Source organism: Novosphingobium sp. GW821-FHT09E05 (assembly GCF_059416165.1).
The window spans coordinates 2,191,888-2,245,973 of sequence record NZ_JBWKOQ010000001.1; the positions used below are offsets into that span (position 1 = coordinate 2,191,888).

General features: G+C 67.7%; 57 protein-coding genes and 2 tRNA genes (1 of these 59 running past the window's edge). 23 read left to right on the top strand and 36 right to left on the bottom strand.

Features of this window, described 5'->3' with window-relative positions; all coding sequences use genetic code 11:
- The 8 genes from AC07M9_RS10360 to pyrH all read right to left on the bottom strand — a co-directional run.
- Window positions 1–479: the 5' portion of an OmpH family outer membrane protein gene (locus tag AC07M9_RS10360; RefSeq protein ID WP_494883532.1), read on the bottom strand. It extends 220 nt beyond the left edge of the window; 479 of the gene's 699 nt are visible here — the first part of the coding sequence; it begins with the start codon at window positions 477–479; its stop codon lies beyond the left edge, outside the window.
- Complete coding sequence (bamA, locus tag AC07M9_RS10365; RefSeq protein WP_494883534.1) at window positions 479–3,124, bottom strand: outer membrane protein assembly factor BamA; 2,646 nt, start codon at window positions 3,122–3,124, stop codon at window positions 479–481. Before bamA ends, AC07M9_RS10360 begins: the two co-directional genes overlap by 1 nt.
- A 203-nt stretch (window positions 3,125–3,327) precedes the next feature.
- Complete coding sequence (gene rseP, locus AC07M9_RS10370) at window positions 3,328–4,707, bottom strand: RIP metalloprotease RseP (protein ID WP_494883536.1); 1,380 nt, start codon at window positions 4,705–4,707, stop codon at window positions 3,328–3,330.
- A gap of 14 nt (window positions 4,708–4,721) precedes the next feature.
- Window positions 4,722–5,873 (bottom strand): 1-deoxy-D-xylulose-5-phosphate reductoisomerase, encoded by a 1,152-nt coding sequence (dxr, locus tag AC07M9_RS10375; protein WP_494883538.1) that lies wholly within the window; start codon window positions 5,871–5,873, stop codon window positions 4,722–4,724.
- Between the two features lie 5 nt (window positions 5,874–5,878).
- Complete coding sequence (locus AC07M9_RS10380) at window positions 5,879–6,655, bottom strand: phosphatidate cytidylyltransferase (RefSeq protein ID WP_494883540.1); 777 nt, start codon at window positions 6,653–6,655, stop codon at window positions 5,879–5,881.
- A complete protein-coding gene (uppS, locus tag AC07M9_RS10385) occupies window positions 6,642–7,331 on the bottom strand; it encodes a polyprenyl diphosphate synthase (protein ID WP_494883542.1) in 690 nt (229 codons plus the stop codon). The genes AC07M9_RS10380 and uppS overlap by 14 nt, the downstream gene beginning before the upstream one ends.
- 31 nt (window positions 7,332–7,362) lie before the next feature.
- Entirely contained in the window at window positions 7,363–7,920 is a 558-nt protein-coding gene (frr, locus tag AC07M9_RS10390) for a ribosome recycling factor (protein WP_494883544.1), read from the bottom strand.
- Window positions 7,921–7,923: 3 nt separating this feature from the next.
- Window positions 7,924–8,646, bottom strand: a complete 723-nt coding sequence (gene pyrH, locus AC07M9_RS10395; protein WP_494883546.1) for a UMP kinase — start codon at window positions 8,644–8,646, stop codon at window positions 7,924–7,926.
- A gap of 222 nt (window positions 8,647–8,868) precedes the next feature.
- Between pyrH and AC07M9_RS10400 the strand changes: the two genes are divergently transcribed.
- Window positions 8,869–9,801 (top strand): acyltransferase family protein, encoded by a 933-nt coding sequence (locus AC07M9_RS10400; protein WP_494883548.1) that lies wholly within the window; start codon window positions 8,869–8,871, stop codon window positions 9,799–9,801.
- 24 nt (window positions 9,802–9,825) lie between these two features.
- On the opposite strand, the gene AC07M9_RS10405 is transcribed toward AC07M9_RS10400, so the two are convergent.
- The 3 genes from AC07M9_RS10405 to rpsB all read right to left on the bottom strand — a co-directional run bounded on the left by AC07M9_RS10405 (window position 9,826) and on the right by rpsB (window position 12,092).
- Window positions 9,826–10,122 (bottom strand): hypothetical protein, encoded by a 297-nt coding sequence (locus AC07M9_RS10405; RefSeq protein ID WP_494883550.1) that lies wholly within the window; start codon window positions 10,120–10,122, stop codon window positions 9,826–9,828.
- A gap of 177 nt (window positions 10,123–10,299) precedes the next feature.
- The gene (gene tsf, locus AC07M9_RS10410; protein WP_494883552.1) at window positions 10,300–11,223 is read right to left on the bottom strand and encodes a translation elongation factor Ts; all 924 of its coding nucleotides are present in this window, start codon (window positions 11,221–11,223) and stop codon (window positions 10,300–10,302) included.
- Window positions 11,224–11,339: 116 nt separating this feature from the next.
- On the bottom strand, window positions 11,340–12,092 hold the full coding sequence (rpsB, locus tag AC07M9_RS10415) for a 30S ribosomal protein S2 (protein ID WP_494883554.1): 753 nt from the start codon (window positions 12,090–12,092) through the stop codon (window positions 11,340–11,342).
- Between the two features lie 954 nt (window positions 12,093–13,046).
- Here rpsB and AC07M9_RS10420 point away from each other — a divergent pair.
- Window positions 13,047–13,328, top strand: a complete 282-nt coding sequence (locus AC07M9_RS10420; RefSeq protein ID WP_494883555.1) for a hypothetical protein — start codon at window positions 13,047–13,049, stop codon at window positions 13,326–13,328.
- Here the strand turns inward: AC07M9_RS10420 and pssA are convergent.
- The 3 genes from pssA to AC07M9_RS10435 form a co-directional block, all read right to left on the bottom strand.
- A complete protein-coding gene (gene pssA, locus AC07M9_RS10425; RefSeq protein WP_494883557.1) occupies window positions 13,300–14,121 on the bottom strand; it encodes a CDP-diacylglycerol--serine O-phosphatidyltransferase in 822 nt (273 codons plus the stop codon). The two genes, AC07M9_RS10420 and pssA, sit on opposite strands and share 29 nt — an antisense overlap.
- Window positions 14,118–14,867, bottom strand: a complete 750-nt coding sequence (locus tag AC07M9_RS10430; protein ID WP_494883559.1) for a phosphatidylserine decarboxylase — start codon at window positions 14,865–14,867, stop codon at window positions 14,118–14,120. The genes pssA and AC07M9_RS10430 overlap by 4 nt, the downstream gene beginning before the upstream one ends.
- Window positions 14,868–15,021: 154 nt before the next feature.
- Window positions 15,022–15,107: transfer RNA gene (locus tag AC07M9_RS10435), tRNA-Tyr, on the bottom strand.
- A 183-nt stretch (window positions 15,108–15,290) separates the two neighbouring features.
- On the opposite strand from AC07M9_RS10435, the gene AC07M9_RS10440 reads away from it, so the two are divergent.
- Window positions 15,291–16,121, top strand: a complete 831-nt coding sequence (locus AC07M9_RS10440; protein WP_494883561.1) for a TrmH family RNA methyltransferase — start codon at window positions 15,291–15,293, stop codon at window positions 16,119–16,121.
- Window positions 16,122–16,183: 62 nt separating this feature from the next.
- The gene (locus tag AC07M9_RS10445) at window positions 16,184–17,014 is read left to right on the top strand and encodes a hypothetical protein (RefSeq protein ID WP_494883563.1); all 831 of its coding nucleotides are present in this window, start codon (window positions 16,184–16,186) and stop codon (window positions 17,012–17,014) included.
- 33 nt (window positions 17,015–17,047) lie between these two features.
- Here the strand turns inward: AC07M9_RS10445 and AC07M9_RS10450 are convergent, their stop codons facing one another.
- The 5 genes from AC07M9_RS10450 to AC07M9_RS10470 form a co-directional block, all read right to left on the bottom strand.
- Window positions 17,048–17,467, bottom strand: coding sequence for a GFA family protein (locus tag AC07M9_RS10450; RefSeq protein ID WP_494883565.1), 420 nt, complete (start codon window positions 17,465–17,467; stop codon window positions 17,048–17,050).
- A gap of 93 nt (window positions 17,468–17,560) precedes the next feature.
- Complete coding sequence (locus tag AC07M9_RS10455) at window positions 17,561–17,833, bottom strand: HU family DNA-binding protein (RefSeq protein WP_494883567.1); 273 nt, start codon at window positions 17,831–17,833, stop codon at window positions 17,561–17,563.
- 410 nt (window positions 17,834–18,243) lie between these two features.
- The gene (rplS, locus tag AC07M9_RS10460) at window positions 18,244–18,612 is read right to left on the bottom strand and encodes a 50S ribosomal protein L19 (RefSeq protein WP_494883569.1); all 369 of its coding nucleotides are present in this window, start codon (window positions 18,610–18,612) and stop codon (window positions 18,244–18,246) included.
- A gap of 40 nt (window positions 18,613–18,652) precedes the next feature.
- Window positions 18,653–19,354 carry a tRNA (guanosine(37)-N1)-methyltransferase TrmD gene (gene trmD, locus AC07M9_RS10465; protein ID WP_494883571.1) on the bottom strand — a complete coding sequence of 234 codons (702 nt, stop codon included), beginning with the start codon at window positions 19,352–19,354 and terminating at the stop codon, window positions 18,653–18,655.
- 58 nt (window positions 19,355–19,412) lie between these two features.
- On the bottom strand, window positions 19,413–20,318 hold the full coding sequence (locus AC07M9_RS10470; protein WP_494883573.1) for a LysR substrate-binding domain-containing protein: 906 nt from the start codon (window positions 20,316–20,318) through the stop codon (window positions 19,413–19,415).
- Between the two features lie 110 nt (window positions 20,319–20,428).
- Here AC07M9_RS10470 and AC07M9_RS10475 point away from each other — a divergent pair, with 110 nt between their 5' ends.
- Window positions 20,429–20,716, top strand: a complete 288-nt coding sequence (locus AC07M9_RS10475; protein WP_494883575.1) for a hypothetical protein — start codon at window positions 20,429–20,431, stop codon at window positions 20,714–20,716.
- 33 nt (window positions 20,717–20,749) lie between these two features.
- Here AC07M9_RS10475 and rimM read toward each other — a convergent pair whose 3' ends face one another.
- The 5 genes from rimM to AC07M9_RS10500 form a co-directional block, all read right to left on the bottom strand.
- The gene (gene rimM / locus AC07M9_RS10480; protein ID WP_494883577.1) at window positions 20,750–21,274 is read right to left on the bottom strand and encodes a ribosome maturation factor RimM; all 525 of its coding nucleotides are present in this window, start codon (window positions 21,272–21,274) and stop codon (window positions 20,750–20,752) included.
- Window positions 21,275–21,277: 3 nt separating this feature from the next.
- Window positions 21,278–21,745 (bottom strand): 30S ribosomal protein S16, encoded by a 468-nt coding sequence (gene rpsP / locus AC07M9_RS10485; protein ID WP_494883579.1) that lies wholly within the window; start codon window positions 21,743–21,745, stop codon window positions 21,278–21,280.
- 38 nt (window positions 21,746–21,783) lie between these two features.
- The gene (gene ffh / locus AC07M9_RS10490) at window positions 21,784–23,244 is read right to left on the bottom strand and encodes a signal recognition particle protein (protein ID WP_494883581.1); all 1,461 of its coding nucleotides are present in this window, start codon (window positions 23,242–23,244) and stop codon (window positions 21,784–21,786) included.
- A gap of 174 nt (window positions 23,245–23,418) precedes the next feature.
- Window positions 23,419–23,494 (bottom strand) — tRNA-Ala (locus AC07M9_RS10495).
- 164 nt (window positions 23,495–23,658) lie between these two features.
- Window positions 23,659–23,979: a TIGR02300 family protein gene (locus tag AC07M9_RS10500; RefSeq protein ID WP_494883583.1), complete on the bottom strand. Its 321-nt coding sequence runs from the start codon at window positions 23,977–23,979 to the stop codon at window positions 23,659–23,661.
- A gap of 220 nt (window positions 23,980–24,199) precedes the next feature.
- On the opposite strand from AC07M9_RS10500, the gene aroA reads away from it, so the two are divergent.
- The 5 genes from aroA (at window position 24,200) to gloB (ending at window position 30,235) form a co-directional block, all read left to right on the top strand.
- Entirely contained in the window at window positions 24,200–25,516 is a 1,317-nt protein-coding gene (gene aroA, locus AC07M9_RS10505; protein WP_494883917.1) for a 3-phosphoshikimate 1-carboxyvinyltransferase, read from the top strand.
- The gene (locus AC07M9_RS10510; RefSeq protein ID WP_494883584.1) at window positions 25,513–26,139 is read left to right on the top strand and encodes a (d)CMP kinase; all 627 of its coding nucleotides are present in this window, start codon (window positions 25,513–25,515) and stop codon (window positions 26,137–26,139) included. Before aroA ends, AC07M9_RS10510 begins: the two co-directional genes overlap by 4 nt.
- Window positions 26,140–27,065: 926 nt before the next feature.
- Window positions 27,066–28,784, top strand: a complete 1,719-nt coding sequence (rpsA, locus tag AC07M9_RS10515; protein ID WP_494883585.1) for a 30S ribosomal protein S1 — start codon at window positions 27,066–27,068, stop codon at window positions 28,782–28,784.
- 243 nt (window positions 28,785–29,027) lie between these two features.
- Window positions 29,028–29,429: a VOC family protein gene (locus AC07M9_RS10520; RefSeq protein ID WP_494883586.1), complete on the top strand. Its 402-nt coding sequence runs from the start codon at window positions 29,028–29,030 to the stop codon at window positions 29,427–29,429.
- 35 nt (window positions 29,430–29,464) lie between these two features.
- Window positions 29,465–30,235 (top strand): hydroxyacylglutathione hydrolase, encoded by a 771-nt coding sequence (gene gloB, locus AC07M9_RS10525; RefSeq protein ID WP_494883587.1) that lies wholly within the window; start codon window positions 29,465–29,467, stop codon window positions 30,233–30,235.
- Window positions 30,236–30,240: 5 nt separating this feature from the next.
- On the opposite strand, the gene AC07M9_RS10530 is transcribed toward gloB, so the two are convergent.
- The 9 genes from AC07M9_RS10530 to AC07M9_RS10570 form a co-directional block, all read right to left on the bottom strand.
- Entirely contained in the window at window positions 30,241–30,429 is a 189-nt protein-coding gene (locus AC07M9_RS10530) for a hypothetical protein (protein WP_494883588.1), read from the bottom strand.
- Between the two features lie 299 nt (window positions 30,430–30,728).
- Window positions 30,729–31,325, bottom strand: coding sequence for a F0F1 ATP synthase subunit B family protein (locus tag AC07M9_RS10535; protein WP_494883589.1), 597 nt, complete (start codon window positions 31,323–31,325; stop codon window positions 30,729–30,731).
- Window positions 31,318–31,812, bottom strand: coding sequence for a F0F1 ATP synthase subunit B (locus AC07M9_RS10540; protein WP_494883590.1), 495 nt, complete (start codon window positions 31,810–31,812; stop codon window positions 31,318–31,320). Before AC07M9_RS10540 ends, AC07M9_RS10535 begins: the two co-directional genes overlap by 8 nt.
- Before the next feature lie 110 nt (window positions 31,813–31,922).
- On the bottom strand, window positions 31,923–32,147 hold the full coding sequence (locus tag AC07M9_RS10545) for a F0F1 ATP synthase subunit C (RefSeq protein ID WP_007678253.1): 225 nt from the start codon (window positions 32,145–32,147) through the stop codon (window positions 31,923–31,925).
- Window positions 32,148–32,193: 46 nt separating this feature from the next.
- Complete coding sequence (locus AC07M9_RS10550; protein WP_494883593.1) at window positions 32,194–32,976, bottom strand: F0F1 ATP synthase subunit A; 783 nt, start codon at window positions 32,974–32,976, stop codon at window positions 32,194–32,196.
- Window positions 32,977–33,030: 54 nt separating this feature from the next.
- Window positions 33,031–33,351: an AtpZ/AtpI family protein gene (locus AC07M9_RS10555; RefSeq protein WP_007678257.1), complete on the bottom strand. Its 321-nt coding sequence runs from the start codon at window positions 33,349–33,351 to the stop codon at window positions 33,031–33,033.
- Window positions 33,352–33,708: 357 nt separating this feature from the next.
- On the bottom strand, window positions 33,709–34,098 hold the full coding sequence (locus AC07M9_RS10560) for a YdbL family probable chaperone protein (protein WP_494883595.1): 390 nt from the start codon (window positions 34,096–34,098) through the stop codon (window positions 33,709–33,711).
- Window positions 34,098–34,349: a YnbE family lipoprotein gene (locus tag AC07M9_RS10565; protein ID WP_238538955.1), complete on the bottom strand. Its 252-nt coding sequence runs from the start codon at window positions 34,347–34,349 to the stop codon at window positions 34,098–34,100. Before AC07M9_RS10565 ends, AC07M9_RS10560 begins: the two co-directional genes overlap by 1 nt.
- 47 nt (window positions 34,350–34,396) lie before the next feature.
- Entirely contained in the window at window positions 34,397–37,615 is a 3,219-nt protein-coding gene (locus tag AC07M9_RS10570; RefSeq protein WP_494883598.1) for an intermembrane phospholipid transport YdbH family protein, read from the bottom strand.
- Between the two features lie 53 nt (window positions 37,616–37,668).
- On the opposite strand from AC07M9_RS10570, the gene radC reads away from it, so the two are divergent.
- Together radC and AC07M9_RS10580 are read left to right on the top strand one after the other, a co-directional pair.
- The gene (radC, locus tag AC07M9_RS10575; protein ID WP_494883600.1) at window positions 37,669–38,430 is read left to right on the top strand and encodes a RadC family protein; all 762 of its coding nucleotides are present in this window, start codon (window positions 37,669–37,671) and stop codon (window positions 38,428–38,430) included.
- Window positions 38,431–38,507: 77 nt separating this feature from the next.
- Window positions 38,508–39,248 carry an NRDE family protein gene (locus tag AC07M9_RS10580; RefSeq protein WP_494883918.1) on the top strand — a complete coding sequence of 247 codons (741 nt, stop codon included), beginning with the start codon at window positions 38,508–38,510 and terminating at the stop codon, window positions 39,246–39,248.
- A gap of 24 nt (window positions 39,249–39,272) precedes the next feature.
- Here the strand turns inward: AC07M9_RS10580 and AC07M9_RS10585 are convergent, their stop codons facing one another.
- Window positions 39,273–41,021, bottom strand: coding sequence for a sensor domain-containing diguanylate cyclase (locus AC07M9_RS10585; RefSeq protein WP_494883601.1), 1,749 nt, complete (start codon window positions 41,019–41,021; stop codon window positions 39,273–39,275).
- A 209-nt stretch (window positions 41,022–41,230) separates the two neighbouring features.
- On the opposite strand from AC07M9_RS10585, the gene purB reads away from it, so the two are divergent.
- From purB to AC07M9_RS10610, 5 genes are all read left to right on the top strand, one after another.
- On the top strand, window positions 41,231–42,541 hold the full coding sequence (gene purB / locus AC07M9_RS10590; RefSeq protein WP_494883603.1) for an adenylosuccinate lyase: 1,311 nt from the start codon (window positions 41,231–41,233) through the stop codon (window positions 42,539–42,541).
- Window positions 42,542–42,715: 174 nt separating this feature from the next.
- Window positions 42,716–43,087, top strand: a complete 372-nt coding sequence (locus AC07M9_RS10595; RefSeq protein ID WP_494883604.1) for a LapA family protein — start codon at window positions 42,716–42,718, stop codon at window positions 43,085–43,087.
- Entirely contained in the window at window positions 43,084–43,773 is a 690-nt protein-coding gene (gene pyrF, locus AC07M9_RS10600; protein WP_494883605.1) for an orotidine-5'-phosphate decarboxylase, read from the top strand. The genes AC07M9_RS10595 and pyrF overlap by 4 nt, the downstream gene beginning before the upstream one ends.
- 277 nt (window positions 43,774–44,050) lie before the next feature.
- Window positions 44,051–44,806 carry an SIMPL domain-containing protein gene (locus tag AC07M9_RS10605; RefSeq protein WP_494883606.1) on the top strand — a complete coding sequence of 252 codons (756 nt, stop codon included), beginning with the start codon at window positions 44,051–44,053 and terminating at the stop codon, window positions 44,804–44,806.
- Between the two features lie 119 nt (window positions 44,807–44,925).
- A complete protein-coding gene (locus AC07M9_RS10610) occupies window positions 44,926–45,570 on the top strand; it encodes a phosphoribosylanthranilate isomerase (RefSeq protein WP_494883607.1) in 645 nt (214 codons plus the stop codon).
- A 94-nt stretch (window positions 45,571–45,664) separates the two neighbouring features.
- Here AC07M9_RS10610 and AC07M9_RS10615 read toward each other — a convergent pair whose 3' ends face one another.
- Window positions 45,665–46,132, bottom strand: coding sequence for an outer membrane beta-barrel protein (locus AC07M9_RS10615; RefSeq protein ID WP_494883608.1), 468 nt, complete (start codon window positions 46,130–46,132; stop codon window positions 45,665–45,667).
- A 268-nt stretch (window positions 46,133–46,400) separates the two neighbouring features.
- Here AC07M9_RS10615 and trpB point away from each other — a divergent pair, with 268 nt between their 5' ends.
- The 4 genes from trpB to AC07M9_RS10635 all read left to right on the top strand — a co-directional run bounded on the left by trpB (window position 46,401) and on the right by AC07M9_RS10635 (window position 50,348).
- On the top strand, window positions 46,401–47,642 hold the full coding sequence (gene trpB, locus AC07M9_RS10620) for a tryptophan synthase subunit beta (RefSeq protein WP_494883609.1): 1,242 nt from the start codon (window positions 46,401–46,403) through the stop codon (window positions 47,640–47,642).
- Between the two features lie 75 nt (window positions 47,643–47,717).
- Entirely contained in the window at window positions 47,718–48,110 is a 393-nt protein-coding gene (locus AC07M9_RS10625; RefSeq protein WP_494883611.1) for an endonuclease domain-containing protein, read from the top strand.
- The gene (gene trpA, locus AC07M9_RS10630) at window positions 48,107–48,892 is read left to right on the top strand and encodes a tryptophan synthase subunit alpha (RefSeq protein WP_494883613.1); all 786 of its coding nucleotides are present in this window, start codon (window positions 48,107–48,109) and stop codon (window positions 48,890–48,892) included. The genes AC07M9_RS10625 and trpA overlap by 4 nt, the downstream gene beginning before the upstream one ends.
- A gap of 139 nt (window positions 48,893–49,031) precedes the next feature.
- The gene (locus AC07M9_RS10635) at window positions 49,032–50,348 is read left to right on the top strand and encodes a bifunctional folylpolyglutamate synthase/dihydrofolate synthase (RefSeq protein WP_494883614.1); all 1,317 of its coding nucleotides are present in this window, start codon (window positions 49,032–49,034) and stop codon (window positions 50,346–50,348) included.
- Between the two features lie 143 nt (window positions 50,349–50,491).
- On the opposite strand, the gene AC07M9_RS10640 is transcribed toward AC07M9_RS10635, so the two are convergent.
- Window positions 50,492–51,817: an AmpG family muropeptide MFS transporter gene (locus tag AC07M9_RS10640; protein WP_494883616.1), complete on the bottom strand. Its 1,326-nt coding sequence runs from the start codon at window positions 51,815–51,817 to the stop codon at window positions 50,492–50,494.
- A gap of 126 nt (window positions 51,818–51,943) precedes the next feature.
- Between AC07M9_RS10640 and AC07M9_RS10645 the strand changes: the two genes are divergently transcribed.
- Both AC07M9_RS10645 and rsmD read left to right on the top strand, forming a co-directional pair.
- On the top strand, window positions 51,944–53,533 hold the full coding sequence (locus tag AC07M9_RS10645) for a pseudouridine synthase (protein WP_494883618.1): 1,590 nt from the start codon (window positions 51,944–51,946) through the stop codon (window positions 53,531–53,533).
- The gene (rsmD, locus tag AC07M9_RS10650; RefSeq protein WP_494883620.1) at window positions 53,530–54,084 is read left to right on the top strand and encodes a 16S rRNA (guanine(966)-N(2))-methyltransferase RsmD; all 555 of its coding nucleotides are present in this window, start codon (window positions 53,530–53,532) and stop codon (window positions 54,082–54,084) included. Before AC07M9_RS10645 ends, rsmD begins: the two co-directional genes overlap by 4 nt.
- The last annotated feature ends 2 nt before the right edge of the window (window positions 54,085–54,086 follow it).

Sequence of the window (54,086 nt, forward strand, 5' to 3'; positions counted from 1 at the left end):
TTCGTCATCGCCGACTTGACCGCGTCGTTCAGCTTGTCCTCGATCTGCTCGTTCACGTAGGCCTGCGACAGGCCGACGGGCTGCAGGATGCGCTGCAGTTCGGCCTTGCCGCTCTCCTGGAGCTGCTGGATCGAGGCGGCCTGCTGCTCGAGCGCGGCCGGGGCAACCTTGCCGCCCTGGCGGTCGGCGTTGAACTTGTCGACCAGCGGCTTGATCTGGGCGTTGAGCGCGGTGTTGCGGGCCTGGGCCTGGTCGTACTGCGCCTTGTAGGTGGTCTGGCGCTGCGTTTCCGCTGCCTTGTAGGCGTTCGAGTTGGCGATCACCGCATCGAAGCTGGCGACCCCAAGGCCCTGGACGATGGTGCCGCCGCCTGCGGCAGCCGGCGCCGCCGCGGGCTTGGCGGCCAGCGCGGGCTGCGCGGCGACAGTGGCGAGAGCGAGGCCAGCGGCCAGCGCGACGGTCTTGGTCATGGTGCTCATCAGAATTGTGTTCCCACGTTGAAAGTGAAGGCCTTGGGATCGTCGCCGTCCTGCTTGAGGAGAGCGCGCGAGAAGTCGATGCGGAACGGGCCGAAGGGCGAGTTCCAGTTCACGCCGATGCCGATGGCGACGCGCGGCTTCCAGGTGTCGCCCTTGAACTCCTCTACGAAGGAGAACTGGTAGCTCTGGTTGCCGTTCGAATCGAGCACCGGGGTGTTGGGCAGGTTGGTCGTCGAATCGACCGGGGAAGTCGTCGAGTTGCCGCTGGCGTCGGTATAGAGCGCATTGCAACCCGGATTGCACTGCGTGAGCTGCGGCTGCTTGACGCTCCACACCGCACCGACGTCGGCGAAGATCGAGGGACGCAGCCCCATTTCGCGCGCGCCGGAGCCCAGCGGAATTTCCATCTCGGCGCGGCCCATGTAGTAGTAGTTGCCGCCCAGGGCATCGTCGGTCCACTGGCTGCGCTTCGTCGACGGGTTGCCGTCGGCGTCGAGCTGCTTGCGCAGCACGCGCGGGCCCACGCCGCGGATCGCGAAGCCGCGCATCTGCGGCTCGCCGAGGTAGAAGCGGTCGGTCAGGCGCACATCGTCGCCGCCCAGACCCTTGATCGCCCCGCCTTCCGCCTGGAGCGAGAAGATGAAGCCCTTGCCCATGTTGAAGAACTTCGAGGCCTTGCCGCTGACGCGCGCGTACTTCACGTCGCCGCCCAGCCCTGCGAAGTCGACGTTGATCGAGGCACTGGTGCCCCGCGTCGGACGCATGCGGTTGTCGAGCGTGTCGTAGATCAGCTGCCCGCCGATGATCGAGCTCAGGCGCTTGCCGATCGCATCGCACAGGTATCGGCCGGCGTAGAGCGGGTCGCACTCCAGGTTCGGCGGATTCTGGCGGGTGGTGTAATAGGTATCCTCGTCGAGGCTGACATCGTCGTAGTTGAGCGTGTAGCGCCCGACCGCGGTCAGCCATTCCGTCAGCGGCACGCCGGCACGGACCTGGAAGCCGGTCGTCGACTGCTCGTACGTCGTGTTGCGGTCCGAGTTGGCGTAGTTGAAGCTGTTGTAGTCGCGGCGGTAGATGTCCAGGCCCATCGAGATGTTCTTGTCGAACAGGTAGGGCTCGACGAAGCTCGCCTCGATGCTTTTGGAATAGCGCGAGAGGCTGCCCGACAGGCCCACCGTCTGACCGCGGCCACGGAAGTTGCGCTGGCGGATCGAGGCCTGGAAGATGAAGCTTTCAAGGCTGGAGAAGCCGGCCGAGAGCTGCAGTTCGCCGGTGGGCTTTTCCTCGACGTTGGCTTCGAGCACGATGCGGTCGTCGGCGCTGCCGGGCTTCTGCTCGACCTCGAACTTCTCCTGGAAGTAGCCGAGCGACTTGATGCGGTTGGTCGACCGCTTGACCTGCAGCGAGTTGAAGGCGTCGCCTTCCGCGATGCGGAACTCGCGGCGAATGACCTTGTCCTGGGTCAGCGTGTTGCCGTTGATGTCGATCTTCTCGACATAGACGCGCGGCGCCTCCTGGATCACGAAGGTCAACCCCATGGTGAGGTTTTCCTTGTCGCGGTCGTACTGCGGCCGCACGTCGGCGAAGGCGTAGCCGAACGCGCCGGCGGTCTCGTTGAGGCCGTCGATCGTGTCTTCGACCTGCTTGGCGTTGTACCAGTCGCCCTTGTGCATCACGAGGTTCTTGGCCATCTTCTCGCCGTCGAAGTCGCGCAGCTGGCTCTCGACCTTGACGTCGCCGAACTTGTAGCGCTGCCCTTCCTCCACCACGTACGTGATGATGAAGTCCTTCTTGTCCGGCGTCAGTTCCGCCACGGCGGAGACCACGCGGAAGTCGGCATAGCCCTGCGTCAGGTAGAACTGGCGCAGCTTCTGCTGGTCGAACGCCATGCGGTCGGGATCGTAGCTGGTGCCCGAGCTGAACAGGCGGGTGAAGCGCGCCTGCTTGGTCACCATCTCGCCGCGCAGTTCGCCGTCGGAGAACTTCTCGTTGCCGATGATGTTGATCTGGCGGACCTTGGACTTGTCGCCCTCGGTGATCTCGAAGACGATGTCGACGCGGTTCTGGTCGAGCGAAACCATCTTCGGCTCGACGGTCGCGGCGTAGCGGCCCTGGCGCTTGTAGAGCTCGATGATGCGGGCGACGTCGGCCCGGATCTTGGAGCGGGTGAAGATCTGGCGCGGCGCGACCTTGATCTCGGGCAGGATCTTGTCGTCCTTGATGCGCTTGTTGCCCTCAAGGATGATGCGGTTGACGACCGGGTTCTCCTGGACCTGGATCACCACGACGCCGCTGTCGTTGTTGATCTGGACGTCCTTGAAGAGTTCGGTCGCGTAGAGGTCCTTCAGCGCGGCGTCGGCGGCGGCCTTGGTATAGGGCTGGCCGACGCGCAGCTTGATGTAGGACATCACCGTCTGCGGCTCGAGGCGCTCCGAACCCTTGACCTGGATGGTCTGGATCGCCGGGCCGGCATCGGGATCGACGACGGGGGCCGGGGTCGCCGGAGCGGCTGCACGGGGCGCGCCGGACCTCAGCGGAGCAGGCGACTGTGCCAGGGCTTCGGCGGGAACCCCCGCGAGGATCGTGGTCCCCAGCAGCACTGCCGCAATTTGCGAGGCCCTGCGTTCGTCAGTGCAGCGAACCATTTCCCATCCGATCATTCTACGCAAATTCCCGTATTCGCTTTCGCGACAAAAACAGATCGCCCGGACCGGGCCTTACAAGTCCTGGCCAGAAGCGGGGCGCGCACCGAACCCCGCAGGCAACCGCAGCCGTCTGCCCGATGGAGCGCATCCGATCAAGCAGACAAAACCCGGCAATATTGTGATCGCTGGATAAAACCTCCAGGCTATCCCCCGAAAATCGGAAGTTGAGCCAGATCGTTGACCGTGACGAAAACCATCAAGGCAAGGACCAGAGCCACGCCCGTTCGGATCGCCCATTCCTGACTGCGTGCTCCCAATGGCCTCCGGCGCACCAGTTCTGCCGCGTAGAAGGCCAGGTGACCGCCGTCGAGGCCAGGAATTGGCAGGAGGTTGATGAATGCCAAGTTAATCGAAATCAGCGCCGCGAAGGACACGAAGGCTTCCCAGCCGAGGCTGAACTGCTGCCCCGAATACTGCGCGATCTTGACCGGTCCGCCCAGTTCCTTGACCGACCGGTCGCCGGTAAAGATCTGGGCGATGCCGGTGACCATCGTGCCCATGGCATGGAAGCTCTCGTCGAAGCCCTGCCCGATCGCCGCGATCGGCCCGAAGGTTTCCAGACGACCGGCGCGGATGCCGATCTGTCCGACCTGCACCGTCCGCCCCTGCGCGTCGACGGCAGTACCTGCGGCGATCGTGACCGGCAGCGTGAGGTCCTGCGCCCCGCGGCGCACGGTCACCTCGACGGTGCGGCCGGCATTGGGCCGGATAAGGCGCGGAATGTCGGTGAAGCTGCCCACGGCCTTCCCGTTTACCGCAACGATACGGTCTCCTGGCTGGATGCCGGCCTTTTCAGCCGGCGAATCACCGTGGAACCCGCCGACCAGCGGCGGCAACAGCTCGACGCCGAGGTCGCCGATCTTGGCCTTGTTACCGAAACTGTCGCTCAACTCGCGCGTGGCCAGCGTGACCGGCACCACCACCGTGCCGCCATCGCGCTCCACGGCGACGGACAGGGTCTTGCCGGGAAAGTAGACGGTATGGTCGCCGACGTCGCCGACGCCCGCGATCTTCTCGCCGTCGATAGCCACGATGCGGTCGCCCAGGTGCAGGCCCGCCTGCTGCGCGGCGGAACCCGGCGAAAACGCACTGATCTCGGCATCCGCCACCACGCGTCCATAGACGCCGAAGAAGGCCGCGAAGATCGCCACGCAGAGCAGCAGGTTGGTCATCGGCCCGGCCAGTACGATCAGCGCGCGCTGCCACAGCGGCTTGACGTGGAAGGTGTGCGAGTGCTCCTCCGCGGTCATGCGATCATCGACGGAGCTCGGCGCGCTCGACGGGTTCATGTCGCCGGAGAACTGCACGTAGCCGCCCAGCGGCAGTGCGGAGAGCTTCCAGCGGGTGCCGCGCCTGTCGGTCCAGCCCGCCAGTTCCTTGCCGAAGCCGACGGAGAAGGCGTCGGCCTTCACCCCGAACAGCCGCCCCACCAGATAATGGCCCAGCTCATGGATCACGACCAAGGGGCCCAGAACCAGGAGGAAGGCGAAGACCGTCGTCAGAAGTCCTGGTGATCCGGTCAAGCGAGCAATCTCCGTCACGTACTGGTCACGAGCAACCGCGCCCTTGCCCTTGCCTCGCCGTCCACTTCGAGGACGTCGGACAGCGAGCCGGGCGCGGGCGGCGCATAGGAACCCAGTACGTCCTCCACTTGTGCGGCAATACGGGTGAACGAAATCTGACCGCCGAGGAACGCCGCGACGGCGATCTCGTTGGCGGCGTTGAGCACGGCCGGAACCGCACCACCCGCCTGCGCCGCCTCGCGCGCCAGGCGGGTGGCGGGGAAGCGCACCTCGTCGGGCTTGCGGAAGGTCAACTCGCCGATCTCGGCAAGGTCGAGCGGGGCGCAGGGCGTGTCCATGCGGCGCGGCCAGGCGAGCGCCGAGGCAATCGGCACGCGCATGTCCGACGGACCCAGCTGCGCCAGAGTCGAGCCGTCTCGGTACTCAACCATGGAATGGACCACCGATTGCGGGTGGACGATGATACGCAGCCGGTCGAGGCCGACCGGGAACAGGTGATGCGCCTCGATCAGTTCGAGGCCCTTGTTGAACATCGTCGCCGAATCGACGCTGATCTTGGCGCCCATGTCCCAGTTGGGATGGCGGACAGCCTCGGCCGGCGTGGCGGCGGTGAGACGGTCCCACGACCAGTCGCGGAACGGACCGCCGCTCGCGGTCAGGGTGATCCAGCGGACGTCGGCGGCATCGTTGCCGCACAGGCACTGGAAGATCGCGTTGTGCTCGGAATCGACGGGCAGCAGCGTGGCGCCGTGGCGCGCGACGGCGGCGAGCATGACCTCGCCTGCGGAAACCAGCGCTTCCTTGTTGGCGAGCGCGATCACCCCGCCCTGCTCGATCGCAGCCATCGTCGGTGCGAGCCCCGCGCAGCCGACGATCGCGGCCACGGTAACGTCGGCGCCCCGCGCGCCCGCCTCGACCAATGCGGCGGGACCGCCTGCCGCCTCGATGCCCGAACCGGCGAGAGCGTCACGCAGCGCAGGAAGGTGCGTTTCATCCCCGACGACGGCGACCTCTGCCCCGAATTCGCGGGCCAGACGCGCCAGTTCAGCGGCACTGGAATGCGCGGTCAGCGCCGTGACGCGCCAGTCGCCGCGGTTGCGGCGGATCAGGTCGAGCGTCGAAGCGCCGATCGATCCGGTAGCGCCGAGGACGGTAAGTGTGCGCATGGATCTCATCGCGGCTGGAACAGGATCATCAGCCCTAGCACGAACAGCACCGCCAGCAAGCCATCCGCGCGGTCGAAGAAACCGCCGTGACCGGGAATGAGGTTGCCTGAGTCCTTGAACCCGGCGCGCCGCTTCATCCAGCTCTCGAAGAAATCGCCCGCCTGCGCGCAGACGGCGACGATGATGCCGGTCATCAGGCAGCTGGCGAACAGCGGCACTGCCCCGGCGCTGGCGTACCAGCACGGCTCGGTCCCGAAGCATGAGACGGCGTCGGCGGCGGAAACCTGCGGAGTGAGCCGGATCGTCCCGTCCTGCCACAGCCGCGCAGCGGTGAAGAGCGCCAGCGTCGCGCCCAGCACGCCGCCCATGAGCCCTGACCAGGTCTTCGACGGGCTGATCGAAGGCGCGATCTTGGGGCCTCGCAGCGTGCGGCCGGTGAAATACGCGCCGACGTCGACGGCGATGACGGTCGCCAGAAGCGTCAGGACCGGCGCGAGCGTGAAAGCGTCGTTGTGCAGGAACAGCAGCATGGCCGCACCTACGCCGACATAGAGCATACCGAGGAAGTTCCAGGCGGCCCGAGCGCCCGGTCCGGGCGTGGCACGGCGGGCAAGCCGTATCCACTCGTAGAGCACCCCCACAGAGACGGCGCAGACGAAGGCGATCCACACCGCCCCGCCCAGCCACAGGGCCGCGCCGGCGACGCCCAGCATGACGACGGCGGACACGGTCCGCACGCCAAGGTCGGACACGCCGCGCCTTGGCCTCTTAGCGCCCGCCATAGCGCCGCTCGCGAGTGGTGAAGGCTTCGAGGGCATCGCGCAGATGCTCGGCGGTGAAGTCCGGCCAGAGCACGTCGGTGAACAGCATCTCGGCATAGGCCGCCTGCCACAGCAGGAAATTCGACAGCCGCACTTCGCCGGAGGTGCGGATCAGCAGGTCGAGCGGCGGCAGGTCCGCAGTGTCCAGCTCGGCGGCAATGGTCTCGGGCGTGATGGGACCCTTGGCGGCGGCGCTGGTGGCGGCGCGAGCGATCTCGTCCTGCGATCCGTAGTTCAGCGCCACTACCAGCGTCGTGCCGGTATTGCCCGAGGTACGCGCCATCGCGCCTTCGACCAATTCAACAACATCCTGCTTGAAAGCCTTGTAATCGCCGATGATTTTCAGCCGGACGCCGGCATTCGCGAACTCGTCGAGATCAGAGAGGATGAAGCGCTTCATCAGGGTCATGAGGTCGGAAACCTCTTCCTCGGGCCGCCGCCAGTTCTCCGTGGAGAAGGCGTAGAGGGTCAGCGCCTCAAGGCCCATCTCGCGCGCACCGCGCACGACGCGGCGCACCGCCTCCACGCCGCGTTGGTGCCCCAGCGCGCGCGGAAGATGGCGCTTCTTCGCCCAGCGCCCGTTGCCGTCCATGATGATGGCGACGTGACGGGCGCTTGTGGCTTCCTCCTTGGCCATCAGGCCTCCCTCACCCCGGGGCGATCCAACCTCACTTGCCGAGGATTTCCTTTTCCTTCGCCGAGAACACCTCGTCGAGCGCCTTGATCTGCTCGTCGGTCAGCTTCTGGACCTCGGTCTCGCCGCGCTTGCGGTCGTCTTCCGAGATTTCCTTCTTCTTCTCGTCGGCCTTGAGGTTCTCGATGCCGTCGCGGCGCACGTTGCGCACGGCGACGCGCGCCTTCTCGGCATAGGAGCTGGCGAGCTTGGCAAGTTCCTTGCGTCGCTCCTCGGTCAGATCCGGGATCGGCAGGCGCAGGGTGTTGCCGTCGTTGATCGGGTTGAGGCCGAGACCCGCCGAACGGATCGCCTTCTCGACCGGACCGATGTTGTTCTTGTCCCAAACCTGCACCGAGAGCATGCGCGGCTCGGGAGCGGAGATCGTGGCGACCTGGGTAATCGGCGTATTCGCGCCGTAGACCGTAACCGTGATCGGCTCGAGCAGCGCGGTGTTGGCGCGGCCGGTGCGCAGGCCGGAAAGGTCGTGCTTGAGCGCGTCGATGGCGCCCTTCATGCGGCGCTCGAGGTCCGCCTTGTCGTACTTGGCCATGGTTCAGGCTCCCTTCTGGACGAGCGTCTTGGTTCCGCCACCGGCGAGAACGGTGGCAAGGTTGCCCTTCTCGCGGATCGAGAACACGACGATCGGAATTGCATTGTCGCGGCACAGCGCCACGGCGGAGGCGTCCATCACCTTCAGATTGTCGGCGAGGACGGTATCGTAGTCGACGCTCTCGTAGCGCTTGGCGTCCGGGTTGGTCTTCGGATCGCTGTCGTAGACGCCGTCGACGCTGGTGCCCTTGAGCAGGGCGCAGCACCGCATCTCGGCAGCACGCAGCGCGGCGCCGGAATCGGTGGTAAAATAAGGCGCGCCCACGCCGGCAGCGAAGATCACCACGCGGCCCTTCTCGAGGTGGCGCTCGGCGCGGCGGCGGATCACCGGTTCGCAGACCTGGTCCATCTGCACGGCGGACTGCACGCGCGTTTCCACGCCGATCTGCTCGAGCGCGTTCTGCATCGCGAGCGCGTTCATGACGGTGGCTAGCATGCCCATGTAGTCGGCCTGGGCGCGGTCCATGCCGCGCGCGGCGCCCGCCATGCCGCGGAAGATGTTGCCGCCGCCGATGACGAGGCAGATTTCGAGACCGGTTTCCTTGGCCGCCTTCACTTCGCCGGCGAGTTCCGCGACGAAGTCGGGATCGATCCCAAACTGCTGGCTCCCCATCAGCACCTCGCCCGAGAGTTTGAGCAGGACGCGTTTGTAGGGGGAGGATGACATGCCGCTGGGTCTCCTGGGAACGGGCCTGAAACTGGGATCGCCCGGCTTTAGGAGCGCGGCGGGCGATTGCCAAGGGGGTTGGGCGAGACGGTGGGTTCACGCGGGCGACATGAAAAACGCGCGCCGATGCCAAAGTAGTGATCGACACCGAAAAAGTTAACGCTTGTGAGAACACCCATTTGCCTGCAAAGTCGCAAGTGCACTGGGGAACGGGGTCAAAAAATGACGTCACCGCTAGCGACGCCGGACTTCGTTCAGGCTTCGTTTCCGAAGCCACGCCGCAATCAGGCTGTGGAAGCGCTCCGGATTCTTTCCGCTTTCGGCATCGTCGTCTTTCATGGCGGCGGGGTGTGGGCGGGCTATTTTTACACCGGCCTCATCGTATTCATTGCCCTGTCGCCGATGCTGGATGTACATTATAACTGGGACCGCCACCGGCCGGTAAAGGTCCTGGCGCAGAGCTTGCTGATACCCTGGGCATTCTGGTTGGCCGTCTATGCGCTGTTCGCCCTCGTGCGGCACAAGCCGATGCTGCCGCCCGGAAATCCGCTCATGGGGATATTGCTGGGGACCTCGCAGCACCTGTGGTTCCTGCCGTTCATGTTCATGGTCCTCGTCGTGCTCGGTCTCGTCAAGTCGCACGTCCGGCCATCCGCGGCCTTCCTCGCAAGCGCGCCGCTGCTGCTCGCCGTGCTGGGCGGGGCCGAGATCTGGCGCCCGATGTCGCTGGCATGGCCCATGCCCCTCCCCCAATGGGCCCATGCGATCGGAGCAGTATTTGCCGGGACCGCGATCGGCCTGACATCGCGTGCCGGAAAGCTTCTCGTTCCCGGACTGCTGCTGGTCGCCGCCGCGCTGGCCGTCGCGATCTATCAGCAGGTCCCGGGCATCGCGCTCACCTATGGTCTGGGCATTCCTCTAACCAGCGCTGCCGTGTTTCTGGGAAAGCGCCGGTGGCCTGCCCGCTTCGGCGTCCAACCGGTCGCCGATTGCATGATGGGGGTATATCTCGTCCATCCCGTATTGCTTTCGTTGGCGGGCGCGGTCGTAGCGCATGGCTCTATCCTGCAGGCGGTCATCGCTTTCGCGGTTAGCCTGGTGCTGGTCTTCGCGGCCCGCAGGCTGGCGCCCGTCACGCGGACCGTGCTGGGCTGATACCCTCGCGCCTGCGCGCGCCGCTCAGCGATCGACCAGCGCGCTCACCCGCCGTCGGAACGACATCCCGGGCGTATTGCCGCGCGCCACATCGTGAAAGACGCCGCCCCCGATCGAAGGCAGCAGCGCTTCCACTTCACTCGCCTCCTCGAAGGTATGGACGTCTACCGCGATCCGCAGCCTGCCGTCGAAGATGAAGCTGACGATGCTGGAAGGCGGGCAGGCATCCTCCACGGACCTGTGCAGGCTGCCCAGCTCCTCGGAAACGGGCCGGACCGGCGTGGACGGGCGGAATTCGGCGATGGTGGTGATCGCATTCATGGTGCACCTCCCGGATTGGGTTACCTCCGTTGAACGCACAGGCGCCACGTTTGATCCCCTCGCGCATACCCCGAGAGTGCTTACCCCTATCCCGCATCTCGGGGCGGCATGCGAAAACGGGCCGGGAAGCTGATGCTCCCCGGCCCGCATGTCCGTTCCCGAAGAAGGCGGAAAAGATCAGCCTGCGACGGCGGCAGCCACTTCGGCCGCGAAGTCGGAGACTTCCTTCTCGATGCCTTCGCCGAGCTGGAAGCGCACGTAGTCCTTGAGGACGATCTTCGCGCCGGCTTCCTTGCCCGCCTGTTCGACGACCTGCTGGATCGGGGTCTTGTTGTCGAGAACGAAGACCTGCGAGAGCAGCGCGTTTTCCTTGGCGTACTTCGAGATCGCGCCTTCGACCATCTTGGCCTGCACGGCTTCGGGCTTGCCCGATTCGGCGGCCTTTTCCTGGGCGATCTTGCGCTCACGCTCGATCAGCTCGGGATCGAGGTCCTCGGCGTTCAGCGCCAGCGGGAACGCCGCGGCGATGTGCATCGCGATCTGCTTGCCGAGGGCTTCGAGCTTGTCGGCAGGCGCTTCCGATTCAAGCGCGACGAGCACGCCGATCTTGCCGAGGTTCGGAGCGGCGGCGTTGTGCATGTACGGCACGACGATGCCGTTCGACACTTCGACGGTCTTGAGGCGGCGAACCTGCTGGTTCTCGCCGATGGTCGCGACGTTGTTGGTCAGCGCGTCGGCAACGGTGCCGCCGTTCGGGTAGGCAGCGGCCTTGAGCGCGTCCACGTCGTTGCCGGCAACGCCGAGCGCGACTTCGGTGGTCTTGCGCACGAAGTCCTGGAACTGGTCGTTCTTGGCGACGAAGTCGGTCTCGGAGTTAACCTCGACGGCAACGCCCTTGGTGCCGGTGACGGCAACGCCGACCAGGCCTTCAGCGGCGGTGCGGCTCGACTTCTTGGCGGCTGCGGCCAGACCGCGCGCGCGCAGCGCATCGACGGCGGCTTCGAGATCGCCATTGGTCTCGTCGAGAGCCTTCTTGCAGTCCATCATGCCGGCGCCAGTGCGCTCGCGCAGGTTCTTCACGTCAGCGGCGGTGTAAGCCATCGCTCAAATCCTTTTGTTGGTTAGAGGCGTTCCAGCCCCTGAAATGGATGCGCGCCAGGCCCATTGGACCCGGCGCGCGACAATTCCATGACGAAAGTGTCGTCGGCCGGGGCCTATCAGGCCTCGACAGCTTCCTCGACGGGCGCATCCATGGCGCCGATGTCGATGCCGCTGTCGATCACGCCTTCGCGGTGCCCCTTGGTCGCGGCCTGGGCGATCGCGTCGCAGTACAGGCGCACGGCCCGGCTGGCGTCGTCGTTGCCCGGGATCGGGAACGAGATGCCCTGCGGGTTGACATTGGTGTCGAGCACGGCGACGACCGGGATGCCGAGGACGTTGGCTTCCTTGATCGCCAGCTCTTCCTTGTTGGCGTCGATCACGAACATCACGTCCGGGATGCCGCCCATGTCGCGGATGCCGCCGAGCGAGAGCTCGAGCTTGTCACGCTCGCGGGTGAGCTGGAGCACTTCCTTCTTGGTCAGGCCGGCGGTGTCGCCTGCCAGCTGCTCCTCGAGCGCCTTGAAGCGCTTGATCGAGCCCGAGATGGTCTTCCAGTTGGTGAGCATGCCGCCCAGCCAGCGGTGGTTGACGAAGTGCTGGCCGCAGGCGCGGGCTGCCTGAGCAATCGGCTCCTGCGCCTGGCGCTTGGTGCCGACGAAGAGGACCTTGCCGCCGGCCTGGACGGTCGACTGCACGAAGTCGAGCGCGCGCGCGAAGAGCGGCACGGTCTGCGACAGGTCGATGATGTGGATGCCGTTGCGCGCGCCGAAGATGTACGGCTTCATGCGCGGGTTCCAGCGGTGGGTCTGGTGACCGAAGTGTGCGCCGGCTTCGATGAGCTGCGACATGGTGACGACGGGAGCCGCCATAAGATAATTCCTTTCCGGTTGAACCTCTGGAAGACTGGAACCGTGCGGGGACCCCGCTGCGGCACCGGTATGAACGCCTTCCATGTGGATTGCCTGCGAGTCGAACCGGATCGTCCGGCTGAAATCCCACAAGCGCGCCCGCCCATAGCCATGTCCTGCGGCTAAATCCAGCCCCAATCGGAAAAGCTGACAGCGCTGTTCACCGCAAGCTGTTGTCGCTTCATCGCCAAAAACGGTCATTCCATGGTAAATCAAGGAGTTGGGACAGGAACCAACCTTCCATAAGTGTTTTCTCACGGCATCGCTGGTGATAAGTCAGCTAACGCAACCAACAATCAGACATTCGAAAAATGGGGCAAGTTCAGTCGGGGGCGAAGACTTGGAAAAAGGCAATCGCGCCATGAGTATCGTCTCTCTCGCACTCTTTTCCGTCGCTGCCATGGCCGCGATCCTTACCATCTGGAAAAGCGCCGCGACTGCCCTCCCCCTCGTGCGCATGTTGCGCATACAATTGGCAGAAGCCTCCCGGGAAAGGGCCATTTACGTAGCGACCGTAGATTTGCGCCGCCCGCTCGAATCTTCGACCGATACGCGCCGCCTACCGGCCCGGGCACGTCGTCATCCCTGCCCCAAACCGGTCACGCATCGCCTCCACCATTTCGGCCACCGCACCCACGCAGCCTGAGCCGCGGCCTCGGGTGATAGGGTCAGACCGCGCACGAACTCGGGCCGGGAGGCTCGATACGGACATTTGCCAGCCAGATGCCTAAAACTGGGAAAGGCACGCCAAGCCTAAATGGGCTCTGGAATGTCGCCCCTGCAAATTGCGCTTGACTTCAATGGAACAAAAAGGGAACTACCGCCCTGCGGAACATTGATAGAACAGATTCGCGTTATCCACAAGATGTCCACACCCCGTCGAGGGGCTCGGGCGATGGTTAGAAAGGAATGATCATGACTGCATTCGTAGCCGGTCTCTTTACCCTCGCCGCGATAGCTTCGGGTTGGAGCCTGCTGGCCACGATCGGGCGCTTCGGCCCCGGTGTTGCCACCCTGAAGGCACAGTTGGACGCCTGCCCCCTCGCAACACCTTTGGAATGGAAGTCGATAGAGCGCGTAGCCGTCCCGGCGCTCACGGAAGTCAGGTTCCCCGAATTCGCAAAGCGCCCGGCTCGCCGCATACCGGCACGTCTGGAATGGCCGTCGGTCAGTCCGTCGCTGGAACTTGCCGCGTGACCTTGGCATAAGTGATCAGGCCGAAAGGCAGGAGCACCAGATAGACGATCGTGATTGCCGCCAGCGTGAACCAGGTTTCGGTCAGCAGCGCGGCGACGGTCAGGCCGATCAGCGCGAGGACAACCAGACGCAACGATCCCGGCGGACGCATGCGCGACCAACCCAGCGTCGGAATGTTGGAGATCATCAGGAAGGCGATCAGGGCCATCCACAAGCTCACCGCGACGGGATTGGCGAACTCGGGACGGGTGGTGGCGATCCACAGGTACATCGGCAGGAACGCGAGCCCCGCGCCGAGCGGCGCCGGAACGCCCGTCAGGAAGCCAGCCGACTTGTGCGGCTGCTCGAGCATGTCGAGGCGCGAATTGAACCGGGCGAGCCGCAATACGCAGCAGATCGCGAAGGCCAATGCAGCGATCCAGCCCAGGCTCGGCAACTGGTGGAGCGTCCACAGATAAACGATCAGGGCCGGCGCAACGCCGAAGGAAATCGAATCCGCCAGGCTGTCGAGTTCGGCGCCGAAGCGAGTCTGGGCATTGAGCAGCCGGGCCGCGCGCCCGTCGATCCCGTCGAGCAGACCCGCAAGGATGATCGCAAGCACCGACTTTTCGAAATCACCGGCGATGGCGAAGCGAATGCCGGTAAGGCCCGAACACAAGGCGGCGGCAGTGATCGCGTTGGGCACGATCGCGCGCATGGACAGTCCCGCCGCAAGCCGGCGCCGCGGGCCACGCCGCATATCCGGCCGGCCGGCGAAAGCGTCCTCCGCCTCGTAGTCCGGCTCGTCGATCACTGGGCCACGCCCTCGATCACCGAAGCGCTGGCGAGCACGGCCAGCACGGTTTCGCCGGCGATGATCTTCTGGCCCATCAGGACCTTCGGCTCCGTCCCTGCAGGCAGGTAGACGTCAACGCGGCTGCCGAAACGGATCAACCCGATGCGCTGGCCGGCAGCGATGATGTCACCCGGCTTGACGAACGGCACGATGCGTCGTGCGACAAGGCCGGCGATCTGCGTGAAGCAGATGCGCAGACCGTCACTCCGCTCGATGAGGACGTGCTGGCGCTCGTTCTCCTCGCTCGCCTTGTCGAGGTCGGCGTTCACGAACTTGCCGGGAATGTAGATGACCCGCCTGACAGTACCGGCGATCGGCGTGCGGTTGATGTGCACGTCGAAAACCGACATGAAGATCGAAATGCGGGTGACGGGTTCCGACGACATCGGCGCGGAACCGGTGCCATCGTCCACGGTCAGTTCGCGAGGGGGCGGGACCTTGCCGATCAGCGTGACAAGACCGTCCGCCGGCGCCACGATCGCGCGTTCGTCCTGCGGGGTGACACGTACCGGGTCACGGAAGAACGCCAGAACGCACAGCGTCAGCACCGCGAGCGGCCAGCCGACCCAAGGGCCAAGCAATATCCAGCCGACCAGCGCGACGACGCCGGCAATGGCGCCGAACTTGCGGCCTTCGGGGTGAATGGAGGGCCACTGCCACGACGCTTCGCCGCGGCCCTGATTGTCGAAAATTTCTCCGGGCATCGCTCTCATCTAGACAGTGCGCACTGCTACCGCAATGCCGCTGGCGACGCGGTGTTCCCCGGCGGGAACGGCGCCTGCGGATAAATGCGGTGAAGCGGCGTTATGGGGAAGGCCCCTGTGCGGGGCTACCGGGCCCGCTCTTGCGGGGAGCTGGTGGTGGACAGGGCTGGATTCGAACCAGCGTACGCTTGCACGGGCAGATTTACAGTCTGCTGCCTTTAACCACTCGGCCACCTGTCCACACCAGTTGCTGGCTGCTGGAATCCCCTGCGAAAGCGGGAAATTCCGGCGTTGGTCGAGGCTCCGAAAGGGGCCTCGTTGCCGAGGAGCCGGGCCTTTGCCGAAGCGAGCCTTGCCTGTCAATGGCCTCCCTGTCAGAGGGGGCAAGAAATTTGCCATATTCGGTTTTCGAAAGGACGATGAATGAACAAGCGTAGCGGCGGAAAAGCCGGCAGCGAGGATGATGCCCGCCCGGCGAAAGCCCTGCGCGGCCGCGCAGGCCGGATGAAGAACGGGCGCGGCAGCGGACGCGCGGGCTCGGGCGCGGTACGTCTCTGGGGCCGTCACGCCGTCGAAGCGGCGCTCAAGAATCCCGACCGCGTCCACCGCAAGCTCTGGGCGACGCGCGAGGGCGTCGATTCGCTCGACGGCGAACTGCCCGAAAACTTTGCCGTCGAGTGGGCACAGGCGGCCGACCTCGCCCGCCTGGTCGCGCGCGACGCGCCGCATCAGGGCCTCGTGCTCGAATGTGAACCGCTCGAGGACATGTTCCTGGCCGACGTGCTCGACAACGATCCGCTGCGGCCGGTGATCGTGCTCGACCAGGTCACAGACCCCCACAACGTCGGCGCGATCATGCGCTCGGCCGCCGCGTTCAATGCCTGCGCCATCGTCACGCAGGACCGCCATGCCCCCGTCGAATCGGGCACGCTCGCCAAGTCCGCGTCGGGTGCGCTGGAAGTGCTGCCCTGGGTGCGCGTGGTGAACCTTGCCCGCGCGCTCGAGGAGATCGCCGACGCAGGCTACTGGCGCATCGGCCTGACCGGCGCGGCGGAAACGACGCTTGGCGAGGCACTGCCCACCGGGCCGGTCGCGCTCGTGCTCGGCGCGGAAGGCGACGGCATGCGCCACAACATCACGCAGCACTGCGACGCCCTCGCCAAGCTGCCGATCAGCGAGGCCATGGAAAGCCTCAACGTCAGCAACGCAGCTGCCATCGCGCTCTATGCTGCGGCGACGCGCGCTACGGAATAGTCCTTGTTCCCACCCCTTCTCGTGGCATCCTCCAAGGCAGGGGCGCACGAGAAGGGGTAAACATGATACTCGATTCGCATCGCGTGCCCATTCGGCGCGCGCTCGCCGTCACGGCCATGGCTTTGCTCGCGGCGGCCTGCATTCTGGCTCCCGGCAAATTCAACTCGAAACTCGAACTCAGGAAGAACCGGGCCTTTTCATTCGATTATACCGGCGAGATCCTGATGATCCCGCTGATGAAGACCGACAAGGACGAGGCCTTCGAGCCCGAACCCTGCCGCGACGAAACAAGCGACGAGGAACGCGCCTGCACCGCCGTCGAAATCGCTGCCCAGAAATCCGCATGGGAAAAAGCCCGCGCCGAAAAGCGCAGGAGCGACAGCGAAACCGCGCAGGCCTTGCTGGGCGGCCTCGACCCCAGCAATCCGCAGGCCGGCTACGAACTGGCGACGACGCTGCGCCGGCAGGTCGGCTGGAAGAAGGTCGAGTACCTCGGGGACGGCCGGTTCGAGGTCGAATTCGCGATTTCCGGCAAGCTCGACCACGACTTCGTATTCCCCACCATCGAAGGGCTCGCGATGAGCAATGCCTTCGTTCAGGTGGTCACCCGCGCTGACGGCGTCGTTCGCGTCGAGGCCCCCGCGTTCGGCCCGCAGGCCGGAGGAGCGGCCATGGCAGGCATGGCGGGTATGGTATCGGGGATGACGAAAGACGATACTCAGGCCTCCCCAGGCAAGGCCGACGGCGTCTTCACACTCGTCACCAACGGCGAGATCCTGGCCAACAATACCGACGAAGGCCCCGGGCGTGGCTCTGGCGGCAGGACGCTGTCGTGGAAAGTTACCCCGCGCACGCCCGCGGCGCCGAGCGCGCTGGTCAAGCTGTCGAAATAGCACGTACCCTACCGACCCGGCGGGCGGGCGATCTCAGAACCAGAGACCGCGTATGCAGCGTCCGTCCGGGGCGGTGTCCTCGAACGTGTCGAGCCCGTCGAAATGATCGACGGGCAAATGGGCGACGGCTTCCGGCGGAGCCAGGCGCAGGTTCACGGCCATGCGTCGGCGCCCGCCTTGTTCGAGACGCAGCCCGCGCCAGGCGATCACGCCCGCGCAGGCCGGACAGAACAGGATTTCCAGCGCGGGATCGTCCTTGCCGCGGCGCCTGTAGGACGCGGGCTGGCCCAGCATGGCGATCCGCTCGCCTTCGTAGTCATAGGCCCATAGCGCCCCGTAGCGTCGGCACAGGGTGCAATTACAGGCCGTGATCCTTCCGGGGGCGCCGGTGAGCGTCCAGCCGCAGTCACCGCAGTGGCACTGTCCTACCATGGGAAGCGTGGGCGTCGTCATCGGCGTCTCCCAACGAAAAACGCCGCGCTGGCCCGGTGGGCTGGCGCGGCGTGATCCGATCGACCTGCGAGGCGTTACAGGCCGCCTGCCATCTTAGTTGACAGCGTCCTTCAGACCCTTGCCGGCCTTGAACTTCGGCTGCGAGGAAGCCTTGATTTCCATCGGCTCACCGGTGCGCGGGTTGCGGCCGGTCGATGCCTTGCGCTTGGCGACCGAGAAGGTGCCGAAGCCGACGAGGCGCACTTCGTCACCCTTCTTCAGCGAGCCCGAGATGGCATCGAAGACGCCTTCGACGGCCTTGGTGGCGTCGCCGCGGGTCAGACCGCTCGAATCGGCGACTGCGCTGATGAGATCGTTCTTGTTCATTATGGGAACCCCCTTACTTTTCAGTGGAGCAGATGGAGATGGAATTTCAGATTCGCCTCACGACGGGCGACGGAATTGAGCGGGTTTTCCCCATGCTGGCAAGGCCTAAACCCGCCCATAAACCGCTGTTAATCGCGTTTTTCCGCCGTTTCCGCCGCCATCGACCATTGTGCGCCGCAGCATGCACAAGAGCGATCACAGTCGACTCGCCTCTCAGGCGAAGCAGCGCTCGGTGATTAACCGAGACAGCTCGAAACTTGGTTGACGTCTTTTTACGGTACGGTTTTGCATCAGGCCGCAATCCCGGATCGATCGGGGAGGCCTGGACGCAAAAAAAGGCGGCTCATGCGAACCGCCTCTTCCTGCAGTCCGGCCTCGCGGCCGGACCAGTCCAGGGACAAGCCTTAAGCTCAGCCCTGGGTGTCGTTGATACGACGCTCGGCGATGCGGGCGCGCTTGCCGGTACGACCACGCAGGTAGTACAGCTTCGCACGACGCACGACGCCGCGGCGAACCACGGTGATCGAATCGATGTTCGGGGAGTAGAGCGGGAATACGCGCTCCACGCCTTCACCGAAGCTCATCTTGCGCACGGTGAAGTTCGAACCCATGCCACGGTTGGAGCGCGCGATGCACACGCCCTCGTAGTTCTGGACGCGGGTACGGACGCCTTCGACGACCTTCACGCCGATGCGGACGGTGTCGCCCGGACGGAATTCGGGGATATCCTTGGCGGCCTTGGCAATTTCCTCGGCCTCGATCTGCTGAATCAGGTTCATGAACCCAAGTCCTCTTTCAATGCCGCGCGCCAGAGGCAGACTAGACCCGAGCGTCCCTGTGACGCTCCCATAGGTCAGGCCTGCGTAACCGTGTGTCCTCGTCCGCCTGCCGTTTCCGCCAGGCGGCGATCTTCGCATGATCCCCCGATCGCAGCACTTCAGGGATCGTGCGCCCTTCCCACGTTGTGGGCCGGGTATAGTGCGGGTACTCGAGAAGTCCGTCCTCGAACGATTCCTCGGTCCCGCTGGAAGCCGCGCCCATTACGCCGGGAAGCAGGCGAATGCAAGCGTCCAGAACCATCAGTGCGGCGCATTCCCCCCCCGACAGGACGATGTCGCCGACCGACACTTCCTCGACGTCGCGCCCGGCGAAGATGCGCTCGTCGAAACCCTCGAAGCGGCCGCACAGCAGGGTGACGCCGGGACCGGCCGCCAGTTCGCGGATTCGCGCCTGCGAGATCGGCTTGCCGCGCGGGGTCATGGCCAGCACCGGGGCATCGGGCGCCAGCGCGCGGGAATGGTCGATGGCGGCGGCCAGCACGTCGACCTTGAGCACCATGCCGGCGCCGCCGCCCGCCGGGGTATCGTCCACGGTGCGGTGCTTGTCGGCCGCGAAATCGCGGATCTGGACCGGGGTCAGCGTCCACTTGCCCTCCGCCATCGCGCGCCCGGCGAGACTGACGCCAAGGGGCCCGGGGAACATGTCGGGATACAGGGTGAGGACGGTGGCGGCGAATGTCATGACTGGCGCAAAGCCCAAATCCGGACCGCAGGCAAGGGGCAGCAGCCACGACGGGCGTTCATACCGGCTCCCAGACCTCGGCGGGAGCGAATCCACGCTCGGCCGCGATCTCCTCGCGCAGCCATTCGCGCAGGCGCTCAATCTTGCGCACGCCGACCCGGCTCTCGGAATGGACCAGCCATTGTGCGCTGCCGGGATAGAACAGCGTCTCGAAGGGCTGGACCAGGCGTCCGGCCTCAAGGTCCGCGCGCCAGAACAGCGGAGTCATCAGCGCGATGCCGAAGCCCTCGCGCATGGCACTGCCTTCCTGCAGCTGGTTGTCGAAGACGACGCCCCGGCGCGGCGGCGGCGGGGTGCCGATGCCCGCCGCCGCGAACCAGGCCACCCACCAGGCGTCGTTGGGAGCGAAGCGCTCTGCCGCCAGCAGGTCTTCCGGTCGCTCGATCCGGTTGGCCTCGAGGAACTCGGGCGCACAGATCGGGGTGAAGTGCTGGCGGAACAGGAAGTCGCTGCGCAGCCCCTCCCACTGCCCCATGCCGACGCGGATCGCGGCGTCGTGGCCGGAGCTCGCCAGGTCGAGCACCTCGTTGGCCAGCGAAAGCCGCACCGCAAGGTCGGGGTGCCGCAGCTGGAAGCGCCCGATCCGGGTGCTGAGCCAGGTCGCACCCAGCGAAACCGAGGCATTGACCGCCAGCACGTCCTCGTCCTCGCTGCGGATCGCGGCGAAGGCGTCGGCAATCGCGGAGAACGCGCCTGACAGCGCCGGCAGCAGTCGCCGTCCGGCTTCGGACAGGCGCACCCTGCCCTGCCCGCGCACGAACAGCGCACGGCCGACGCGGTCTTCGAGCTGGCGGATCTGGTAGGAGACCGCAGCCTGGGTCATGCCCAGTTCCTCCGCCGCGCGCGAGAAATTCTCGTGCCGGCCGGCTGCCTCGAAGGCGCGGATGGAGGTCAGGGGCGGCATTCGGTCCATGCCGGGATGATAAGCCAGCCTTATGGGGCCTGCCAGAGCTTTTGTTGGCTGGAGGCGGAGCAAAAGCTCATCCTGCAGGCATCCGAACAAGGAGCCGGACCATGCAGGACGAACACTTCATGCGCCAGTGGAGCGCGGGCCACGCCCGGTTCTCCGCAGATGTCGACAAGGCGAGGGTCGAGGCCGGCCGCGCGCTGCGGCAGACGATGCATCGCCTTGGGACCGAAAGCAGGCTCGCGCGCAAGGCCAGGCTGAACGGGCTCGCGATCCTCGCCGGGATACTCGGAGGTGCGGGCATCGCCATCGTGCTGCCGGTGCTGGTGGCACTGGCCTGCCCGGAGACGGGTCATGCCACGGGCGATGCCTGCGTGGCCGCAGCACTCGCTTGAAAGTGGAGGCTGCCCTGGAGCAGCCCTCCGCTCTTACTCTGCCGCAAACGCCGCGTTGATGACGATGCGTTCGTCGTTCCACTCGGGCACCGCGACCGGGTTCATCGGAACCATGAAGCGACGCGCCTTCCTGCCTTCGGCGCCCGGGGCCGCCGGGCATTCGATCTCGATCACGTCGCCGGCGCCGTAGTTGTCGATCGCGACGCACGTGCCGAGCGCCTCGCCCTCTTCCGAGACCACAGGCAGGCCCAGGAGATCGGCGTGGTAATACTCGCCCTCCGCCAGCGCCGGCATCGCCGAGCGCGGCACCGTGAGCGCCGTGCCCCGCAGCTTTTCGGCGGCCGTGCGGTCGGTAATCTCGACGAAGCGCGCGATCGCGCCGCCTTTGCCGTCGTCGCGCAGGCTCGACACCGTCAGGCTGGAGTCGTTGAAGGTGCGGTAGCGCTTGAGCGCCGCCGCACCTTCTCCGAAGAGCTTGAGGCGAACATCGCCCGTCACGCCATGCGCGCCGGTGACGGCGGCGAGCGTGACGGCGCGATCCTTACCGGAAGTCGCCAAGGCTTAGGCCTCGGTCGATTCCGAGCTGGCTTCGGTGGTCTCTGCAGGAGCTTCCTCGGCAGCGGGCTCTTCGACCGGCGCTTCGGCAGCGGCCTTGGCGGCAGCGGCGGCTTCGGCAGCGGCTTCTTCAGCTTCGCGCAGCTTGGTGGCGCGGTCTTCAGCGCGGTCCTTGGCCTTCTTGCCCGGCTCTGCCTTGTTCGGGTTCACGGTAGCGGCGCGCTCCTTGATCCCGGCCTTGTCGAGCATGCGCGCGACGCGGTCGGTCGGCTGGGCGCCGACGCCGAGCCAGTAGCGCACGCGGTCTTCGACGAGGCGCACGCGGTTCTCGTCATCCTTGGCGAGGACCGGGTTGTAGGTGCCGACCTGCTCAAGATAGGCGCCGTCGCGCGGAGCGCGCGAGTTGGCGACGACGATCTTGTAGTAGGGGCGCTTCTTGGCACCACCGCGCGAAAGACGGATCGAAACGGACATTGCTCTTACCTTTCTTCAAATCTTAGGAATGTTTGGAATTATTTCTTGAGAAACTTGCTGAGGTCCGGGCCGCCGGGACCGCCAAGGCCGGGCATTCCGCCCATCCCCTGACCACCGCCGAGCGCACCGCCCAGGCCCGGCATGGCGGCGTCGAGCCCGCCCTTGCCGAACATCGCGGCCAGCCCCTTGAGACCGCCCATCTTCTTGATCTGCTTCATGGCCTTGGACATCTCGAGGTGCATCTTGAGCAGCTTGTTGACGTCCTGGACCTGCGTGCCCGAGCCGTTGGCGACGCGGATCTTGCGCTTGGCGTTGAGCAGCGCGGGGTTGACGCGCTCCTTGGGCGTCATCGAACCGATGATCGCGTCCATGCGCAGCAGCACCCGGTCGTCCATGCCCGAGGCCTGCATCGCCGCCTTGGCCTTCTTCATGCCGGGCATCATGCCCGCCAGCATGCCGAGGCCGCCCATCGACTGCATCTGCTTGAGCTGCATGCGCAGGTCGTTCATGTCGAACTTGCCCTGGTCCATGCGCCTGGCAAGCGCCTCGGCGTCCTCGACCTTGACCGCTTCGGCCGCCTTTTCGACCATGGAGACGATGTCGCCCATGCCCAGGATGCGGTTGGCGACGCGGCTGGGGTGGAAGACCTCGAGGGCCTCCATCTTCTCGCCGGTGCCAGCGAACTTGATCGGCTTACCGGTGACGGCGCGCATCGACAGTGCCGCACCGCCGCGCGCATCGCCGTCCATGCGGGTCAGCACGACACCGGTGAGGTCCACCTGTCCGGCGAAGGACTGGGCGACGTTCACCGCGTCCTGGCCGGTGAGCGAATCGACGACGAGCAGCGTCTCGCGCGGGGTCGAGATGGCGGCGACCGCCTTCATCTCGTCCATCAGCTGCTGGTCGACGTGGAGACGGCCGGCGGTGTCGAGCAGCAGCACGTCGACCGCCTGGAGGCGCGCGGCCTGCATGGCGCGCGTGGCGATCTCGGTCGGCTGCTGGCCGGCGATGATCGGCAGGGTGCCGACGCCGACCTGGGTGCCGAGCACCTGAAGCTGTTCCTGCGCCGCCGGACGGTTGACGTCCAGCGAGGCCATCATGACCTTCTTGCCCTGCTTCTCCTTGAGAAGCTTGGCGATCTTGGCGGTGCTGGTGGTCTTGCCCGAGCCCTGGAGGCCGACCATCATGATGACGATGGGGGGCACCGCCTCGAGGTCGAGGCCGGGAACGTCGTCGCCGCCGAGCATGTCGACGAGCGCGTCGTTGACGATCTTGACGACCTGCTGGCCCGGGGTGACCGAGCGCAGGACGTTCTGGCCTACGGCCTTTTCGGTGACCTGATCGATGAAGCGGCGCACGACCGGGAGCGCGACGTCGGCCTCGAGAAGCGCGATGCGCACTTCGCGCATGGCATCGAGGACGTCCTGCTCCTTGAGCGCGCCGCGGCCGCGCAGCTTGTCGAACACACCGCCGAGGCGGTCTGAAAGGCTGTCGAACATGGGCCGCTCACTCCATCTGGGGCCAGGCTGATCAGACCTGCGCCGCGAAACGCAAAAAACGCCGGTGGGCGAAACCTCGCTGACCGGCGTGCATGACATTAAGCGAAAAACGCCGGCGGACGAAACCTCGTCAACCAGCGTGTCGCAATCATGCGAAACAACAATGTTCTGAAATGGTGGAGCCTAGCGGGATCGAACCGCTGACCTCCTGCATGCCATGCAGGCGCTCTCCCAGCTGAGCTAAGGCCCCATCAATTCAGCGATCGAACCTGGGAGGTTCGACCCGTTTTCCCGTGCTTTCCGGCGTTCCGTGGAAGCCGTTCCGCTTGGGAGGCCGCCATCTAGTGGTGACCTGAAATGTTGGCAAGAGGAAAATTCGGGGTGCCGGATTTTTCTTCCGGCACCCCCGTAACATCAGGTGTCGTGCTCGTTGTCGTCGTCGGCCGCGCCGATGCCGAGGTCGTCGTCACCGCCGAGGTCCACGTCGTTGTCCGGCGAATCGCCGTCCTCGTCGATGTCCAGATCCTCTTCGGCCAGATCGGTGTCCTCGCGCTCGACGACTTCCTTCTTCTGGATTTCCTCATAGGGAATCGGCTGCTTCGACTTCAGCACCGGCTCGGGGTGCCATTCGTTGCCGCATTCGATGCAGTGGACCGGGTCGTCCTTGCCCAGGTCGTAGAAGCGGGTGCCGCATTTCGGGCAGCCGTGCTTGGCGCCCCATTCAGGCTTGGCCATGGAAAGTCCTCGTCTAGCCCGTCCCAAATGGCGCGGGCATGTAATTTCGTGTCTTGATGGTGAGGCGGGCCCACAAGGTCAAGCGCCGCGAAACCGCAGCGACTTGCCCCATCAGGGCGCGCGCCTTGCCATAGGCGGCAGGCGCTGTCAAAAGCCGGCCCGATTTTCACCCCCTCCCGCCCCGGAAAGACCTGACGCCGTGAGCCACGATACATCCGCCATGCGCCCCCGCCGCTTCCTGCCCACAGGGGCTCTCGAGGGGCGTATCCGGGTGCCGGGCGACAAGTCGATCAGCCACCGCTCGATCATGCTGGGCGCGCTGGCGGTGGGCGAGACGCGCGTGACCGGCCTGCTCGAGGGCGAGGACGTGCTCGCCACCGCCGCCGCCATGCGGGCGATGGGCGCGATCGTCGAGCGCCTCGATAGCGGCGAATGGGTCATCAACGGCGTCGGCGTGGGCGCCCTGCTCCAGCCCGAGGCGCCGCTCGACATGGGCAATTCGGGCACCTCGACGCGCCTGCTCATGGGCCTCGTCGCCAGCCACCCGATCACCGCGACCTTCACCGGCGACGGCTCGCTCTCCAAGCGGCCGATGGGCCGGGTGATCGACCCGCTGACCACCATGGGCGCCAGCTTCGAGGCATCGGACGGCGGCCGCCTGCCGCTCATCCTCAAGGGCGCGTCGAACCCGGTGCCGATCACCTACCGCCTCCCCGTCGCCTCGGCGCAGGTGAAGAGCGCGATCCTGCTCGCCGGCCTCAACACGCCGGGCGTCACCACCGTGATCGAGCCCGTCCCCACCCGCGACCACTCCGAGCGCATGCTGCGCGGCTTCGGCGCCGACCTGACCGTCGAGACCGACGCCGACGGCGCCCGCGTCATCTCCATCCGCGGCGAGGCCGAGCTGAAGCCGCAGGTCATCGAGGTCCCCGGCGACCCCTCCTCCGCCGCCTTCTTCATCGTCGCCGCCCTCGTCGTGCCCGGCAGCGAAGTCCTGATCGAGAACGTCGGCCTCAATCCCACCCGCGCCGGCATCGTCGAAGTGCTGCGCCTGATGGGCGGTTCGATCGAGGAGGTGAACCCGCGCGAAGTCGGCGGCGAGCCGGTCGCCGACCTCATGGTGCGCCACTCCGCGCTCAGGGGCATCGTGGTCGATCCCGCGGTCGTGCCCAGCATGGTCGACGAGTTTCCCGCCCTGTTCGTCGCCGCCGCGCTGGCCGAGGGCGTCACCGTCACCAGCGGCCTCGACGAACTGCGCGTCAAGGAGTCGGACCGCATCTCGGTCATGGCCGCTGCCCTCACCGCCGCCGGCGCGACGATCGAGGAGCGCGAGGACGGCCTCGTCATCACCGGCACCGGCGGGGCGCCGCTGGCCGGCACCGACGGCGCCATCGCCACGCATCTCGACCACCGCATCGCCATGTCCATGGCGATCTCCGGCCTCATGAGCCGCGCCGGCGTCGAGGTGGACGACACCCGCCCGATCGCCACAAGCTTCCCCCTGTTCGAGGCCATGCTCGAAGGCCTGGCCGCATGATCGTCGCCGTCGACGGCCCCACCGCCTCGGGCAAGGGCACCATCGCCCGCGCTCTGTCCGCCCATTTCGGCCTGCCCCATCTCGACACCGGCCTGCTGTACCGCGCGGTCGGCCGCCAGTGCTGGCTGGACGGCGGCGACCCGGGCGACCCGGTCGCGGCGCTCGCCGCCTGCGCCTTTCCCGAAGGCCTGCTGCTCGATCCCGAACTGCGCTCCGAGGCGAGCGGCGGTCTCGCCAGCCGGGTCTCGGTCCACCCCGCCGTCCGGCAGGCGCTGTACGAGCGCCAGCGCGCCTTCGCCACGCAGGCAGGCGGCGCCGTGCTCGACGGGCGCGACATCGGCACCGTCATCGCCCCCGACGCCGACGTGAAGCTCTTCGTCACCGCCTCGGTGGAAGCCCGCGCCCAGCGCCGCTTCGCCGAGATGCAGGGCCAGGGCCGCGACGTCTCGCTGGACGAGATCGCCGCCGACCTCGCTGCCCGCGACGAGCGCGACGCCTCGCGCAAGGACGCCCCGCTGGTGGTGGCGGACGGCGCCGTCGTGCTCGACACCTCCGACCTCGGCCGCGACGAGGCGGTGGCGCAGGCGATCCGCATCGTCGAGGAAGCCGGCCCCCTCGGCTGAGCACCGCCCCTCGCAAGGCGACATGAGGTTTACACGGTTTACACGGTCCAGGGGGGAAACTGCGCCTTTGGGCCTTGAATGTGTCGCCTTGCGCCGCAAATGTGTCGCCTTGCGCGCAAAAAGTGTCGCCTTGCGGGTTACAGGTGTCGCCTTGAGTGTCGCCTTGCGCCGCGACCTGTCTCCTTGCGAGGCGGGATGTGCGGCCGGCGGGGAGAGGATGATGGTCTGGCTCATGCGCCGAAAATACCGCGCCGGGCCATGCGTAGGAAAACGGATTGTGGGATGAAGTCGGCGAGCCCCAGAAAAGCGGGCTCGCCGGCCGCATCCCGAAGCCGCCATTGAAATCCCGTCGTCATCCCAGCGAAGGCTGGGATCGCTATCGGCACTGATCTGCCCGATCTGCATGCGCAGGTGCGGCTCATCGAGGCGCAAAATCCCGAATGGCGCGATCTGCTTCGCCTGTCGTTTGAACGAGGGCGATCCCAGCCTTCGCTGGGATGACGATAAAGCGGCAGGCCCTCACCCGCCCTCCGACCCGTCATCCCCGCGAAGGCTGGGATCCCGCTCCTCTCGCAGGGGACGAGAGGTTCAAAAGGAAGCTGGACCCCCGCCTGCGCCGGGGCGACGGGTGGGGAAACGATGCGCCGTCTGTTGAAACCTGGCTCACCCGCACACCTCCCCGCAGCGCCGCGCGGACACCTTCCCGCGCCTCCCCGCCCCGCCATTTCCCTTGCATTTCGCCGCCTGCGGGACTAAGCGCCGCCGGTCCGGGAGGTGCGTCAGCGCAGCCTGGGCGCCGCGACCGGCATCCGGCCGCCGCGGCAGTTCGGCCCCTTTTGGCCCGTGGCCCGCATGGTGCGGGAGGCGGAGAAAAGACCGGCGGATCCAACCGCCAGGCCGGAAAATCGAACGAAGGAAATGTCTTAATGGCATCTGCTGCCAATCCGACTCGCGACGATTTCGCGAAAATGCTCGACGACCAGTTCGGCGGCGCCGCCGACGATGGTTTCGAGGGCCGCGTGGTCAAGGGCACCATCACCGCGATCGAGAACGACAAGGCCGTCATCGACGTGGGCCTCAAGAGCGAAGGCCGCGTGAGCCTGCGCGAGTTCGCCCGCGGTGAGGAAGACCACGGCCTCAAGGTCGGCGACGAAGTCGAAGTCTACGTCGACCGCGTCGAGAACGCCGACGGCGAAGCGATGCTGTCGCGCGACCGCGCACGCCGCGAAGCCGCCTGGGACAAGCTCGAAAACGAATTTGGTGAAGGCAAGCGCGTCGAAGGCGTGATCTTCGGCCGCGTCAAGGGCGGCTTCACCGTCGACCTCGACGGCGCCGTTGCCTTCCTCCCCGGCTCGCAGGTCGACATCCGCCCCGTGCGCGACGTCACCCCGCTGATGGATGTGCCGCAGCCCTTCCAGATCCTCAAGATGGACCGTCGCCGTGGCAACATCGTCGTGTCGCGCCGCGCCGTCCTCGAAGAGACCCGCGCCGAGCAGCGCAGCGAGCTGATCGACAAGCTGACCGAAGGCCAGGTCATCGACGGCGTCGTCAAGAACATCACCGACTACGGTGCGTTCGTCGACCTCGGCGGCATCGACGGCCTGCTCCATGTCACCGACATGAGCTACAAGCGCGTCAACCACCCGAGCGAAGTCATCGCCATCGGTGACACCGTCAAGGTGCAGATCATCCGCATCAACTCGGAAACCCAGCGCATCAGCCTCGGCATGAAGCAGCTGGAGAGCGATCCGTGGGAAGGCGCGGCCGTCAAGTACCCGGTCGGCGCCAAGCTGTCGGGCACGGTCACCAACATCACCGAATACGGCGCCTTCGTGGAGCTGGAAGCCGGGATCGAGGGCCTCGTCCACGTTTCGGAAATGTCCTGGACCAAGAAGAACGTCCACCCCGGCAAGATCGTCTCGACCTCGCAGGAAGTCGAAGTGGTCGTGCTCGAGGTCGATTCGGACAAGCGCCGCATCAGCCTCGGCCTCAAGCAGGCTCAGCAGAACCCCTGGGAAGCCTTCGCCGAGAAGCACCCCGTCGGTTCGCAGGTTGAGGGCGAAGTCAAGAACGCCACGGAATTCGGCCTGTTCATCGGCCTCGACGGCGACGTCGACGGCATGGTCCACATGTCCGACATCGCCTGGGGCATCTCGGGCGAGGACGCGCTGGCTCTGCACCGCAAGGGTGAAGAGGTGTCGGCCGTGGTTCTCGACGTCGACGTCGAGAAGGAGCGCATCAGCCTCGGCATGAAGCAGCTCGAGCGCGGCGCTCCGGCAGCTGGCGGCGTTGCTGCCTCCGGCGGCGAAGGCGGCCTGCGCCGTGGCCAGGTCACCACCGTGACCATCCTCGAAGTCCGTGACGGCGGCCTGGAAGTCCAGGCCGGCGACGATGGCGCCACCGGCTTCATCAAGCGTTCGGACCTCGGCCGCGACCGCGACGAGCAGCGCCCCGACCGCTTCCAGGTCGGCCAGAAGCTCGACGCCATGGTCACCGGTTTCGACCGTTCCAAGAAGCCGAACTTCTCGGTCAAGGCCCGCCAGCTGGCCGAAGAGAAGGAAGCCGTGGAGCAGTACGGCTCGTCCGACTCGGGCGCGTCGCTCGGCGACATCCTCGGCGCGGCGCTGAAGGCCAAGCAGGACTGATCCTGCGCGGCTGCCAGTCGGCAACCCAACAAAGGCCCGTCCGGAGCGATCCGGGCGGGCTTTTGCTTGAGGGCCGCGCTTGCGCCCCGGGGGTGGGCGCAACCTCTCGCAACACCCCGCACCCGTCACCCCCGCGTAGGCGAGGGGGACGACGTGTGTGGTGCAGGCCGTTGCGTACCCCTCGGACGCATGGAACATCCCCCCGCGCCCCGCTTTGTCCTGCAAGAGCCGCGAGGAGCCCCCATGCACGCCACCCCCTTCCTGATGTTCCAGGGCGATGCGCAGGACGCGCTGATGCTGTGGAAGCGCGCCTTTCCCGATCACCTCGAAGTGACGCCGCTCGACCATCACGGCCCGGGCGAATTCGAAGGCCAGATCGCGCGCGCCAGCTTCAAGCTCGGCGGGACCGTCTGGCACGTGCTCGACAGCGACGTGCCGCACGGTTTCACCTTCACCCCCTCGACCTCGATCTTCGTCGATTGCGACGACGAGGCGCAGCTGCGCCATGCTGCCAAGGTGCTGGGCGAAGGCGGCAAGGTGATGATGCCGCCCGACGCCTACGAGTTCTCCACGCTGTTCACCTGGCTCAGCGATCCCCACGGCGTCAGCTGGCAGCTCAACCTACCCTTCCCCGACGCGGACTGAACGCCTACATCCCTCTTCGCAAGGAGAGAGGTCCCATGCTCGAAGTCCACCAGTTCCCCTGCCTGTCCGACAACTACGGCTACCTGCTTCACGACACCGAGAGCGGCGAGACGGTGTGCATCGACACGCCCGACGCCGACGAATACCTGAAGCAGGCGCGCATCAAGGGCTGGCAGATCACCCAGGTCTGGAACACCCACTGGCACCGCGACCATGCCGGCGGCAACGCCGCGATCAAGGCCGCCACCGGCTGCCGCATCACCGCTCCGGTGGGCGACGCCGACAGGATCGAGGCGATCGACCGCACGGTGGGCCAGGGCGATGTCGTCACCATCGGCGACCGCCAGGCCTTCGTGATCGACGTCGGCGGCCATACCCAGGGCCACATCGCCTACCATCTCCCCGGCGCATGCATCGCCTTCGTCGGCGATTCGCTGTTCGCGCTGGGATGCGGCCGCATGTTCGAGGGGACGCCGGAGCAGTTCTGGGCCTCGCTCCTCCGGCTGAAAGCGCTGCCGGGCGCGACGATGATCTACTGCGCGCACGAATACACCGCCTCGAACGCCCGCTTCGCGCTCCACGCCGACCCGGACAACGCCGAATTGCAGGACTACGCCGAGGAGATCACCCGGCGGCGCGAAAAGGGCCTGCCGACCGTTCCCGCCAAGCTCGAGCGCGAACTGGCGACCAACCCCTTCCTGCGCGCCGACGATCCGGAGCTGCAGGCCCACTGGGCGCCCGCCGGCCACCCCGGCGACGCGGTGGCGACATTCGCGGCGCTCAGGAGCGCGAAGGATACGTTCTGAGGCGGTCAGGTCTCGGGGAACGAGAGCGTGTGGTTGAGCCGCTCCATCACCTCTTCCAGCGGTTCCACCACCGTCACCGCCCTGCCCTCGCCGAAACGGATGCGGGTACCTTCGCTCACTTGCGAGATGAAGGTGACCTGCGCGGCGTTGACGGCGGTGCCGGTACGGTCCGCGCCGGTGAACTTTACGAACATGAATCACCTCTCCGTTTTTTAGGAAGGCAAGCGTAAGGCCTCTTTGCAGTTTGCGATACAGGTTCGTTCCGGTCCCGTCGTCCCGGACTTGATCCGGGACCGCTGGCAGGGCCGCGCAACCTCGAGGCTGGGCGCAGCGCCGCAGTGGCCGCTGGCAAGCTATCGCCTCAAGAGTACCCAGCGGTCCCAGCTTTCGCCGGGATGACGGCAGTTGGCATGGTGCACATCACGTCGAACACAAAAAAACCCCCGGCCCGAAGGACGGAGGCTTTTTGGGTTTCGCCTGCAAAGGCTCCGGATCAAATTCCGGCGATCGCCTGGTCGACCAGCGCCTTGTCGGCAGCGGCCGAGTGGTTTGCGGCGATCAGGGTGCCGGCTGCGGCCGCGGCAGCCGAGGCCGCCTGGTTGCGCAGCTGGGTGACGGCGGCGAGTTCGGCGGCGCCGATCTTGTCCTGCGCCATCTTTTCGCGGCGGGCGACGGTCTCGGCCGCGTCCACCGTGGCCTTGGCGACGATCGCCTCGGCTTCGTGGCGGGCGTGGTCGAGCATGGCGACCGCGTCCTTCTCGGCGCCGGCGATCTTGTCCGCGTATTCCTTGCGCAGGGCTTCCGCCTCGGCGCGCAGGGTCTTCGCTTCCTCGAGCTGGGCCTTGATCTCGGCGATCTTGCTGTCGAGGCCGCCGGTGAGCAGCTTGGGCACGCCCTTCCAGACGAGGATCGCGAGCAGCACCAGCATCGAGGCGCTGACGATCGATACCGGCGGCGCGAAGCCGAGCAGCAGCGGTTCGGCGTGATGCTCGGTGGCGGCGTGCGTTTCGGCACCCGTCACTTCGGCACCTTCATGGGCGAGGCCCTGCTCAACGGCGGCGTTGGTTTCGGGCACGGGGGTTTCAGCCATGGACCAGGTTCTCCTTCACCGCGCCGCGCACGGCGGCGTCGTCGAGCGAGAGGCCGGCGATGCGGCTCACGATGTCGCGGGTGGCGTCGGCGGCGACGTTTTCGATCTCGGCAGCGGCGGCACGGCGCGCATCGGCGATGCGGGTTTCGGCGCCGGCGATCTGGGCGTCGATACCGGCCTGGGCGGCAGCGAGGCGTTCCGCGGTGGCGGCGGCGCCCTTGGCGCGGGCCTGTGCGATCAGCCCCTGCGCCTGAGCGCGGTTGGCGTTCTCACGGGCACGCCATGAAGCCTCTTCCTGGTCGGCCTGGGCGCGAGCGCTTTCGGCAGCCTTGAGGTCGTCGGCGATCTGCTTGTCGCGGCTTGCGACGGTGTCCATCACCTTCGGCACCATGCCCCGTCCGACGACGAAGAAGGTGATGCCGAAGAAGACCAGCAGCCAGAAAATCTGGCTGGAGTAGAACTCGCCTAGCTGTGCGATCTGAGGCATGGGTCAGCCCTGTCTCGAGGTTGCCGTTGAAAAATCTTGTGCCGGGAAGGCTCCGGCCGCCTGACCAAAGGGTTCAGGCGGCCGGAGCCGATCCGGTCATGCGCTTGCGATCAGGCGAAGATCAGCAGCGCGGCAATGACGAACGAAAGCAGGCCGAGAAGCTCTGCACCGGCGAAGCCGATGAACAGGCGACCCTGCTGGGCGTCAGCGGCGCCCGGGTTGCGCAGCGCGCCTTCGAGGAACTTCGCGAAGACGTTGCCCACGCCGATCGAGGCCAGGCCAGCGCCGATAGCGGCAAAACCGGCACCGAGCATCTTTGCAGCTTCTGCGTCCATTTCAAAAACTCCCTTTGGAAAACCCGCGTTTCGGCGGAAATAAAGATCAGTGAAGGTTCTCTGCGTCGTTGAGATAGACGCACGTGAGAAGAGCGAAAACGTAGGCCTGGATGCCGGCGACCAGCAGCTCGAGCGCGCAGATGCCGACCATCAGGACGAAGCTGGGAACACCGGCGATCACGAACATGATCGGGCCGTTGTTGCCGCCGCTGATGACGAAGCTGGAAAGCACCTCGAGCAGGACGTGGCCGGCCATCATCGCGACGAACAGTCGCAGGCCGAGGCTGAACGGGCGCACGAGGAACGAGATCAGCTCGACCACGAAGATGATCGGGATCATGCCGACCGGCGTGCCGTGCGGCACGAACAGCGAGAAGAAGTGCAGGCCGTGCTTCGAGAAGCCGACGATCAGCACGATCGCGAAGGACAGCACCGCCAGCACGCCCGTCGCCGAGAAGTGGCTGGTGAAGGTGAAGGCGTGGACGCCCACCAGGCCCAGCGGCATCAGGCCGAGGAAGTTGGCGAAGAGGATGAACATGAACAGCGAGAAGATGTACGGGACGTACTTCTTGCCGGCCTTGCCGACGTTCGCGGCGAGCATGCCGTCGATGAAGCCGGTGAAGGTCTCCACCGCCATCTGCCAGCGGCCGGGCACGACCGCGCGCTTCATGCCGCCGGCGACAAACACGATCAGCGCCAGCGTCGCGATGGCCATCCACAGCGCGCTGTTGGTGAACGCGACGTTGTAACCGGCAATGTTCCATTCCGCGCCCGCCAGCTTTTCGAGCTGGAACTGGTGCATCGGGTCGAGCTTCGCTTCGGCTGCCACGCGAATATCCCTGTCGCCAATGAACGACAGCGCCCCACCATCCCCCCTTTTGGGTCAGTCCGGGCGCCGGTTCGTAATCCGGATTATGTTCCTGAAGGCGATGCCAATTCCGACGAACAGCATCACCATCAGACCCCAGGGGGACGTACCAGCGAAATGGTCTATCAACCACCCCAGGAACAGTCCGCCCGCAAGACCCCCCAGCAGTTCCGAAAGGACGCGGTTGCCAAGGCGATAGCTCGCATCGGTTTCCGCACCGGCCTTCGGTCGGTTGCGTTCCTCTTCCCGCTCGCGAAGGGCTTTCAGCCTCTCGTCGAGCGAATCGATGCGCGCATCCTCGCCTACAGGGCCCTGGACAGGTGGCTCGTCGGTCATGTCAGGCTCCATATTATGACAACAGGAACGCAGGACGCAAACGACGGCTGCCCGCCAAGAGCGCCGCCCCCTTAGGGTGGGGCTTTTCCCGAGTCAACCGTGGCCCGGCCCGCGCCTTGCCGGATCGCGGAGCATTGTTGACGGCGGCGGCGCTCTACAAGGGTATCGGGGCAAGAACAGAGCCGTGGCGCCGCCCGAATACCGCGATGGCGATACGCCGGCGCGGCTCACGAAAAAGGCCGGAAAAGCGCGATCGCTTCCCGGCCTTTTCCTGAATCGTCACCCGCGGCGTGGCGGCCCGGCACGGGCGGGCCGTCCTTTTGGACAGGTCCGCCTCCCGCGCCCTGCCGCGCGCCGTCACGGGCAGCGCGGATCGAGTTCGGGCGCGCCCGATCCCCGCGTCTTCCACGAACCGTCGAGGCCCTGGTACTTCTCGCCGGGGCGGGTGTCGCGGATCAGCTTGCAGCCGGTGGTGAAGGCATATTCCTGGATCGTGCTCTTGCCCGCGGCCGCGCTGGTGTAGACCGCGCGGCGCTGGTTGTTGAGGTCACGCACCATGGCGGCGATGTCGGCGCCCTGGCCGCCCACCACGCCGAGATAGCCGTCAGTCTGCTCGCCCACCTGCCCGGCCGCGCGGGCGGCGGTGTAGGCCGGGCTGCGCGCGCTCTGCGCCTCGGCGACGGAGGTGCCGGCCACAATGAGAACCGCCGCAGCGGCAAAAGCGCTCGAAAAACGGATCCTCGTCATCAGAAAATACCCTCGTTCTGCTGCACCGTCTTCGCCGCATCGGCGGCGAGGCGGTAGACCACTTCCTGCCGGATGTTGATGTTGAGTTCGATCACGATCGGCTTGTCGGGTGCAGCCACCTGGATGCAGCCCCCCAATCCGACCATGCCCGAGATCGCCATCGTCAACCCGGCCATCCGTGCGGCGCTAGCGGCGCGCCTGCCGGACCGGATTTGCCCCTGCTGCTCGATCCTGTTTCGGCGTTCGTTCATCGCCGGGTTTCTCGCAGCCGGAACGCTTCCGGTCAATTCGAACGACGTCATGGAGTTTTCTCGCTGACTGGAGGCTGAATAGCGGTGGGTGGAACCGGCGGGGGGATGACAGTCGCCTCGGGAGCGGATTGCATGCGGCTGCCGTCGGCGCCGACGAGGCCCAGCACGCGCGGGTCGGTGACGAAGGCCGGGTCGTAGAGCGAGCGCATCGAGCCGAACAGGCTGAAGAACGGCGCCTTGACGTTGACGACGAAGCGGATCGGCAGCTTGGCGATCTGCTTGGTCAGGAAGTTCTGCTTGGCGCCGCTGCCCTGGCTCAGACCGTCGAAGCTGATGCGGGTGAGGATCTCGCCCGAGAGCGAGCCGCCCAGCCCGATCTCCATGTGGCGGTAGTCGACCGATTTCAGCGCATCGAAGGCGAAGTTGCCCATCGCCGAGAGGTCCTTGTAGGTCAGCGCGCCGATGTAGGAGACGTTGCCCCCCGGCGCGCGGCTGACGAGGTAGCCGTTCTCGATCCGTCCGCCGTTCTCGTCGAACACCATCGGCATCTCGCCGTCGAACACCCCGGTCGCGTTGAGGTTCTCCATCTCGAGGTGCTGCACGAAGCTCGCCGCGTTGAGCCCGGTAACGCGCAGGGTATAGCGCCGCGTCTCGGCGACGCCGATCTGCATGCGCGCGGGATCGAGGTTGAGCGTGCCGTCCATGAACGGCCACTGCGCGCCGTTGATCTGCAGGTTGTAGCCGGGCCGCATCTCGTAGGAGAGCGTGCCGCCCGTCACCTCGATGCCGGGGTTGACCGAGGCGATGCGCACGGTCTGGTCGGGCGCGGTCACCATGCCGAGCAGGTCGGTGAACACCACTTCGCCCGACAGGCCCTGCACCGGGCCGAAGGCGGCGGCGAAGTCCACGCCGTCGGTGGCGAAGCGGCCGCGGCTGGTCACGCCTTTCGCGTTCCAGTCGATCCGGCCGGTGCCGTGGACCTGGCCCTTGAGGCCGGAAATGACGCCCAGCAGCGTACGCGAGAGCGTGTCCGCCTGGAGTCGCTCGTCGAACACGATGCCGTCCACCGCGAGATCGGCGTGGCCGGCGGCGGTGGTGAGGTCATGCGCGATGTCGGCGCGCACGATGGCGCGGTCGGTGGTCGGCTCGCGCAAAAGGGCCTGCGCAGTGATACGGTTGTCGACGAGGCGCAGCGTGGCATCGCGCGACACCAGCGGCTGGAAGCGCGCGACCGGCTGGCGGTCGACCAGCGTGAAACGGGCCCCCTCTATGGCCAGCACGCCGCCGGCGTAAGTCCAGCGACCCGCCGCCTGCTTCATGTCGAGCGGGACGGCGGCGAGGCCGATATCGGCCTCGTCGAAAGTGCCCGCGATGTCCTTGCCGACGCGCGCGTCGAGGTGACTGATGTCGAAGTGCGAGGCGGTCTGAGCCGGGCCGAGGGCGACCTTGATCGCGCTCGCCTTGATGAAGCCGGGGGCGCTGCCCCCCATGGCGAAGCCGAGCGGGCCGGTGGCGATGCGGATCGGCGTCTCGCCCAGCTTGCCCGAAAGGTCGAGCGCGGTGGCGCCGGCCGCGAACAGCAGGTTGTCCGGCTGGCCCTCGACGATCGCCCCGCCGCGCGAGGGGCACAGCGTCAGGCGCCGCCTGTCGAGCGCGAGACTGGAGAACTGGAGCGCGTCGAACGCCACGTCGGTGCAGCCGCGCCAGACCGCGAGCCTGCCGTTTGCGCCCCAGTGGCCGTCGAGCGGGACGAGCAGGTTGCGCGTCGAGCCGCCGGGGAGGTCGCCGCTCAGCAGCGCCTGCCCGGTGAACACCAGCGCGCCGTCGCGGTCCTGCACCAGCGAGAGGCGCGGCACTCCGACCATGGCCGATCCGGCGCGGTAGTCGGGCATGGCGACCTGCATCGTCAGGCGGCCATTGTCCGCCGTCTCCATGCGGCCCCAGACCTGCGGCAGGTCCCTGCCCCCGGTCGCGAAATTGCCGGTGACGCGCGGCGCGGAGCCGCCGAAAAGCGCCTGCACCCGCGACAGCGCCAGCAGCGAGGCCCCGCTACCGCCGCGCAGCGAGCCGCGCGTGACGACGAGGCTGAGGCCGTCCTGCGAGCGCCGCACGATGACGTTGGCGTCCAGCGTGCTGCCGCGCGTCTCCCGCGCCAGGGCGCCGCGAATCTTCGCCGCGATCGGCGCGCCGAGAGTTCCCGCCGCCGCCGCCTGCGCAGACGCCAGTGCGCGGTCGAGCGTGTCGCCCAGGGCGATGCCCTTGCCGGTCAGGTCGCCCTCGAGGTCGAAGTGGGCGAGCCCTCCGGCGGACCGCGCGCGGCCGTCGAAGACGAGGCTGCCAAGCCGCGCCTCGGGCGTCTCCAGCCCGCGCGCCGTGATACGGTAGGCGGCGTTAAGGGCGTGTTTGCGATAGGTCAGGCGGCTCGTGCCGGAGAGGCCGGCGATCTTCTGGAGGCCGTAGTGCGCCGCGCCTGCGGAGAGGCCGACCTTGGCCTCGCCGCCGTCGAGCGCCTCGTCCAGCGTCAGGTCGAGCTGCGCGCCCGCCTGCACCAGCCGCATCGCCTGTTCGGGGCACGACAGCCCGGCCATCCGCACCGGCCCGACGAAACGCGGTTTCGCGTCGCTTGTCGTGAGCTTGCCGTAAAGCGTGGTGCGCCCGGCCTTGCAGCCGCCGCCTTCCAGCGCGGGCGACAGCGCCGCCACTTCGCCCGAGAAGCCGCCGCGAAGCGCCCCCTCGCCCGCCAGCTTCACGCCGACGCGGCCATGGTCGCTGTCGATCAGCGCGCGCCCGTCGACGATGCCGAGGTCGAGGTCGGGCATCGTGAACGGGCCGCCCTTGCCGGTGAACAGCGCCTTGTCGAGGCTGCCGAAGCTGACCTTGCCGCCGCGATAGGATCCGTAGAGGCGCGGCCTGACCACGGTGATGCGCCCCACGCCCGGCAGGCCCCAGGACAGCCGCGTGGCGACGCGCAGCTCGGCCACGGTAAGGTCGGGACGGCCGGGATCGCCGATGACGAGGTTGCGGATCACCTGCTCGGACGGGCCGATGCTGACGATCTCGTAGCGCGCGGGCAGGCCCAGCGAATCGAGCTGGCGCTGGATGAGGTTGCCCGCGATCTCCTCGCGCGACAGCCACGCCGCGCCGAGCGCCACGGCCAGCAGCACGCCCACGCCGATCGCCGGACCGCGCCAGCGCATGCGCCGCACGCGGGCTTCCCCGGTTGCAGCTTCGTCGGTGTCCGGGAACGGGTCCTGCTCTTGCGCCATCCGCTCCATCACTTGCGCTGGACGCGCAGGAAAGGCAATTGTTTGTAAGCACCATGCCAGATCAGCCACCACTCTTCGATGACACTCCGCGCGGGTCCCCCGATGCCGTGAACGATGTCGCGTCCCCCATTGCCCATGCGCCGATCCACGACGCCAGCGGCCACCGCACGCGCCTGCGCAAGCGGCTGCTGGACGGCGGGGCGGAGGCGCTGGGCGATCACGAGGTCATCGAACTCTTGCTGATGCAGGCGGTTCCGCGCCGCGACATGAAACCGCTCGCCCGCAGCCTGCTGCAGCGCTTCGGCTCGCTCGCGGGCGTGCTGCAGGCGGACCCGCGCACGCTTGCGCTTCATCCCGGCATGGGGGAGGCGACCGCCGCGGCGCTGCGCGTCGTCACCGTGGCCGCCACCCGCATGGCCCGCCAGAAAGTGCGCGAGGCGCCGGTGATCGCCTCGTGGCAGGCGCTGATAGACTACCTGACGATCGACATGGCGCACCTCACCGTCGAGCGCGTGCGGGTGCTCTACCTCAATACCCGCAACATGCTGATCCTCGACGACCTGGTGGGCGAAGGCTCGATCGACGAGGCGGCGATCCACCCGCGCGAGGTCATCCGCCGCGCGCTGGACCTTGGCGCGACGGCGCTGATCCTCGTCCACAACCACCCTTCCGGCTCGCCCCAGCCCAGCCGCGCCGACATCGAGATCACCAACCGCATCGCCGAGGCGGGGCGCCTTCTCGGGGTGACGGTCCACGACCACGTCGTGATCGGGCGCGAGGGACATGTCTCGCTGCGGGCCAAGGGGCTGATCTGAGATGGATTTTCCTTGCTCGTCATTCCCGGCCGGGTGCGGTGATGGCGGCCCCCGCACTCGCGCGGCACTCTCCTGACATGTGCGTCGCCGCGCTCGCCTGGGACGCGCATCCCGACTGGCTGCTGGTCGCCGCCGGCAACCGCGACGAGTTCCACGCGCGCCCCGCCGCGCCGCTGTCGCGCTGGGAGGACGGGTCCGGGATCATCGCCGGCACCGATCTCACGGGCGGGGGCACCTGGCTCGGCGTGACCGAGGCGGGCCGCTTCGCGCTCGTCACCAACTACCGCGTGCCCGAGGGCGCCCGGCCCGGCCGGCCTTCGCGCGGGCGGCTGGTGACCGACCTGCTGACGGGCACGAAACCGGACGACATGGCGCGGATGAACCCGTTCAACCTCGTGCTGGTCGAGAACCGCCGGGCCGCGTTCCTGACCAACCATCCCGGGGGCGAGACGCGCGCGCTCACGCCGGGCATCCACGGCCTCTCGAACGGCGGCTTCGACGTGCCCTGGCCCAAGACGCTGCAGGTGGGCCGGGCGATCGCCGACTGGCTCGTGGTCGGCGAGCCCGATGTCGAGCCGCTGCTCACCGCGCTGCGTGACGAGAAGCCCGCCCCCTCGCCCGACCGACCCGAACTCGGCCCCGAGCCGCGCTTCGCGCCCGTCTTCATCCGCGACGAAACCTACGGCACGCGCTGCAGCACGGTGATCGCGGTCGACCGCAAGGGGCGCGGCACGATCGTGGAACGCAGCTTCGATGCGCTGGGCCGGCACAGCGGCGAGGCGCGGATGGCCTTCGAATGGCCGTCGTCCCCGGCTTGACCGGAACGACGATGACCCTCGCCATCACGCCGCGATGAGCTGGTTCCGGCCGCCGCGCTTGGCGGCGTAGAGCGCCATGTCGGCGCGGTTGAGCAGGTCGATGCCGCCCTGCCCCGGCGCGCGGTGGACGAGGCCGCAGCTGATCCGCGCCTCGGCCTGTCCGCCCAGCGGCAGGTCCACCGGCAGGGCGGAGACGCTGGCCACGATGCGGCTGCATATCTCCTGCGAGACGTCGGGCTCGGCCGTGCCGATGAGGACCACGAACTCGTCCCCGCCGAGCCGCGCGACGAGGTCCATCGGCCGCAGGTTGCGGGCGATGCGCCGACCGACTTCCGCCAGCGCGGCATCGCCGGCCACATGGCCGAGTTCGTCGTTGAGCGACTTGAAGCGGTCGACGTCGATCAGCGCGATGCTGAGGCCCGCCGCCGGGGGATCGGCCAGCGCGACCTCGAAGCGGCGCAGGAAGCCGGCACGGTTGGCAAGGCCGGTCAGCTCGTCGGTCTCGGCGAGGCGCGCCAGTTCGCCTTCGCGCACCTTGCGGATGGTGAGGTCGACCAGCGTCGCGACCGAACCCGCCAGCTGGCCCTGCTCATCGCGTTCGGCGCGGAAGGTCGCCTCGATCCAGACGCCGCCGGGCCGTTCGAGCTCGATGGTCACCGGGCGTTCGCTCGCGCCCGCGTGCAGGTGCGCCGCGAACAGCGCCTGCCCAAGCGGCGGGTCGAGTTCGCCGACATGCGCCCCGAGCAGGCGGTCCGGCGCCTCGCCGATCAGCGCCGCGACATCGCCCACCACGCGGGTGCAGGCACCCTCGGCCGAGAAGCGCAGGAGCACGATAGCCGAACGGTCGGCAAGCAGCTTCAGCGACCGCTCGCTCTCGCTCAGCCGCTCGATAAGGTCGCGCCGGGCGGCGAGCGCGGCGGCGACCGGCATCATCAGCATGAGGATGGTGGCGAGGTAGAACTGCAGGAACGCTAGCTTGACCGCGAGCCCCCCGCCGGAAAGGCTGACCGGGCCGTAGCCGTAGACCGTCGCCACGCCGCCGATCACCGCGACCAGCATGACGCCCAGGCTCGTGCCCTGCCAGCCCAGCCGGAAGGCGAGCAGCATCAGCGGCGCCAGCGGCAGGAACAGCAGCGGAAAGCGGTTCTGGCCGAACACGCCCAGGCTCACCGCCAGCACGGCGGCGTAGAGCAGCGCCATCTTCGCGCGCTCGCTCGCCGAGGCGGTACGGACGCTGCCGAAGTAGTCGCCGTGGAACAGGCCGAAGAAGAACGGCGTGAAGATCATCAGGCCCAGCGAATCGGCGCTGAACTTGGTCGCCAGCGACGTCCCCATCGGCATGTCGAAGGCCAGCGCGGCGATCAGCGAGCCCATCAGCGCGCCGATGGCGGGCGCGAAGAGGCCGGCGCTGACGAAGAACCGGCCGACCGACGCATGATGGTGCAGCAGGCGTCCCTCGCGGTCGAGCGTGCCGCGCAGCATCCATGCCGCCAGCGTGGTCTCGACCATGTTGGCGACCGCGAATCCGAAGGGACCGCCGAAAGTGCCGCGGGAGGCCGCGCCGGCAGCCAGCACGGCGACGAACCCGCCCGCCAGGAAGCGCCACCACGCGCGCCGCGGCCGTCCGAGCAACTGGGCGAGGACCACCGCATTGGCGGGCCACACCGAGGCCAGGTTGCCCTGGAAACTCATGTACCGGATCATCGCCGATGCCAGTGCGAAGCACAGCAGCGCGGTCAGGGCGGGGGCAAGAAGGGACCGAAGGATCGACATTCGCGGATTGAACCTGGGCGCCCGGGCACGGTTTGTGCGGCGTTCTTCTGCAAACGTTTGCTCGAAATTCTTTAAGATTCCTATCAGGGGTCCGGGAGGGCGCGGCATTTTCCGCGGCGCTGTGCCTTCAGGGTATCTCCGGGTCCCCCACCCTTGCCTTTCGGGCCCGCCCCGCCTAGCGGCAGGCGCGCCAGTCTTAGGAGTCGAACATGGTCCCCCGCTATTCCCGCCCCGCGATGTCCGCCATCTGGGAGCCCGAGGCGCGCTACCGCATCTGGTTCGAGATCGAGGCCCACGCCGCCGTGAAGATGGGCGAGATGGGCACCGTGCCGATCAGCGCCGGCAAGGCCCTGTGGGACTGGTGGGCGACCAACCCGAAGATCGACGTCGCCGCGATCGACGCCATCGAGGCGGTCACCAAGCACGACGTCATCGCCTTCCTCGACTGGGTCGCCCAGCAGGTCGGCCCCGAGGCGCGCTTCATGCACCAGGGCATGACCAGCTCCGACGTGCTCGACACCACGCTCAACGTCCAGCTGGTCAAGGCCGCCGACATCCTGCTCGACGACCTCGACGCGCTGCTCGCCGCGATCGAGCGCCGCGCGCAGGAGCACAAGTACACCCCGACCATCGGCCGCAGCCACGGCATCCATGCCGAGCCGGTGACCTTCGGCCTCAAGCTGGCCGAAGCCTACGCCGAATTCGCCCGCTGCAGGAAGCGCCTGGTCGCCGCCCGTGAGGAGGTCGCCACTTGCGCGATCTCCGGCGCGGTCGGCACCTTCGCGAACACCGACCCGGCCGTCGAGCAGTACGTCGCCGACCAGCTCGGCCTCGCCATCGAGCCGGTCTCCACCCAGGTCATCCCGCGCGACCGCCACGCCATGTTCTTCGCGGTGCTGGGCGTGATCGCCAGCTCGATCGAGCGCCTTGCCGTCGAAGTCCGCCACCTCCAGCGCACCGAAGTGCTCGAGGCCGAGGAATACTTCTCGCCCGGCCAGAAGGGTTCGTCGGCGATGCCGCACAAGCGCAACCCGGTGCTCACCGAGAACCTCACCGGCCTCGCCCGCGTGGTCCGCTCCGCCGTCGTCCCGGCGATGGAGAACGTGGCCCTCTGGCACGAGCGCGACATCTCGCACTCCTCGGTCGAGCGCTTCATCGGCCCTGATGCGACGATCACTCTCGACTTCGCGCTGGGCCGCCTCACCGGCGTGATCGACAAGCTGCTGATCTACCCCGTGCGCATGCAGAAGAACCTCGACCGCATGGGCGGCCTCGTCCACTCGCAGCGCGTGCTGCTGGCGCTGACGCAGGCCGGCCTCTCGCGCGACGAGAGCTACCGCCTCGTCCAGCGCAACGCGATGAAGGTGTGGGAATCGGACGGCGAGCTGAGCTTGCTCGAACTGCTCAAGGCCGACCCCGAAGTCGCCGCCGCGCTGCCCGCCGAAGTGATCGAGGACAAGTTCAACCTCGACTACCACTTCAAGCACGTCGACACGATCTTCGCCCGGGTGTTCGGCTAAGGCCGGTCTCCAAGCCCGTCGTCCCCGCGCAGGCGGGGATGACGGGGAAGGGGCAAGGGCCCGGGTCGGAAATAATCCGCGACCTTCCTCCCCCGGATCGGCCCGCCAAGCCCTTCCCTTGCCCCGAAATCCCGCCTAGCATCCGTGTTTCCGCGGGGGAAAGCAGGAGGTAGCATGCAGGTCATCCGCACGATCGCGTGGGTCTTGGTCACCGCGATACTCGTCGCGTTCATCGCCATGAACTGGAACACCGCCCCGGTGAATTTCTGGCCGCTCGAGAACGGCAACTACATCCACTTCGACTGGCCGGTGGGCTTCGTCGCCCTGCTGTTCTTCGGGCTCGGCATGCTGCCGGTGTGGCTCTACCTGCGCGCGGTGCGCTGGCGCCTGAACCGCCGCATCGCCGCCCTCGAAAACTCGCTCCGCGCGAATTCCACCGCGGCGCTCACCAATCCTGCGACCATCCCGGTCACCACCCCGGCGGCCGTCCCCGAGACGGACCCCGCCTTCGCCCTTGAAAATCCGTCGGAACCGCTGAAGCCATGAACCACAATCCCGTCTATCTCGCCCTCGACCTGCCCCGCCTCGACGCCGCAGAGGCGCTGGCGCGAAAGGTCGCTGGGCATATCGGCGGGATCAAGCTGGGGCTCGAGTTCTTCTGCGCCCACGGCCACCACGGCGTCCACGAGCTGCACAAGACCGGCCTGCCGATCTTCCTCGACCTCAAGCTGCACGACATTCCCAACACTGTCGCCGGCGCGATGCAGGCGATCCATGTCCTCCAGCCCTCGATCGTCACCGTCCACGCCGCCGGCGGCCGGGCGATGATGGAGGACGCCAAGGCCGCCGCCGGGGAGAACTGCAAGGTCGTGGCGGTGACCGTGCTCACCAGCCTCGACGGCGACGACCTCGCTGCCATCGGCGTCGGCGCCGACCCGCACGAACAGGCGCTGCGGCTGGCGGATCTGGCGCATTCGGCCGGGCTCGACGGCATCGTCTGCTCGGGCCACGAGGTCGGCGCGGTGCACCGGCAGTGGAAGGACGGCTACTTCGTCGTCCCGGGGCTGCGCGCCGCCGACGGCAAGGCAAACGGCGCGAACGGCGACCAGAAGCGCATCGTCACCCCCCGCGAAGCCCGTGACGCGGGCGCCAGCGTGCTCGTCATCGGGCGCCCGATCACGCGCGCGGAAGACCCGCTGGCGGCGGCCCGGGCGATCGAGGCCACGCTCTAAGGCTGCGACGTCCGGCCCTCGCAGGAGGGTCGCAAGGCGCTTGTCCCCATCCCGCGACCTCCCGCCCTGCGCGCAAGAAGCGGGATCCCCGCCTTTGCGCGGATGACGGCAGTGTTGGAATCCGGGTTCGTCTTCGAGCCCGTCTTTTGGGACGCGAGTCCCGAAAGGACGCGGCACCCCTCCGCTCACCTTAACAATCGGTCGCCCTGCCGTTCAGCGCGGCGCAACCCCTCGCGCCCCAGATCGTTGATCCGAAAACAACGGAGTGCGACCTGTAATGAAACGCCTGAACCTGATTGCCGCCACCGCGCTGGGCGCGGCGATGCTTCCCGCCGCGCCTGCCCTCGCGCAGCAGGTGGGCACCGCCTCCGCGATCGAGGCCGGGCACACCCTGCTGACGGTGACGGCCGAGGGCTCCTCCACGCGCACCCCCGACCTCGCCAGCTACACCGCCGGCGTCACCACGCAAGGCGCCACCGCCAGCGCGGCACTGTCGGCCAATTCGGCGCAGATGACGCAGGTGATCGCGGCGCTCAAGCGCGCAGGCATCGCCGACCGCGACCTGCAGACCAGCAACCTCAGCGTCAATCCGGTCTACGCCCAGCCCAAGCGCCTGCCCGACGGCAACTTCGAGGACGGCCCGCAGCGGATCGTCGGCTACCAGGCCACCAACAACGTCTCGGTCCGCCAGCGCAAGCTGGGCGACATGGGCAAGGTGATCGACGCGCTCGTGGCGGCGGGCGCGAACCAGGTGAACGGTCCCAACTTCGCGATCGACAAGCCCGAGGCGGCGCAGGACGAGGCGCGCATCGAGGCTATGAAGATCGCCCGCGCCCGTGCCGAACTCTACGCCCGTGCCGCGGGCCTGCGCGTCGCACGCATCGTCTCGATCGGCGAGAGCGGCGGCTACGTGCCGCAGCCGGTGATGTACGTGCGCAAGCAGTCGATGGACGTCGCCGCCGCCCCGCCGGTCGCCGCCGGAGAGCTGGAAATGAACGTCAACGTGACGGTGCAGTTCGAACTGGCGCCGTAAGACCACCCGGCAATCGTCGTCTCCGCCTCCGCGGGGACGACGATATGCCGGCCGGCCATTGCGGTGAGGGCGCTGGGCGCTAGATAGCCCGTGCACACCCACACGCGAGGCCATGACCCATGCCAACAGCGGCGATCAAGATCTGCGGCATCAGTACGCCGGACAGCCTGGAATGGGCGATCCGCGCCCGCGCCGCGCATATCGGCCTGGTGTTCTTCCCGAAAAGTCCGCGCGCGGTGACGCCTGCCGAGGCCGCCCTCCTGTCCGAGCGCGCCGAAGGCCGGATCGGCCGCGTCGGCCTGTTCGTCGATGCCGACGACGCCCTGCTCGGCGAGGCCGTGGCTGCCGCGCGCCTCGACGCCCTGCAACTCCACGGCGAGGAAACGCCAGAGCGCGCCGCCCAGCTGCGCGCGCGCTTCGGCGTACCGGTATGGAAGGCCCTGCCCGTCGCCAGCGCCCGCGATGTCGAGCGCGCCGCCGCCTATGCCGACGCGGTCGATCTCGTCCTGTTCGACGCCAGGACGCCCAAGGGCACGCTGCCCGGCGGCATGGGCCTCAGCTTCGACTGGAGCCTTGTCGCGAACTGGAAGGGTCCGGTCGCCTGGGGCCTTGCGGGCGGCCTCGATTCGGCCAACGTCGCCGAGGCGATCCGCCGGACCGGCACGCCGCTGGTCGATACCTCCTCGGGCGTCGAGAGCGCGCCCGGGGTCAAGGACGAGGAGCGCATCCGCGCCTTCTGCGCCGCCGTCCGCTCGGCGCAATAGGAAAAGGGCGGCCCGTTTTGCGGACCGCCCTCTCCTGCCATGCGCGCGCCCACTCGGGACACGGGACGAGCGCAAGCTATTCAGTCGCGAGCGATCAGAACTTCACGCCCACGCCCACCACGCCGCGATCGGCGTCGGGGGTGTTGTCGCCGACCAGCAGGTGCTGGTACTCGGCCTTGACGTAGTAGCGCGAGCCGACATCCTGCTGGATGCCGCCACCGACGCCGACGGCGCTGTTGCCGTAGCGGGTGTTCTTCGACTCCCAGTCGGCCAGCGCGTAGGCCTTGGTGGCGGGCGTGACCTTCAGGCCGACGCGGCCACCGGCGCCCCACGACACGCGCGTGCCGCCGGCGAGGATCTTGTCGGCCGAGCCCTGCACGCCCACGAACAGCTTGTCGCCGAGATCGTAGTCGTAGCCGGCCGCGACGCCCGCGGTTGCTTCGGTGTCGCTGCCGTTCCAGATCACGCCGCCGCGCGTCTCGACGCGGGCTTCGTTGGCCATGGCGGGGGCGGCAGCGGCCAGGGTGGCGACGGCGGCGAGCGAAACAAGTGCAATACGCATATTATAAACTCCAGTATTCAAAATCCCGGCCCTCACCGGGAGACCCGCCGCTGGGCCCGGGCCCCTTGCGCGTAGATGAACGAAAGTTTCGTCAAGTCGCCGGAAACGTCACGAAACTGCCGCTTTGGGACATTATGATGCTTTTGCCGCATTCCAGTTGCGCTCTTTGCAATTGAAAGCGGTGCCGTCGCTTCCCATCGCCCTGTAGGCGACCCGCTGGCGCAAAGGCGTCTGGACAAGCGCCGGGGGCTCTGCCAACGCGCGTAGCATGACAGCCCAACCGCCCGTGAACAGCTTGCGCTCCCTCCCCGACGCGACCGGCCACTTCGGCCAGTTCGGGGGGCGATATGTCGCCGAAACGCTGATGCCGCTGATTCTCGACCTCGAGAAGGAATACCGCGCGGCCAAGCTGGACCCTGCCTTCCAGGCCGAATTCGACGACCTGCTCAAGACCTTCGTCGGCCGCCCGAGCCCGCTCTACCCCGCCCCGCGCATCACCGAGCACTTCCGCGCGCTGGCGCCGGAGGGCAAGGGCCCGAAGATCTACTTCAAGCGCGAGGACCTGAACCACACCGGCGCGCACAAGATCAACAACTGCGTCGGCCAGATCCTGCTCGCCATGCGCATGGGCAAGACCCGCATCATCGCCGAGACCGGCGCCGGCCAGCACGGCGTCGCCACCGCCACCGTCGCGGCGCGCTTCGGCCTGCCCTGCGTGATCTTCATGGGCGCCAAGGACGTCGAGCGGCAGAAGCCCAACGTCTTCCGCATGAAGCTGCTCGGCGCCGAGGTCCATCCCGTCACCAGCGGCGCGGAAACGCTCAAGGACGCGATGAACGAGGCGCTGCGCGACTGGGTCGCCAACGTCCACGACACCTTCTACATCATCGGCACCGCCGCCGGCCCGCACCCCTATCCCGAACTCGTCCGCGACTTCCAGAGCGTTATCGGCAACGAGACGCGCGAGCAGATGATGGAGGCCGAGGGCCGCCTGCCCGACATGCTGGTTGCGGCCGTGGGCGGCGGGTCGAACGCGATCGGCATGTTCCACCCCTTCCTCGACGACCCCGAAGTGGCGATGGTCGGCATCGAGGCGGCCGGCCACGGCGTCGAGACCGGCAAGCACGCCGCCTCGCTGACCGGCGGCAAGCCCGGCATCCTCCACGGCAACAAGACCTACCTTCTGCAGGACGAGGACGGCCAGATCACCGAGGCGCACTCGATCAGCGCCGGTCTGGATTACCCCGGCCTCGGCCCCGAGCACTCGTGGCTGCACGAGAGCGGCCGCGTGCGCTACGTGCCGATCACCGATGACCAGGCGCTCGAGGCGTTCCAGCTGTGCTGCGCGCTCGAAGGCATCATCCCGGCGCTGGAAAGCGCCCACGCGCTCGCCGCCCTGCCGCAGCTGACCGCCGAGATGGACGCGGACAAGATCCTCGTCGTCAACGTCTCCGGGCGCGGCGACAAGGACATCTTCACGGTGGCCGAGGCGCTGGGGTTCGAGCTTTGAGAATTGTAATTCGCACAAGATAACCCGCTTCTCTAGCCCTCTCCCCTTCAGGGGAGAGGGTTGGGAGAGGGGCAAATGCGCGACGCCAGACTGACCGGCTACGCAAAAGACATGCGCAAGGCCATGACCGAGCCCGAAACCCGGATCTGGCTCCAACTCCGGGCCGGGCGCTTCGAAGGGGTGAAGTTTCGCAGGCAGAAGGTCATCGGCCGATACATCGCCGATTTCGCTGCCAACGACCCTCGCCTCGTCGTAGAGATCGACGGCCACACGCATGATGCCGACGACCCGCGCGAGGGCGTCAGAACGAAGTACCTGAACCTCCGCGGATACCACGTGGTCCGGTTCACCAATTTGGACGTGATGACGAACATGGACGGTGTCTTGACAAAGTTGTCGGAAACGCTGGAAACGGCGCGGCTTTCCCCTCTCCCAACCCTCTCCCCTGAAGGGGAGAGGGCTCAGTGACCCGCTTCGAAACCGCCTTTGCCAAGGGCCCCGCGCTCGTCTGCTTCATCACCGGGGGTGACGGCGACACCGCCGCCAACCTCGACGCGCTGGTCGAAGGCGGCGCCGACGTGATCGAGCTGGGCATGCCCTTCACCGATCCCATGGCCGATGGCCAGGCCATCCAGGAAGCCAACCTGCGCTCCTTCGCGGCGGGCACGAAGACCGCCGACATCTTCGCCCTCGCCGCCGCCTTCCGCGCCCGCCATCCGCAAGTGCCGCTGGTGCTGATGGGCTACGCCAACCCGATGACCGTGCGCGGCCCCGAGTGGTTCGCCGACGCCTGCGCCAAGGCCGGCGTCGACGGCGTCATCTGCGTCGACATCCCGCCCGAGGAGGACGCCGCGCTCGGCCCGGCGCTGCGCGCAAAGGGCGTCTCGCTGATCCGCCTCGCCACGCCGACCACCGACGCCGCGCGGCTTCCGGCGGTGCTGGAGGGCTCGTCGGGCTTCCTCTACTACGTCTCGGTCGCAGGGATCACCGGCATGCAGCAGGCCGCGCAGACCTCGATCGACGAGGCCGTCACCCGCCTCAAGGCCGCCAGCGCCATCCCCGTCGCGGTCGGCTTCGGCGTGCGCACGCCCGAACAGGCCGCCGCCATCGCCAAGGTCGCCGACGGCGTGGTCGTCGGCTCGGCGCTGGTCGACCTCGTCAAGCAGCACGGCGACAAGGCCGCCGGCCCCTTGCGCGAACTGACCGCCGCGCTGGCGCAGGCCGTGCATTCGGCGCGCGAGCCCGCGTGACGCGCTTCCTCCCCGCAACGGGGAGGGGGACCACCCGCAGGGTGGTGGAGGGGCACGCGCGGCGATGCGCGACCTCTCCGACGCTGCCCGTGCCCCTCCACCATGCTGCGCATGGTTCCCCTCCCGCGTGGGGGGAGGCATGAAGGACTTCGCCGTCTCGGACGCGCCGGTGGTCCAGGCCCAGCTCGACCGGCTCGCCGCGCTCTCGCTGCCGCAGGGGCGGATCGGGCTCGATGCGATCCGCGAACTGCTCGCGCGGCTGGGCGACCCGCACTTGGCGATAGCGCCCGCCTTCCACGTCGCGGGGACCAACGGCAAGGGCTCGACCTGCGCCTACCTGCGCGCGATCCTGGAGGCGCAGGGCTACCGCGTCCACGCGATCACCAGCCCGCATCTGGTCCGCTACAACGAGCGCATCCGCATCGCCGGCGAACTGGTCGGCGACGACGAGCTGGCAGCGCTGCTGGCCGAAGTACTGGACGCGTCGGACGGCCTCGCCGTCAGCTTCTTCGAAGTCACCATCGCCGCCAGCTTTCTGGCCTTCTCGCGCCATCCTGCCGACGCCTGCGTGATCGAGGTGGGCCTCGGCGGCCGGTTCGACGCCACCAACGTGCTGCCCGCCCCGCTCGCCTGCGGGATCGCGACGCTGGGGATCGACCACGAACGCTTCCTCCTCGCCCCCGAGGACGGCACCCCCACCGAGCCGCTGGCGCGAATCGCCTTCGAGAAAGCGGGCATCCGACGCCCCGGCGTGCCGCTGGTAACGCAGGCCTATCCCGTCCCTGTCATGGCCGTACTGCAGTCGCTCGCCGCCTCCGAGCACGTCCCGCTCTACTGGCGCGGCGATTGCTGGAACGCGCAGGTCACCAGCGACGCGATCTGGTTCGAGGACGGCGACGGCTCGCTGACCCTGCCGCTCCCACATATTCCCGGCGCCCACCAGGCCGACAATGCCGCACTCGCGGTCGCCATGCTGCGGCGGCAGGACGTGCTGCGCATCGACCCCCAGGCCTACGCCGCCGGCATCCGCGCCGCGCGATGGCCGGCCCGGATGCAGCTGCTCGGCGACGGCCCGCTAACCCGCCTCGTCCCCGGCACCCCGGTCTGGCTCGACGGGGGCCACAACCGGGATGCGGGGCTGGCGCTGGCCACGTTCCTCGCCGACCAGGAGATCGCCCCGCACCTCGTGCTCGGCATGATCGAGGGCAAGGACCCCGGCGCCCTGCTCGAGCCGCTGCACCGCGACATCGAGAGCGTCACGCTGGTGCCAGTGCCCGGCCACGACTGCCTGCCGCCCGAGGCTTTCGCCGGCTGGTCGGTGGAAACCACCTGCGCGCCGGACGTCGCGACGGCGCTGGCGGAGCTGGAAAAGCGCAACCCCCGCTCGGTGCTGATCGCCGGGTCGCTCTACCTCGCCGGCGCGGTGCTGCGCGAGAATGGGGAATGGCCGGACTGACGGCGCAAGGTCTACCCAAAACGCCCGTCGCCCCCGCGCAGGCGGGGGCCCCGCTTTTTCCTCTGCCACGCCCGAAATAACAAGCGGGATCCCCGCCTACGCGGGGACGACGGGTCTAGTATGTCGCATGGAACCTGCGCTGCTCAGGCGAAGTCGTCGGCCTCCACCTCGCCCGCCGAGCCCATCGCCTGGTCGACCAGCCCGGTGCGGCTCATCCACCAGAACAGCACCATGCCCGGCACCGAGGCCAGCGTCGTCAGCAGGTAGAAGTTCACGTAGCCCATCGCCTCGATCAGCGCCCCGGCGGTGGTGCCGGTCAGCAGCCGCCCAACCACGCTCGCCGCCGCCGAGATCAGCGCGTACTGCGAGGCGGTGTAGCGAAGGTCGCAAAGGGCCGAGAAATAGGCGATCACCACCACGCCGCCGTAGCCGCTGGCGATGTTCTCGAACCCGATCGCGCCTGCCATGCCCCAGTTGCTGTGCCCCGCCGCCGCCAACGCCGCGAAGCTGAGGTTGGAAACGCCCATTAGCACCAGCGACAGCATGACCGAGCGCTTCAGGCCCATGCGCGCATAGGCGACGCCGCCGATGAACACGCCGATCATATAGGCCCAGAAGCCCAGCCCGATATCGTAGATGGCGATCTCGTCGTTGGAGAAGCCGAGGTCGTCGAACAGCAGGCGGAAGGTCAGGTTCGCCAGCGTGTCGCCGATCTTGTGGACGAGGATGAACAGCAGCACGAGGAACGCGCCGTTGCGCCGGAAGAACTCGCCGAACGGGCCGACGATAGAGCCCCAGACTTCGGCCACGCCCTTCTTCTCGACCACCACCTTGCGCCGCTCGGGCTCGCCGAGGAACAGCGCGGCGAGCATGGCGGGCAGCGCGAAAACGGCGCAGGCCATGTAGCCCACGCTCCAGCCGTACCGGGCCGAAAGCACCAGCGCGAGGGCGCCCGCCCCTGCCGATCCGATGCGCCAGCCGTACTGGCTCATGCCCGAGCCGGTGCCGAGCTGGTAGGGTTTCAGCGTCTCGATGCGGTAGGCGTCGATGACGATGTCGAAGCTGGCGCCGGCCACGCCCACCAGCACGGCGGCGATGACGGTTGCCTGCAGGTTGGCCCCCGGGTCCACCAGCGCGAGGTTGACGACGGCGGCCATCACCGCGAGCCCGCAGACCAGCATCCACGATACGCGCTGGCCCATGCGGTGCAGCAGCGGTAGGCGCACGCCGTCGATGATCCAGGCCCAGAAGACCTTCAGGTTGTAGACAAGGAAGGCGAGGGTGAAGGCAGTCACGACCTTCTTGTCGATCCCGTCCTGCGCCAGGCGGGTCGTCAGCGTGGCGCCGATCATCGCATAGGGAAAGCCTGAGGACAGGCCGAGCATGAACGAGGCCAGCGATTCCTTTTCGAAATAAGGCTTTACCGAGCCCCAGGCACCGCGACGCTCCACACTGCTATCGGCGTCCACGCCTGTCTCCTTGAAGCTGCCCGAGCGTACATGGCCGCCGCGAGGGCGAACATGGCCGCAACTTAGCGAGGCCGTCCGCGAAGGGAAGGCTGGATGAAGCGGCGATCAACAGGTATGGGCCCTCGAATGTCCAAACCACCCAGCAAGTCCGGCGGCTCCGGCCGCGGCCGTCCGCCCCATGGTTCGTCAGGCGGCGGCTCTTCCCGCGATCGTTCCTCGTTCGGCAGTTCCCCGCGCGGCGGCAGCCGTGACGGCGGCGCTCGTGAGGGCGGACCTCGCGGCGACGCGCCCCGTGGGGGCAGGGGCCGCGAGGAATCGGCAGGCGGCGGTGGTCCGCGCTACAATTCAGGCGGTTCGCGCAGCGGAGGCGGCCGCGACGACGGCCCCCGCAGCGGTGGCGGCTCGCGCGGCGGCTACTCGCGCGACGCGGCTCCGCGCGACGGAGCCCCTCGCGGTGACGCGCCCCGCAGCGGGCCGCGCGACGGTGGCTATCGCGGCGGCGCGCCTCGCGAAGATTCGCCCCGTGGCGGTTCGCGCGGCGGTTATTCCCGCGACGGAGCGCCTCGCGGCGACTCGCCGCGCAGCAGCGGACCGCGCGATGGCGCCAGCCCGCGCCCTCAGCGCCGCGACGAGGCTCCGCGGGATGCGGCGCCTCGTGAAGCCTACCGCAGCGGCACGCCGCGCGGTGCCTATTCGCGCGACGACGCGCCGCGCGGCGGTTCGCGTGACGGCGCCCCCCGCGCCACCTACTCGCGCGGTCCCCGTGACGAACGGCGTGACGAGCGTGGCGGCGGTGGCCGCTTCGGCCGCAGCGAGGCCCCGCGCCCGCCGCGCCCGATCGCCAATCCCGGGCCGGCACCCCGCGCCGCCAAACCGACGCCCAAGAACCCGCTGCTCCCGGCACGCGACGGTGAGCGCATCGCCAAGCTGCTCGCCCGTGCCGGCGTCGCCAGTCGCCGCGAAGTGGAGCGGCTGATCGCCGAAGGCCGCGTCCGGATCGGTGACCAGGTCGTCGAGGCGCCCTCGACCGTGCTGACCAGCCTGGCGGGCGTCACCGTCGACGGCAATCTCATCGCCGAGCCGGAACACACCCGCCTGTTCCTGTTCCACAAGCCCGCCGGCCTCATCACCGCCGAGCGCGACCCTGCCGGCCGCCCGACGATCTACAACGCGCTGCGCAACGCCCTGCCCGAAGGGGCGGGCCGGGTGATGCCGATCGGCCGCCTCGACCTCAATACCGAGGGCCTGCTGCTGCTGACCAACGACGGCGCGTTCAAGCGCCAGCTAGAACTGCCCTCGACCGGCGTGCCGCGCACCTACCGCGCGCGTACTTTCGGCGACATCACGCAAAGCCGCCTCGAGGAACTGATGGAGGGCATCGAGGTCGACGGCGTGATCTACGGCAAGATCAACGCCAACATGGAACGCCGCACCGGGCGCAACCAGTGGATCGAGATGACGCTGACCGAAGGCAAAAACCGCGAAGTCCGCCGCGTGCTGGAAGCGCTCGACCTGCAGGTCAGCCGCCTGCTGCGCGTCGCCTACGGTCCCTTCGTGCTGGGCGACATGCCCAAGGGCACCGCCGGCGAAGTCGCTCAGAAGGACCTCGAGAACTTCCGCCGCACGCTGAAGGAAAGCGCCGCGCGCGAGGCCAATGCCCGGGCTAACAGGCCTGCGGAGCCCGAAGCCAACGAGGCCGAGGAGCCCGAGGCTTGAGCGGACTGCGCATAATCGCCGGTGAATGGCGCGGCCGCAAACTGGCCGCGCCGCAGGGCGACACCACCCGTCCCACCGCCGACCGCACGCGCGAGACGCTGTTCTCGATGCTGGTGAGCCGGCTGGGCGATTTCGAGGGCCTGAAGGTCGCCGACCTTTTCGCCGGGTCCGGCGCGCTGGGGCTGGAAGCCCTGTCGCGCGGGGCGGCGCATTGCCTCTTCGTCGACCAGGACGCCGCCGCGATCCGCGCCGTGCGCGCCAACATCGCCGCCCTGCGCGCACAGGCAAGCTGCGACGTGCGCGCCAGTTCGGTGATGTCGCTTGGGCCCGCGAAGGAGCCGCTTGACCTCGTGCTGCTCGACCCGCCCTACGATACCGGCGCGGGCGCGGTGGCGATCGACAAGCTCGCGCGCCTCGGCTGGATCGGCGAGACCACCTGGGTCAGCCTGGAGACCGGCAAGGGCGAGAGCGTCTCGATCCGCGGCTTCGAGACCGAGACCGAGCGCGACGTCGGCAAGGCACGGTTGCATCTGCTGCGACGGGTGGGCTAGAA

Excerpts from the sequence above, each read along its gene's own strand:
- AC07M9_RS10580 (WP_494883918.1), top strand. The coding sequence starts at position 38,508 with ATGTGCGTCGCCGCGCTCGCCTGGGACGCGCATCCCGACTGGCTGCTG.
- bamA (WP_494883534.1), bottom strand. The coding sequence starts at position 3,124 with ATGGTTCGCTGCACTGACGAACGCAGGGCCTCGCAAATTGCGGCAGTG.
- rpsA (WP_494883585.1), top strand. The coding sequence starts at position 27,066 with ATGGCATCTGCTGCCAATCCGACTCGCGACGATTTCGCGAAAATGCTC.
- pyrH (WP_494883546.1), bottom strand. The coding sequence starts at position 8,646 with ATGTCATCCTCCCCCTACAAACGCGTCCTGCTCAAACTCTCGGGCGAG.
- frr (WP_494883544.1), bottom strand. The coding sequence starts at position 7,920 with ATGGCCAAGTACGACAAGGCGGACCTCGAGCGCCGCATGAAGGGCGCC.
- aroA (WP_494883917.1), top strand. The coding sequence starts at position 24,200 with ATGCGCCCCCGCCGCTTCCTGCCCACAGGGGCTCTCGAGGGGCGTATC.
- uppS (WP_494883542.1), bottom strand. The coding sequence starts at position 7,331 with ATGGCCAAGGAGGAAGCCACAAGCGCCCGTCACGTCGCCATCATCATG.
- AC07M9_RS10520 (WP_494883586.1), top strand. The coding sequence starts at position 29,028 with ATGCACGCCACCCCCTTCCTGATGTTCCAGGGCGATGCGCAGGACGCG.
- gloB (WP_494883587.1), top strand. The coding sequence starts at position 29,465 with ATGCTCGAAGTCCACCAGTTCCCCTGCCTGTCCGACAACTACGGCTAC.
- AC07M9_RS10475 (WP_494883575.1), top strand. The coding sequence starts at position 20,429 with ATGCAGGACGAACACTTCATGCGCCAGTGGAGCGCGGGCCACGCCCGG.
- AC07M9_RS10635 (WP_494883614.1), top strand. The coding sequence starts at position 49,032 with ATGAAGGACTTCGCCGTCTCGGACGCGCCGGTGGTCCAGGCCCAGCTC.
- AC07M9_RS10560 (WP_494883595.1), bottom strand. The coding sequence starts at position 34,098 with ATGACGAGGATCCGTTTTTCGAGCGCTTTTGCCGCTGCGGCGGTTCTC.
- AC07M9_RS10555 (WP_007678257.1), bottom strand. The coding sequence starts at position 33,351 with ATGACCGACGAGCCACCTGTCCAGGGCCCTGTAGGCGAGGATGCGCGC.
- radC (WP_494883600.1), top strand. The coding sequence starts at position 37,669 with ATGCCAGATCAGCCACCACTCTTCGATGACACTCCGCGCGGGTCCCCC.
- AC07M9_RS10595 (WP_494883604.1), top strand. The coding sequence starts at position 42,716 with ATGCAGGTCATCCGCACGATCGCGTGGGTCTTGGTCACCGCGATACTC.
- dxr (WP_494883538.1), bottom strand. The coding sequence starts at position 5,873 with ATGCGCACACTTACCGTCCTCGGCGCTACCGGATCGATCGGCGCTTCG.
- AC07M9_RS10610 (WP_494883607.1), top strand. The coding sequence starts at position 44,926 with ATGCCAACAGCGGCGATCAAGATCTGCGGCATCAGTACGCCGGACAGC.
- trmD (WP_494883571.1), bottom strand. The coding sequence starts at position 19,354 with ATGACATTCGCCGCCACCGTCCTCACCCTGTATCCCGACATGTTCCCC.
- AC07M9_RS10455 (WP_494883567.1), bottom strand. The coding sequence starts at position 17,833 with ATGAACAAGAACGATCTCATCAGCGCAGTCGCCGATTCGAGCGGTCTG.
- AC07M9_RS10405 (WP_494883550.1), bottom strand. The coding sequence starts at position 10,122 with ATGAATGCGATCACCACCATCGCCGAATTCCGCCCGTCCACGCCGGTC.
- AC07M9_RS10585 (WP_494883601.1), bottom strand. The coding sequence starts at position 41,021 with ATGTCGATCCTTCGGTCCCTTCTTGCCCCCGCCCTGACCGCGCTGCTG.
- AC07M9_RS10605 (WP_494883606.1), top strand. The coding sequence starts at position 44,051 with ATGAAACGCCTGAACCTGATTGCCGCCACCGCGCTGGGCGCGGCGATG.
- AC07M9_RS10565 (WP_238538955.1), bottom strand. The coding sequence starts at position 34,349 with ATGAACGAACGCCGAAACAGGATCGAGCAGCAGGGGCAAATCCGGTCC.
- AC07M9_RS10400 (WP_494883548.1), top strand. The coding sequence starts at position 8,869 with ATGACGTCACCGCTAGCGACGCCGGACTTCGTTCAGGCTTCGTTTCCG.
- AC07M9_RS10510 (WP_494883584.1), top strand. The coding sequence starts at position 25,513 with ATGATCGTCGCCGTCGACGGCCCCACCGCCTCGGGCAAGGGCACCATC.
- rplS (WP_494883569.1), bottom strand. The coding sequence starts at position 18,612 with ATGAACCTGATTCAGCAGATCGAGGCCGAGGAAATTGCCAAGGCCGCC.
- AC07M9_RS10430 (WP_494883559.1), bottom strand. The coding sequence starts at position 14,867 with ATGCCCGGAGAAATTTTCGACAATCAGGGCCGCGGCGAAGCGTCGTGG.
- AC07M9_RS10380 (WP_494883540.1), bottom strand. The coding sequence starts at position 6,655 with ATGGCGGGCGCTAAGAGGCCAAGGCGCGGCGTGTCCGACCTTGGCGTG.
- AC07M9_RS10545 (WP_007678253.1), bottom strand. The coding sequence starts at position 32,147 with ATGGACGCAGAAGCTGCAAAGATGCTCGGTGCCGGTTTTGCCGCTATC.
- ffh (WP_494883581.1), bottom strand. The coding sequence starts at position 23,244 with ATGTTCGACAGCCTTTCAGACCGCCTCGGCGGTGTGTTCGACAAGCTG.
- AC07M9_RS10470 (WP_494883573.1), bottom strand. The coding sequence starts at position 20,318 with ATGCCGCCCCTGACCTCCATCCGCGCCTTCGAGGCAGCCGGCCGGCAC.
- AC07M9_RS10570 (WP_494883598.1), bottom strand. The coding sequence starts at position 37,615 with ATGGCGCAAGAGCAGGACCCGTTCCCGGACACCGACGAAGCTGCAACC.
- rpsP (WP_494883579.1), bottom strand. The coding sequence starts at position 21,745 with ATGTCCGTTTCGATCCGTCTTTCGCGCGGTGGTGCCAAGAAGCGCCCC.
- AC07M9_RS10500 (WP_494883583.1), bottom strand. The coding sequence starts at position 23,979 with ATGGCCAAGCCTGAATGGGGCGCCAAGCACGGCTGCCCGAAATGCGGC.
- purB (WP_494883603.1), top strand. The coding sequence starts at position 41,231 with ATGGTCCCCCGCTATTCCCGCCCCGCGATGTCCGCCATCTGGGAGCCC.
- rpsB (WP_494883554.1), bottom strand. The coding sequence starts at position 12,092 with ATGGCGGCTCCCGTCGTCACCATGTCGCAGCTCATCGAAGCCGGCGCA.
- tsf (WP_494883552.1), bottom strand. The coding sequence starts at position 11,223 with ATGGCTTACACCGCCGCTGACGTGAAGAACCTGCGCGAGCGCACTGGC.
- AC07M9_RS10445 (WP_494883563.1), top strand. The coding sequence starts at position 16,184 with ATGATACTCGATTCGCATCGCGTGCCCATTCGGCGCGCGCTCGCCGTC.
- AC07M9_RS10645 (WP_494883618.1), top strand. The coding sequence starts at position 51,944 with ATGTCCAAACCACCCAGCAAGTCCGGCGGCTCCGGCCGCGGCCGTCCG.
- AC07M9_RS10535 (WP_494883589.1), bottom strand. The coding sequence starts at position 31,325 with ATGGCTGAAACCCCCGTGCCCGAAACCAACGCCGCCGTTGAGCAGGGC.
- AC07M9_RS10615 (WP_494883608.1), bottom strand. The coding sequence starts at position 46,132 with ATGCGTATTGCACTTGTTTCGCTCGCCGCCGTCGCCACCCTGGCCGCT.
- AC07M9_RS10540 (WP_494883590.1), bottom strand. The coding sequence starts at position 31,812 with ATGCCTCAGATCGCACAGCTAGGCGAGTTCTACTCCAGCCAGATTTTC.
- trpB (WP_494883609.1), top strand. The coding sequence starts at position 46,401 with ATGACAGCCCAACCGCCCGTGAACAGCTTGCGCTCCCTCCCCGACGCG.
- AC07M9_RS10420 (WP_494883555.1), top strand. The coding sequence starts at position 13,047 with ATGACTGCATTCGTAGCCGGTCTCTTTACCCTCGCCGCGATAGCTTCG.
- AC07M9_RS10450 (WP_494883565.1), bottom strand. The coding sequence starts at position 17,467 with ATGACGACGCCCACGCTTCCCATGGTAGGACAGTGCCACTGCGGTGAC.
- AC07M9_RS10440 (WP_494883561.1), top strand. The coding sequence starts at position 15,291 with ATGAACAAGCGTAGCGGCGGAAAAGCCGGCAGCGAGGATGATGCCCGC.
- AC07M9_RS10625 (WP_494883611.1), top strand. The coding sequence starts at position 47,718 with ATGCGCGACGCCAGACTGACCGGCTACGCAAAAGACATGCGCAAGGCC.
- pyrF (WP_494883605.1), top strand. The coding sequence starts at position 43,084 with ATGAACCACAATCCCGTCTATCTCGCCCTCGACCTGCCCCGCCTCGAC.
- AC07M9_RS10530 (WP_494883588.1), bottom strand. The coding sequence starts at position 30,429 with ATGTTCGTAAAGTTCACCGGCGCGGACCGTACCGGCACCGCCGTCAAC.